33 protein-coding genes and 4 pseudogenes are annotated in these 46921 nt (G+C 59.4%); 10 read left to right on the top strand and 27 right to left on the bottom strand.

The window, feature by feature from the left end; genetic code table 11:
• A pseudogene (locus XI09_RS07835) lies at positions 1 to 204 on the bottom strand (IS630 family transposase); the annotation flags it as partial.
• Between XI09_RS07835 and XI09_RS07830 the strand changes: the two are divergent.
• Complete coding sequence (locus XI09_RS07830; protein WP_271566359.1) at positions 191 to 541, top strand: hypothetical protein; 351 nt, start codon at positions 191 to 193, stop codon at positions 539 to 541. The pseudogene XI09_RS07835 and the gene XI09_RS07830 sit on opposite strands and share 14 nt — an antisense overlap.
• Here the strand turns inward: XI09_RS07830 and XI09_RS07825 are convergent.
• The 4 genes and pseudogenes from XI09_RS07825 to XI09_RS07815 form a co-directional block, all read right to left on the bottom strand.
• A pseudogene (locus tag XI09_RS07825) lies at positions 451 to 801 on the bottom strand (helix-turn-helix domain-containing protein); the annotation flags it as partial. The gene XI09_RS07830 and the pseudogene XI09_RS07825 sit on opposite strands and share 91 nt — an antisense overlap.
• 207 nt (positions 802 to 1008) lie before the next feature.
• On the bottom strand, positions 1009 to 1170 hold the full coding sequence (locus XI09_RS46025) for a DUF6527 family protein (RefSeq protein ID WP_442869546.1): 162 nt from the start codon (positions 1168 to 1170) through the stop codon (positions 1009 to 1011).
• Positions 1101 to 1349, bottom strand: coding sequence for a hypothetical protein (locus XI09_RS07820; RefSeq protein WP_271566358.1), 249 nt, complete (start codon positions 1347 to 1349; stop codon positions 1101 to 1103). The genes XI09_RS46025 and XI09_RS07820 overlap by 70 nt, the downstream gene beginning before the upstream one ends.
• 682 nt (positions 1350 to 2031) lie before the next feature.
• Complete coding sequence (locus XI09_RS07815) at positions 2032 to 2244, bottom strand: response regulator transcription factor (RefSeq protein ID WP_057030437.1); 213 nt, start codon at positions 2242 to 2244, stop codon at positions 2032 to 2034.
• 590 nt (positions 2245 to 2834) lie between these two features.
• Between XI09_RS07815 and aepX the strand changes: the two genes are divergently transcribed.
• The 8 genes from aepX (at position 2835) to XI09_RS07775 (ending at position 13500) form a co-directional block, all read left to right on the top strand.
• A complete protein-coding gene (gene aepX / locus XI09_RS07810) occupies positions 2835 to 3707 on the top strand; it encodes a phosphoenolpyruvate mutase (protein ID WP_271566362.1) in 873 nt (290 codons plus the stop codon).
• Positions 3708 to 4067: 360 nt separating this feature from the next.
• The gene (locus XI09_RS07805; protein WP_271566357.1) at positions 4068 to 4895 is read left to right on the top strand and encodes a phosphocholine cytidylyltransferase family protein; all 828 of its coding nucleotides are present in this window, start codon (positions 4068 to 4070) and stop codon (positions 4893 to 4895) included.
• A 535-nt stretch (positions 4896 to 5430) separates the two neighbouring features.
• Positions 5431 to 8583 (top strand): DUF2169 family type VI secretion system accessory protein, encoded by a 3153-nt coding sequence (locus XI09_RS07800; RefSeq protein WP_271566356.1) that lies wholly within the window; start codon positions 5431 to 5433, stop codon positions 8581 to 8583.
• Complete coding sequence (locus XI09_RS07795; RefSeq protein WP_097669398.1) at positions 8573 to 9649, top strand: pentapeptide repeat-containing protein; 1077 nt, start codon at positions 8573 to 8575, stop codon at positions 9647 to 9649. Before XI09_RS07800 ends, XI09_RS07795 begins: the two co-directional genes overlap by 11 nt.
• A gap of 3 nt (positions 9650 to 9652) precedes the next feature.
• Positions 9653 to 10060, top strand: coding sequence for a DUF4150 domain-containing protein (locus XI09_RS07790; protein WP_097669399.1), 408 nt, complete (start codon positions 9653 to 9655; stop codon positions 10058 to 10060).
• Positions 10061 to 10095: 35 nt separating this feature from the next.
• On the top strand, positions 10096 to 11052 hold the full coding sequence (locus tag XI09_RS07785) for a hypothetical protein (protein ID WP_271566355.1): 957 nt from the start codon (positions 10096 to 10098) through the stop codon (positions 11050 to 11052).
• A gap of 16 nt (positions 11053 to 11068) precedes the next feature.
• Positions 11069 to 11722, top strand: coding sequence for a DUF3540 domain-containing protein (locus XI09_RS07780; RefSeq protein WP_097669401.1), 654 nt, complete (start codon positions 11069 to 11071; stop codon positions 11720 to 11722).
• Between the two features lie 5 nt (positions 11723 to 11727).
• The gene (locus XI09_RS07775) at positions 11728 to 13500 is read left to right on the top strand and encodes a tetratricopeptide repeat protein (protein WP_271566354.1); all 1773 of its coding nucleotides are present in this window, start codon (positions 11728 to 11730) and stop codon (positions 13498 to 13500) included.
• An 857-nt stretch (positions 13501 to 14357) separates the two neighbouring features.
• Here XI09_RS07775 and XI09_RS07770 read toward each other — a convergent pair.
• The 18 genes from XI09_RS07770 to XI09_RS07685 all read right to left on the bottom strand — a co-directional run bounded on the left by XI09_RS07770 (position 14358) and on the right by XI09_RS07685 (position 41015).
• On the bottom strand, positions 14358 to 14525 hold the full coding sequence (locus tag XI09_RS07770) for a hypothetical protein (RefSeq protein WP_271566353.1): 168 nt from the start codon (positions 14523 to 14525) through the stop codon (positions 14358 to 14360).
• Positions 14526 to 14831: 306 nt separating this feature from the next.
• Positions 14832 to 15503, bottom strand: a complete 672-nt coding sequence (locus tag XI09_RS07765) for an Hcp family type VI secretion system effector (RefSeq protein WP_179880025.1) — start codon at positions 15501 to 15503, stop codon at positions 14832 to 14834.
• Positions 15504 to 15537: 34 nt separating this feature from the next.
• Positions 15538 to 15855: a hypothetical protein gene (locus tag XI09_RS07760; protein ID WP_179880026.1), complete on the bottom strand. Its 318-nt coding sequence runs from the start codon at positions 15853 to 15855 to the stop codon at positions 15538 to 15540.
• A 64-nt stretch (positions 15856 to 15919) separates the two neighbouring features.
• On the bottom strand, positions 15920 to 17401 hold the full coding sequence (locus tag XI09_RS07755) for a type VI secretion system Vgr family protein (protein ID WP_271566352.1): 1482 nt from the start codon (positions 17399 to 17401) through the stop codon (positions 15920 to 15922).
• A gap of 1539 nt (positions 17402 to 18940) precedes the next feature.
• Entirely contained in the window at positions 18941 to 19804 is an 864-nt protein-coding gene (locus tag XI09_RS07750) for a serine/threonine-protein kinase (RefSeq protein ID WP_271566361.1), read from the bottom strand.
• A gap of 184 nt (positions 19805 to 19988) precedes the next feature.
• The gene (gene tssM, locus XI09_RS07745; RefSeq protein WP_271566351.1) at positions 19989 to 23546 is read right to left on the bottom strand and encodes a type VI secretion system membrane subunit TssM; all 3558 of its coding nucleotides are present in this window, start codon (positions 23544 to 23546) and stop codon (positions 19989 to 19991) included.
• A gap of 15 nt (positions 23547 to 23561) precedes the next feature.
• A complete protein-coding gene (icmH, locus tag XI09_RS07740) occupies positions 23562 to 24461 on the bottom strand; it encodes a type IVB secretion system protein IcmH/DotU (RefSeq protein ID WP_271566350.1) in 900 nt (299 codons plus the stop codon).
• A complete protein-coding gene (gene tssK / locus XI09_RS07735) occupies positions 24458 to 25798 on the bottom strand; it encodes a type VI secretion system baseplate subunit TssK (protein ID WP_271566349.1) in 1341 nt (446 codons plus the stop codon). Before tssK ends, icmH begins: the two co-directional genes overlap by 4 nt.
• A 76-nt stretch (positions 25799 to 25874) precedes the next feature.
• On the bottom strand, positions 25875 to 26330 hold the full coding sequence (gene tssJ / locus XI09_RS07730) for a type VI secretion system lipoprotein TssJ (RefSeq protein ID WP_271566348.1): 456 nt from the start codon (positions 26328 to 26330) through the stop codon (positions 25875 to 25877).
• A gap of 13 nt (positions 26331 to 26343) precedes the next feature.
• Positions 26344 to 28092 carry a type VI secretion system-associated FHA domain protein gene (locus XI09_RS07725; protein ID WP_271566360.1) on the bottom strand — a complete coding sequence of 583 codons (1749 nt, stop codon included), beginning with the start codon at positions 28090 to 28092 and terminating at the stop codon, positions 26344 to 26346.
• Between the two features lie 1344 nt (positions 28093 to 29436).
• On the bottom strand, positions 29437 to 30003 hold the full coding sequence (locus XI09_RS07720; RefSeq protein ID WP_271566347.1) for a Ulp1 family isopeptidase: 567 nt from the start codon (positions 30001 to 30003) through the stop codon (positions 29437 to 29439).
• A 1059-nt stretch (positions 30004 to 31062) separates the two neighbouring features.
• The gene (tssG, locus tag XI09_RS07715; protein WP_271566346.1) at positions 31063 to 32049 is read right to left on the bottom strand and encodes a type VI secretion system baseplate subunit TssG; all 987 of its coding nucleotides are present in this window, start codon (positions 32047 to 32049) and stop codon (positions 31063 to 31065) included.
• Positions 32013 to 33761, bottom strand: a complete 1749-nt coding sequence (gene tssF / locus XI09_RS07710; protein ID WP_271566345.1) for a type VI secretion system baseplate subunit TssF — start codon at positions 33759 to 33761, stop codon at positions 32013 to 32015. The genes tssG and tssF overlap by 37 nt, the downstream gene beginning before the upstream one ends.
• Positions 33762 to 33765: 4 nt before the next feature.
• Positions 33766 to 34170, bottom strand: coding sequence for a type VI secretion system baseplate subunit TssE (gene tssE, locus XI09_RS07705; protein WP_271566344.1), 405 nt, complete (start codon positions 34168 to 34170; stop codon positions 33766 to 33768).
• An 11-nt stretch (positions 34171 to 34181) separates the two neighbouring features.
• Positions 34182 to 35666: a type VI secretion system contractile sheath large subunit gene (gene tssC / locus XI09_RS07700; RefSeq protein WP_097669417.1), complete on the bottom strand. Its 1485-nt coding sequence runs from the start codon at positions 35664 to 35666 to the stop codon at positions 34182 to 34184.
• A 34-nt stretch (positions 35667 to 35700) separates the two neighbouring features.
• Entirely contained in the window at positions 35701 to 36192 is a 492-nt protein-coding gene (gene tssB, locus XI09_RS07695; RefSeq protein WP_271566343.1) for a type VI secretion system contractile sheath small subunit, read from the bottom strand.
• 18 nt (positions 36193 to 36210) lie between these two features.
• Positions 36211 to 37815 carry a type VI secretion system protein TssA gene (gene tssA / locus XI09_RS07690; protein ID WP_271566342.1) on the bottom strand — a complete coding sequence of 535 codons (1605 nt, stop codon included), beginning with the start codon at positions 37813 to 37815 and terminating at the stop codon, positions 36211 to 36213.
• Between the two features lie 1361 nt (positions 37816 to 39176).
• Positions 39177 to 41015: a hypothetical protein gene (locus tag XI09_RS07685; protein ID WP_271566341.1), complete on the bottom strand. Its 1839-nt coding sequence runs from the start codon at positions 41013 to 41015 to the stop codon at positions 39177 to 39179.
• A 1094-nt stretch (positions 41016 to 42109) separates the two neighbouring features.
• Between XI09_RS07685 and XI09_RS07680 the strand changes: the two genes are divergently transcribed.
• Complete coding sequence (locus XI09_RS07680) at positions 42110 to 43351, top strand: cytochrome P450 (RefSeq protein ID WP_271566340.1); 1242 nt, start codon at positions 42110 to 42112, stop codon at positions 43349 to 43351.
• 652 nt (positions 43352 to 44003) lie between these two features.
• Here the strand turns inward: XI09_RS07680 and XI09_RS07675 are convergent.
• From XI09_RS07675 to XI09_RS07660, 4 genes and pseudogenes are all read right to left on the bottom strand, one after another.
• Positions 44004 to 44609 (bottom strand): annotated as a pseudogene (locus XI09_RS07675) (aldehyde dehydrogenase family protein); the annotation flags it as partial.
• Complete coding sequence (locus tag XI09_RS07670) at positions 44519 to 44947, bottom strand: hypothetical protein (protein WP_271566339.1); 429 nt, start codon at positions 44945 to 44947, stop codon at positions 44519 to 44521. The pseudogene XI09_RS07675 and the gene XI09_RS07670, both read right to left, overlap by 91 nt.
• Before the next feature lie 278 nt (positions 44948 to 45225).
• Entirely contained in the window at positions 45226 to 46572 is a 1347-nt protein-coding gene (locus tag XI09_RS07665) for an alpha/beta hydrolase (protein ID WP_271566338.1), read from the bottom strand.
• 12 nt (positions 46573 to 46584) lie between these two features.
• Positions 46585 to 46921 (bottom strand): annotated as a pseudogene (locus XI09_RS07660) (hypothetical protein); the annotation flags it as partial.

The following is a 46921-nucleotide window of genomic DNA, read 5'->3' as shown; positions in this document are numbered from 1 at the left end:
GGCGCGGCCATTGGGCAGCTTCAGATAACCCTGCGCTCGCTCCAAGGCCTGGATCGAGGGCTTCTCGTCCACGCATAGCACAACGGCCTTCGCAGGTGGGGCGACGTAAAGGCCAACAACATCGGCACCTTTGGCCGTAAAGTTCGGGTCGTTGCTCTCACACCAGGACTTGCGAGCCGCGAGGTCAATCTTGTGGCTGCGCAGGAACCGCGGGGGGGGGGGGGGGGGGGGGGGGGGGGGGGGGGGGGGGGGGGGGGGGGGGGGGGGGGGGGGGGGGGGGGGGGGGGGGGGGGGGGGGGGGGGGGGGGGGGGGGGGGGGGGGGGGGGGGGGGGGGGGGGGGGGGGGGGGGGGGGGGGGGGGGGGGGGGGGGGGGGGGGGGGGGGGGGGGGGGGGGGGGGGGGGGGGGGGGGGGGGGGGGGGGGGGGGGGGGGGGGGGGGGGGGGGGGGTTGGCCAGCAGAGGGCCGGTCCAGCGCGCAAACCCTTGCGGGGGCGGCTTATCCAGCAGCTTCAGAATCCGCTTGTCGGTCGTCTTCGTATAGAGCGGCTGCTTGCCAGGCCGCGGCTTGTCTTGCAGCCCTTCAAGGCCTTGGTCGGCATAGCGATGCCGCCAAAGGCTGACAATCCGCGGTTGGACCCCAACTTCCTTGGCAATCGACCGGGTGCTACGCCCGTCCGCCGCCAAAAGAACTATCCGCGCCCGCTTCAAATCGCGCTGCAACGTCACCGGTGAGCGACAACACGCCTCGAGCACCTTGCGATCTTTCTTCGAAAGGCGGACTTCTCTTGCTTCGGGTATCATCCCGACACCTTGAATCACGACTCACGTTCTAAGAAAAGTGGGTACTAGCCTACGCCAGAGCGAACCAATCCTTCTGTGTACCAGATCCACAAATAGCCAATTTGCGTCGCACGAGCATCTGTCCTGCCCTTCAGACTTCCCATGCAATCTCGTCGATTTCAGCAGCGATCTCCTCGGCGCTACGCAGTTCGCGCCTTCGCAGCGACTTCAGAACGCGCCGCCCGAGCGCGACGAGGTCGAAGTTCGGCTCGACTTACCTTCTTCAAAGCGGTCACACCACAGGAGCTGGCCGCGCCAGATTATAAAATGACTACCGCATCCTCCGTCTCGCCAAAACGACGGATAGAGCGTTGGCTTGTTGGTCCGCATATCCAGTCTCCAAGACTTCCTACAAATGGATCGAGATTCACAACGAGCGTTTCACCGCATCCGTCCGGACAGCGCATCAACGAGCGCAGCGCGCCTCGCTGGATGACCACCACATCGCCCGGAGCGGCAAGCATCTTTTCTCCCTCATCGCGGTATTCCGCAAAGCCGAGCAGGTTCACCCTCCTCGCCACATGTCTTCCTCACCGCCAGCTCGCCCGCCAATTGGGCCGCAACGGCGTATCCTTTTGTACGGCTAAAGCGGTCGGCAGCAGGACCGTCATCCCATTGACAGCACCTGAGGAGTCGAACGCCGACCGCAGCCTGATATTCAGTGGAACACGATTGTACTGCGATTCCCATCCGCCTCAGCTGTCGGACCACGCTGGACATCCAGCAGAACTTGCTGGTCGGATCACAGGGCCCGGGGGGATGCAAGAACGATGTCGGAGCGCACAGACGATCAATCTCAGCCGCCCAAATGGCATCTTTATGCCCAAGGCTTGCACTCCGGTGGCATTTGAAAGGCAAGCCAGGTCTCCAACGAACGCCATCTCATCCGCAGCGATGCGTTCCATCGTTCCATTGATGTCACCGACCAATTCTCGCAATTGATCACAACGTTGACACTGGGCTCCGACCGGCCGTCAAGCTTTCAAGAGCGTTATGCGTCGATGATCTCACCTTGCCTAGTGGTTCGCGGCGCCCGCATTGAGGATCGGCGACCAAATAAAAGCACGACAGCGCCTGTATTATGGCTATACAGCTGCGGTCGCGTAATTCGCTTCGCATTCCGCCGGAGCACCCCATAGTCGCCCCTTATATTTCGCTAGATCTGCATCAGCGGCAACGGAATGGCGGCCGTTACTCAATAAGACGCAGACGCCGCGCCTTGACGACGCATTGGATACGGGTGGTCGTTTCCAGCTTTCGCATTGCATTTTTGACATGAAAGTTGACGGTGTTCTCGCTCACTTTCAGGATGACTCCGATGGCCCAGGATGACTTCCCCTCCTCGACCCATCGTAAGCACTGTCTTTCGCGCGCCGACAAAACAATCTCTTGCACATCCGCCATGAGTTTCTCCTGGAGCAGAGAGGACGTGGAATGAGATCAGCAAACGCCATACCAATCAGTGCATCGCAAACTCTCGCGGCAGGACAAGATCTTGGGAGATTTCCGGTTCACTTCAGCGGAGACTGCCACCCAAGTGCAGGCCTATCGACGGGATTGCGACATATGTCGAAAAAGCAACAGCAGTGGCTACGGCAACCGTAGCAGTCGATATTTTCTCAACATCTGTGTGAGCTGGATATCACCTTTTCGCCAAGCGTCCTCCCGCAAGGAGTGAATGCTCTGTGAAGGGGCCGTAACACCCGGCTTGCGAGCCGAGATCCTTCATTTGCACCAAAGCTTTCCTTTCAAGCGGGTCGGCTCGGATCCACCCATCACAACAGCCCGGCGTTCGGCGTCCATCCTAAGGCGATCATGCAAGCTTTTACGTCCCAATCACCTACCAACGCTGGTCATTGATCGGCATCACAGCAAAAAGGTATGAGCAGTGCGGTTTGCGCCAATCGAAGGCCGGCCTCCAGGACTTCTGTATGAAACCACAATCCGCTCGGCCCAACTCAGGTCATCAATGCACTCGGCCGTCGCCTGTCGAAATGCTTCGTGCCCAGGTCTGCTCGAATGGCGAGCTCTCGTTTCTGATGGAGGCGCATGACGGCCTATCCGCCACAATCGCCCAGTGCTCAGGATTCAAGGGGCTCTGGGCGTCCGGTCTGTCGATTGCCTGTTCTCTAGGTTACCGCGACGCGAACGAAGCATCGTGGAGCCAGCTTGTCGACGCCGTTGAGCGGATCGTTGATTCGAGCCAACTTCCTGTCCTGGTTGACGGCGACGGAGGCTTCGGGAATTTCAACAATGCTCGCCTGCTGGCGCGCAAGCTCCTCCAGCGCGGCGCTGCCGGCGTCGCACTGGAGGACAGCTGTTTTCCGAAGATGAACTCGTTTGTTGGGGATCGGCACCCCCTCGCCGATATTGACGAATTCTCGGGCCGCCTCCGGGCAGTGAAGGATACGGTCGCAGACGACTTGGTTCTGGTGGCAAGGATCGAGGCGTTGATCGCTGGGTATGAGATGGACGAAGCACTTTTGCGCGCTCACGCCTACGCCGACGCGGGAGCCGACGCGATCCTCATTCATTCGCGAAGGAGCACTGCGGACGAAATCCTTTCGTTCGCGCGCGCTTGGCAGAACAGATTGCCCGTCGTGATCGTTCCGACGAAATACTACCGAACGCCGATCTCTGTATACCGTAAAGCCCGCATCGCCACGATGATCTGGGCCAACCACTCCATGCGAGCGGCAATAGCGGCAATGCGGCAAGTCTGCCGTCGCATCATCGCTGAGGAAAGCACCGCGAGCGTTGAGCCGAATATCGCTACTCTCGACGAAGTCTTCGAACTTTTGAAGTACGACGAACTCGCCCGTGCGGAAGCGTTATATCTGCGGCCCGAGGCTGAATTGCGCAAATAGGGTTTCGTCGACACAGGAGCATATTCGTTGCCGAAGACTCACCGTCCTGGACTTCCTGCTAGCTGGCCAGGTGCGACTTCAATCTCAAATGGCTTTCGTTGCACCGAGATGTCCTTAGATGGCGTAGCACGCCTCACTCGGCCGAAATTCGCATTTTTCCATCTGGGCAGCAGCTCGAGGTACCGGATCCATGGCCTCCCTCCTCTTTGGAAAAGGACCGACGAGGACCATTTGTCTGCCTTCACCCTTGGAGTTGATTTTCAAGGCTCCGGCAGGCTTGATTTCGCTTCAGCAAGCATACGTTGCGGCCGAAGACACTCGTCGGTGTTTCACCTTAGCGGAGCGACGAAAAGGAACTAAATGGTGACCGATGCTCCCAAGAACGCCGTCATTCTCGCCGCTGGCTGCGGCTCTCGCCTGCGTCCTCTGACAGATCTGAGGCCGAAGCCGCTCATCGAGGTCAATGGCACTTCGATTCTTCACAACGCTCTGCGCAACCTGGAAATTGTCGGCGTGGAAGGGGTGACGATCGTCGTGGGTTACCGCAAAGACGCCATTCAGTATGCCTGCGGCAGCCGCTTTGGCGCGCTCAGAATCAAATATGTCGAGTCGACTGTTTTTGACCGCACCGGAAGCGCCTATTCTTTGTGGCTGGCGCGCGACGCTCTTCTCTCCGGAGACTGCTTTCTTCTCGAGGGCGACGTCTTTTTCGAAGAGGATGTGTTGCGCTACTTGATAAGTTGCCCGGGGACCGACGTGGCTGCAGTCGTCCCCTTCGACGTTTCAATGGAAGGGTCAGCCGTTCTGTTGTCGCAGAACGGCCTCATCTCAGGCTTTCGATTGAAGCAAACCGCGTCAAATCTTGTTGCGGATGGCCCAAAGCTATTCAAGACGATGAACCTACTACGTCTTTCGGCGCCGACACTCAAGGCAACGATCGTTCCGGCGCTGGACGATATCATCGCCGCCGGAGCTAGGCAGACCTACACCGAAGAACTTTTCGGTTATCTGATACAAAAACGAGGTCTACAGCTCGCAGCGGCGCGATGCGATGGCCTCAGATGGTACGAAATTGATAGTGCTGAGGATCTGCAAATTGCGGAGCGCATTTTCAGGGACCGAATGAACGTCTACGCGCCCAGACGCACTAATGAACGTCAACGTGTCGAGACGCAATTTGCAGACTAGGTGAGAGTCCAATGCTAAAATACCTTTGGGATCCAGCGAACGCCACAACAATCACAGGCCTTCTCTTTTCCTCCACCAGCCTATTCCTTGTTCTCTCCGAGCTCCTCGAGCTATCTGTGGTCGACCACCTCGACGGGTTTGTGGCAGGTCGTACGAAGGGTCGCGATCCAGATGTCGCAGAGATGGGAGCGAGCCTCGACGGGTTTGCGGATATCGTCTATGGAGCCGTTCTGCCTGCGGTAATTGTGGTACGTCAGGCCAAGCATCACATCTCGCCCTTGCGACCGCAACCACGCTACTGGTGGCTGTGCAATAAGGCTTAGCTACTTTGCGAACTTTGGCAGGTCAATCACATCGCGGTTTTGGACGCGTGGTCGGCGACCACCAGCGCGGATCGGCTATGTACAGCAGTGTGGCTGATCTTCATGCCCACCTAATCTGGTATTGACACAAGAGCGCGTCCGCGCAGGCGGACCGCAAGTCCGCCACGCCCGAGTAATACGACTAAGACGCGAAAACTGCCTCAACGGGTCAGATGCCCATCCTCATAAAGCCACGCACACTGAGTCTGCTGTCCAAGTGCGAGCGTCGTCCTCCCGGGGCAAGCCTCATCATTTCCGCCTTCGCGATGTTCGACCTCGCCCACCCGGGCGCGGACCGTCTGGAAGGCGAGCAAGACCTTTGGGTCATGGCCGCAAAAGAGCTTCCGTCCGGGACCCCTCTCGACATAGGAATGCCTAAGCCGGAAGCGGAAGTGCTCGTCGGTGGACATGCCGCGGCGCCTCAGGGGCGGCCGACAGAGCGCTTGATGTTGGGCTGGACGATCGGACCGATGCAGAAGCACCTTTTGGTGACGGGCGATCGCTATTGGCAGATGACAGCCGCCGGCTGGCGACCGACAGCCGTTCAACCTTTCCGGCAAATGCCGCTAACGCGGCAACGCGCGTTCGGCGGCCCCGGCTACGCAGCGAACCCAGTCGGCGCCGGCCACGAGGCTCTTCGCCGCAGCATGGCTGGCGAGCTGGTGGCCCTACCCAATGTGGAGAGTCCTGAGCATGCGATTCAGTTCATCGACGCAAGCGCACCGCCCGCAAGTTTCGGACCAATGGCGCTGGATGACAGAAAGCGCCTGCAATACGCGGGAACCTATGACGCTGCGTGGCAGCAATCGTTCGCCCCCGCTTTGGCGAGCGACGCCGATCCGCGGCTTTTCATGTTTGCGCCGCTGGACCAGCGCATGGCAGGCTTTATCTCTGGCGGAGAACCCTACGCGCTACAGAACTTCTCCGCGGAACATCCATTGATCGAAGGCTGCCTGCCGGCCTTACGCGTGCGCTGCTTTATCGGCTGGCGTGATCTGTCGCGTGGGGTCACAGAACTGCCGACGCGAATCGATACGCTGTGGCTATTTGCCGGCGCCCGCCGCGGCGTTATGATCTATCGTACCGCGATCGCCGTGCAGGAATTAGATGGCAGCGACGTCGGCGACATTATGGTCGCCTACGAGCGACAGAGCGAGCTCGCGCGTCCATTGGATCATTACCTTAACGTCCGGCAGCTGCGACTCGACCGAGCGACGGCCGCACGCTATGCCTTTTCCGAACATCAACTCGCCCCAGAACTTTCGGCCGATGAACGCGAACACCGCGCAGCGCGGCGGCGCGAATTGGCCGACGAGCGCGCAGGGCGGCAGCTCGCCTCCATGCGCTGGACGATCGATCAAGAACTTGCGCGCATTGACCTTCCGCCTTTGCAGCGTCCCACGATCGAGATACCGCCGATTGAACCGTCGACCATTCCGGAACTGTTGCCGGAGGAGCTCGAGAGTGGCGAGATCGATTTGGCCGAGATACTCGATGCTTTAGAGACAGTACAGGCCAAGGCTGAGTCCGAGGTCGAAAGGCTCTCTGCTCAATATGGGCCCTTGCGCGCAGCCTATGAGAAGATTGCCAGCAGAAACGCAGAATCAAGCGATATCGACGCCGTGCTTGCCGCGATCGACAGCATGGACGCCGCGCAATCGATCGACGCAATGTTTGAGCAAGCTCCGCCATTCTCTGAGCTGTTGCCGGATGCTGGTTCGCCTCTCCTGGGCCATTTCGAAGACAAGCTCGCGCAGGCGAAAAACTGGCGGGCCGAACTCCTTGGCAAGGCAACGCAACCGCTGGACGAGCAAATGCAATTCGAACTTGCACATGCTCGTTTTTTTGACCTGCCGGCTGGACGACCGCTGGAGCCGATACGTAACGCCATATCGGACGACGCCTTTTCACTTCCGGACATTCCGATGCCTGTACTGCCGGAAGCAGCGCAGTGCGTCGCGCCAGAGGCGCCGAGCCTGACCATTGACGAGATACTGGCGCAGATCGACAGCCCCGTCACACCGCCTGACGTCACAGAACGCGCGCGCACGGTCCTCGCCGAAGCTGAGGCGACGCTCAGAAGGACCCTCCCCTCGCTTACCACCGACGACTGCCCGCCGTTCGAAGCCTTGAGCGCCCCCCATCATCCTGTAATCGCAGGTGGGCCCGAAGCGGTGATGGCCACGGCCAAAAAGGAATCTCAGGACGCATTCACGGTCCTGCAGACCGAGATCGACAAAGCGGAAGGCCAGTTGGCAGCCGGCATAGCCGCGGCGAGGCTCGCATCACCCAAGCCGCTCAGGCCTGAAACGATGCTGGCGCCCGCTGTCGCGCGCGCATTGGGGGATGTGGTGGAAGAGGAATTCCGGCGCGGCGGCACGGTTGCCGGTCACGATCTGGCCGGCGCCGACCTCTCCGGGCGGCCATTCGCGAACGCGGACTTCTCCGGCGCCTTTCTTGAACGCGCGAAGCTGAACGGGACCAATTTCGCTGGCGCTAAACTAAGGAAAGCCGCACTGTCCGGCGCGGAGCTCGTCAACGCGGATCTAAGCGCGACCGACCTCACCGAAGCCAACTTTGGTGCAGCCGACTGCCGCGGAACGCGCTTCGCCGGCAGCCTGCTTGTGCGCAACAATCTTCTCGGCGCGCGCATGGCGGGCGCATCCTTCGACCAGGCGCGTCTCATCGAGCTGCAGATTTTGCAGGTGCCGATGATCGGGGCAACCTTCCGCTCTGCACAGCTGCATCAATGCTGCTTTATCCAAGCCACCCTCGATAATAGTGTTTGGGAGAACGCCAGCCTCCAGCGGGGGCAGTTCATGGATCTATCGCTGTCCGGTGCGGACTTTGCCGGCGCGCGACTGGAACAAACCTCCTTTCTTAGGGTCGCAGCGCCGCAACTCGACTTCAGCAGCTCGCAATTCGACCAAGTCAGCTTCATCGGCGACATTGATCTGCGCGACGCCCGCTTCGGCCGCAGCAGCGCCGAGGCGCTCTCCTTTCAGGCTGCCGATCTCCGGGGCGCCGATTTCTCCATGGCTCGGCTCAACGGCGTCTATTTCGGCAAGTCGGATCTTTCGCACGCGACCTTTCGAATGACATCGCTGAAAGGTGCGGTAATCACTGGCAACGATCTGCGCGGGACCGATTTTTATGCCGCCAATCTGCTGGAGGCCCATCTCAATCACACCGACCTGAACGGCGCCAGTCTGCGCCATGCAAATCTCTATGGTGCTGACCTGATGGATGCTTCCTTGGTCGCCGCCGATTTGAGTAACGCCAACATTGACCGCACCGTCCTGATGGTCACGCGCCATGTCAATTGATCTGCTACTGCAGTCGATCGCCCATAGTTTCCCGGTACGTGAAGCCAACCTCGATGGCGGGAAGTTATCTGGACTGAGCCTAAACGATGGCGTTGTGCTGAGCTCTTCCTTTCGCAACAGCAGCTTCGCGCGCGGCTCCTTGAGTGGCATGATGTTTCAGGACTGCGACTTCAGCGGCGCTTCCTTCGCAGACGCTTGCCTTGAAAAATGCACCTTCGTCAGTTGCCGCGCTGACGCCTCCGACTCGCGACGAGCACGCTTCGCCCAGTCGACTTTCACGTCATCGGATTTCGGCCATAGCGACTTCAGCGAGGCGCGCTTCACCCAAACGACAGCGATGCGCTGCATCTTGACCAACACCATCCTGCGCGGCGCCACCATATCTCAAAGCGCCATTATGGATTGCGAGCTTTCCAATATCGTGTTCGACGGCGCCACGCTTACGAATGCCGCCATTACACAGGCCGATCTGCGCAGTGCGCGGTTCGCGGGAATGCGTTGCGACACGATCCTTTTCTCCGAATGCGATCTGTCGGACCGGGACCTCAGGGGCCTGATGCTTGCCCGAGCGAACCTGAGCGGTGCCAAGCTGGATCGCACAAACCTGTCCGGCGTCGATCTCTCTAGCTCGATTCTGGCGGGCGCGAGTCTCATCGGCGCCGACCTCTCGAGCGCGGTCGCACCGAACACACTATTTGTCGGGGCTGACCTGAGATCGGCAACACTGCGCAATGCCAATTTGAGTCAATGCGTCTTCGCAGACGCGCGCCTCGACGGCTGCGATCTCTCGGGCACAACAATGGGGATGGCCGTTTTCACGCGTGCATCTGCCAAGTCCGCCTCGTTTGCCGGGGCCGACATGTCCTATGCACTAATGCACCATGCCAAGGTCAATGGCAGCGACTTTTCCGGCTCGCGCTTTCTGCGCACTGACTTTCATTGCGCGTCGACCGAAGGCAGCCTGTTCGTGGCACAGGATGGTCGCGCCTTGCAAACCGTGCCTGAACGCGCTGTCGCCGAACTCTATGATGCAAGCCGCGTCATCCCCTTCAACGGAGCGAGCTAGACGATGCCCTTCATCAATGCAAATGGCCCAATGCCGGCGGCGGATCACGGCTTTCCCGACGTTTGCAACACGCCAACCGGTCCGGCCCTCGTGCCCGTTCCCTACCCAAACACCACCATGAACATGACGGCCATTCCCACACAGTCTCGCTGTTTTATCATGTGTATGCCTGCACACAACATGACGACCGAGCGCGCGATATCGATGGGTGACAACGCGGGTGTTGCCCTCGGCGTCGTGTCTGGCCTTGTCATGGGTCCCGGCCGCGCCAAGGCCGGATCGGACAATTTATCGATCGGCGGGTCACCGGCAACCAAGATGGGGATGCCGACCAAGCAGAACGGTGCCAGCCCGAATGTGCTCGGAGTTTCGATATCGCCCTCGCAAACCCGCTTGATGGCGCTGCGCTAAGATGCCGATAGACTGATACGATTGAGGAGCCCACTGTGCCAGATGCCTACACGCGACTAGTCGTTCCAGAAACACTGGTCTCTCCGCTGACGAAGTCAACCTATTTGCGCCTCGGCTCTTATTCGAGCGAAGAGGCAAACATTGTCACCGGACTCACCGCGGTCATTAACGAAGACCCTGCTGTCACCAGTAAGCGTGAAACCGACAATGCCGGCATACTTGCCTTCACCAATAAGGACTTCCAGGCAAATGTCGAAGGTGTTGCGCTGATGAAAATCGGTCGCGGTCAGACGACGGAAGTGACGAACGGCAACTCCCAACATATGGTCCCGAAAGGCACTTGTGATATCTCCGCCGAAAATGGCCTATCACTCACTGCTGGCGCTAACGGGACGTTCGCCGATATCACCCTGACGGCTTCGAACCGCTTCAAGATAATCAATAAAGGCTCCAAGTCGGAAACCAACGGCGGCGACTCGGAAAGGCAGACGATGGGTAACACCACCGAGTTCTTCCAAGGGACTAAATACACCTGCATGAGAGGCGCAGCCACCACGCTGACTATGGCCCGTAACCTGTGCATGCACTTCGGAGAATCCTTGACGTTCAGGGTGTCCCGCGAATGTTCAGTCAATTTCAGTGATATGCACTCTGTAACGATCGGCAACAAGCTCGATATCGTCAAAGGAAACGGCATCAAGCAAGTGAACGGCAATTCGGCGAAGTCTGTCTTAGGACGCAACTACAAATCGGCTGATAGTGACACCAAGATTCTCAGGAGAAGCGATTTCAAGCTCGCGCCCGTTGACGACTTGAAGTCGGTCGGCCGCGACAGCACGCTCTGCAAGACCAGCGTGTCCGTATCACAAGAAGAATTGAGAAGCGGAAAGGTGAACACCGAAAGGCACGAGCTTGTGAGCCGAGTAGCGGACATCATGTCCAGCACCGGCAATGAGGAAGTCATACAAAAGAAGTCAGTAATCTTCGTATAGCTGGCCGGAGGGAAAGATGACTATGACGTTCCGTGCCGCAAACGAAATCTTGGCGATGACCGAGCGCTTGCTTGGACCTGGACATCACACCGCCCGTGTTGTGTCAGTCAGCGACGATGGCGCGACGGTGGTGGTCGAAGTCGCCGGCGCTCGTCACACGGCGACGGTGGCCGTTGGCTGCCTGGTCCGGCCTATTCCACAGGACGCGGTGCTGCTCTTCAGCGAGGCGGAGCAAACCTTCGTCGTGACCGTGCTCGAGCGAACGGGCTCCAGTTGGGGCATGATCGGCCTACCGGGGGATCGCAACATGTCGATCGAGGGCGAGACTATCACTATCGCCGCGCGCCGGCGCATTTCCTTGCGTGCCGATAGCATCGATCTGCAGGCTAAGCTGTTGGCCGTGCTCGCGGACAAAAGCACCTGGATCGGCAAGCTCTACACTTTGATCGCGGACCATTTCCGCTGCTTGGCGCGCATCCAGGAAGCGAGCGCCGATTCGCTTACGGTAAAGGCAGTCGAGCGCATCGCGGTTATCGAACGCATCGACTCGTTGCAGGCCCAAACCCAAGCCGTTAGGGTCACCGGCATCGCCTCCGAGATGGCTCACAGCAAAGTCATCGCGGTGAGCGAAGATCTCCGCCTCGACGGCAAACGCGTGACGGTTGCATAGCGCGCATGCTGACCACTGGCATGCCGGCTCCGACCCGGCAAGACCGGCTTAGAACGGCGCAGGAATTTATTGCGAGCGGCCGTCTCGAGGAAGCGGAGGCGCTGCTGGAGGAGGTGGTCGCCACAAACGATCCCGATACGCTCAATGCAAAGGCTACACTGGCGCTTGCGCGACATCGCACTGAATTAGCGTTCGAGCAGCTGGCGGAGGCTGCAAGCGGTTATCCCGATCACGCGGGCCTTGCTACTAACCTCGGTATCGCCCATGAAATGCTCGGCCGCCTTGATGAGGCGGTTACTTGCCTCAAGCGCGCAGCGGGGCTCGCCCCGCGCAACCAGGAGATCAAGCTCGCGCTGGCTCACGCCCTGGAAAGTCGCGGCGATGTTGCGGAAGCCCGCGCGATTACAGAGGCGGTTGTCCAAGACGAGCCAGGCAACCCGCGCGCCCTCCTTCAACTCGGCACCATTGATCTCGCCTTACGCCATTACTCGTCGGCCGAGACCGCCCTGCTTCGTGCCCTGGAGGTTGCCCCGAACGATCCCGATACGCTGCGCAATTTGTCGGTGCTCTTGCTTGATCGCGGCGACTTCGACGAAGCGCTCAACGTTGCGGAACGCGCGCATCTGCGCGCGCCGCTCGACATAGCCGGGCTCTCGCATCTGGCTTATTGCCGAGCGGCGAAGGGGCTTTGGGCGGAAGCGGAGACCACCTGCCGGAGGTTGCTCGCCTATGCGCCGATGCACCTTGGCGCCCGCGAAATCCTGGCCCGCGTCATGATTGCCGCCGGCGAGGAGGATCGGGCAATTGCGGAGCTCACACAGTTCGTTCGCGCGCGCAAAACGCTCCCCTCCGCGGCGCTTGCTTTGGCAAGTATTCTGCAATTCGTCGGCCGCTTTGATGAAGCTCTCAAGCTTGCCAGCCACCTCGCGCGCACGCGACCTAACGACGAATCGGCGAAGTCTCTGGAGGCCACCCTTGAATTGACGCTTGGCCGCTTCCCGACGCCCAAGCCCGTCGACTTGGCGCAGGTTAGGCGCATAGTCGTGCCGCCGACGACGGACGCCCTCGAATTCATAGTGCTCGTTCGTCATTTGCGTCGGCTGTCCAGCCAGCAAAATGTGCACGTCGTCGCAGAGCCACGTTACCAGGCTCTTCTTACCGGCCTGGCCGAGCAGATCATTCCTGACGAGCCGAGGCCTCAGCTCTCAGCCACGCCCCTGCAAGCGTTATTGGGCATTCTGCCGACCAACGCCGGGAACGTTGCCGATGGCATTCCCTATCTGCGATCCGAGGCCAAGCTCTTCGCCGGATGGCGGGATGCCCTGGCCACGTTCGCAAGGCCTTTGGTGGGAATCGTATGGGAGGGCGGCGCTCTCGGGCTATCGATGGAGCAGATCGCAGCTGCGGTTCCTCGCTCCGTTACGCCCGTCAGTTTGATGACCGACGTGCAACGGCATGACATGAAGCGATGGAACCGTCCGATAGATGCTGGTGCGCATATCGAGTGCCCTGCGGAATTGATCGCGGCAGTCGCCAATCTCGATGCAGTGGTCGGGCCCGACAGCTTCGCCATCCATGTCGCCGGGGCGCTCGGCGTCCCCGGCGTGGTCTTCGTGCCGCGCGGTTATCCTTGGTATTGGGCCCAGGCCGGCGGAAAGCCATTGTGGTACCCCTCATTCGAAGTCGTCGTGCAGGAACGGCACGGTGACTGGGCTGGAGTGATCGATGAAGGACGGCGACGACTGGAGGCATTGCTGCGCGCACCAATGATTGATTGAGCGGCGCGCACCCACGAGCAGTTCCGGAAGGTTTTGGTTTGCGTGTTATACCGCGGCGGCTCAGTGGACCGGATCACGAAGACCTTCATGAGGTGCGCGTCGGAGGCCATATTTTGTGCGCTGGTATGTTGCTGCCCGCACCGAGCCACGCCGTAGACGACATCGACCACTATTGCCTGCAATTTCCAGATGCGCGCGGCATCTTGGTCTTCTCGGGCGATCCATCCGAAGCCGGCGCACAGGCCGTGGCTGCTCGTCCCGAGTTGGAGACATGGTTCGGAGCCGACGTGCTAGCACGCCTCGCCAGGCACCCGAGGTCGCAAGGTCGTTTGAAGCCGCGGTTGCAGCTCCCGAAAACCTTGTCGAGGCCGCGAAACTATCGAGTGCCATTACTCCGCCTTGCCGTTGAACGAAGGATTTTTGACCTCGAACGAACGTTTTTGTCGCTGTCATAAGCGGCGCGTTCGTGCGTGGCGATTCTCGACCTTCATGCAAATAGGTTACGACCCATTTTATCCTCAGCCTTCTCTGTGAAGGTGAGCCGAGGCCGTATCGCTCCGATATCGTATGGGGCGTGCCCCATCCGCAGCCCGCAACACGGCGCCCCTCAACCGAACCTTATCTCTTTCTTCAAATGGCCATCGTTGAAGGTTTCGACGAGCGCTCGCGATGTAGTCTCGATCTGCCGGCCTTGGCGCGTGTTGGCTCCACGCGACGATGTTCATGGCAGGCCAAATTGATCGTCTCCGGCGGCGGCGGACAGAACGTTCCAGCGCGTGTCACGTTCGGGTGCGTTTTGGGTCTAGCCTGCACGTCTGGATGGATCGAACTCGACCCAGGGCAGCAGTTTTTTCGTTTTACGGATGAGCGTGGAATCCTTCGGCCGGCTGGCTGTGTTTGACGAAATCAAGCAAGTAACCGAGGCGCTGGATGACCGAGCGCTCAAAGGCGGGCGCCCATTTTTCCACCCGTGCTTTCATCTTGGCAGCGAGATCAGAAAGCCCGGTTGCTACGTCCGCTCTCATCCAGCAACCCTTCAGAACCTGTCAGCTATGCGGTCGCATCGATCGCCACCGGAGGCCCAGCTGACGGAGCTTGACCGCCAATCTGTCGAGAGACGCCTGTTTGAAGAGCGTTGACTTTTCGAGGTTCCAGCGGCCGCTCAGCACGCCCGGCATGGCCGCCGCCAGTCCTGCGACGCCAGCGTCAATGTGCGCCGATATACCCCGACAATGTCTGGGACCAAGTCAGCGTCCTCAGCTTGTCTTTCCAAGATCAAAGGTGACGGGTTGGAATCGCAGAACGGCGGTATCATAAAGGCCGTGGCCGCTTCACCATTTATCCTCGCCGCTGGTGCTGCCGGGAACGTGCTCCCACTTTACTTCCTTGTAGGTGAACGACCAGTCTTCCATGTTCTGATAGAAGCTGTTCTGAGGGTTAATCGTCAGCGGCACATAGGCTTTGCCTTCAATTAAGGTCGCATTCTTCCATGTGATTTTGAAGAAGTTCTGCGGCTGCGGCATGCCTCCGGGATCGGTGCGGTAGAACTCGCAGAGTACCTCTTCGAGCACTTCGTTGGTGGCCAGCGCCTGCCACAGCAGTGGCGAGGCGCGATCGAAGAACTTGGTGAAGAGCACTGGCTTGTGGTTGCGAGCGCCGGTGGCGATACCGCTCGTCACGTCGCACGGAACGGCAATACCGCTGGTGAATGCGACGACCGTGATCTTCGCTTGCTTACCAGAGTCGCCCTTGGCGACTTGCCCGATGCTGTCCGGCTTGGAGGCATCTTTGGAGATGTCGCCCTGCTTCTTCCCCTTGATCGTCATATAGGATTCAAGTGACATTTTCGTTTCTCGGTCCTTGTGATACGCTGGCGCAACCAGCACGATCTGTATCGCAACATTCGTGCCAAAAGCCGTATGCATCCGCTGCCTGCTAGTGCCGGCCTTCCGGATCTGACGGTCAACGACAGTGCGTAGATTTCCGCGCACCGACAGAATCAAGCGATGATTTCGCCCCCCGTCGGGTAGTGATCTGTCACGGCACAGCAGGGCCGACTGGCACCAACCGACACTCGACATTGAGAAAGGCACGCGTGGCAACGTCGAGCACCGCTTGGGCCGTCACACTGTAACCCATGCAGTTATCAACAACGGCGTTGCCCTGCAGCGTGTAGACGAGCACCGTGCAAGACCCTCGCTGTCCTTGCTCCAGGTATTGCGAGGATAATTTGAGGCGCAATTCTCGTCCGTCACGAAGCCGTTGCGAACGAACGCCATCCGCCGACGGCGGCGGTATGTTGATCGACGCTGCCGGCAGGATGCTCGCCCGCGCCGTGTTAGCAACCGCTTCCAACAGCGGGTCGATCTCGTGAGTTGCGGGCCTCCAGACAGTCATGAGGCGTTATAGGGTGAGATAGTCACGCAGGCCCGTCGTAAATCTCGAACAAGGCCCCAGACTGCGCTTTGATACGATTGAACAAGTGCGCCTGCGAGGTCACTCCCCCCTTCATCGCAGGATTGTGAACCCCTCCGACTATCACCGGACGGTCAATGTCGTCGTTGAAGTAGGCGACCGCAACTTCCGTTCCTGGAACTAATGGACAATGCATGCCGGTCTGATTCGGACCTACATAAGGCTCGAGCTTGCGCACGTAGTGGCTACCACGGCCCTTCGCCTGGTCGTCGACGAACGCAAACTGCAGCTTATAGCGCCCCTGGTCGTCGATCTCGGCCCGCCCGTTCCACGCTTCTCCGTCGACCGTGGCCGTATGGAGGCCGAGGCCCGAAGGCACAGGCGTCATAGCGACCGGACGGTAAGGCACGTCCGACCGGATGCAGTGGACCATGTTTTGGTAGGCTCGCCCGTGCTGGCCAAACGCTTGGAACCCGGTCGACGCGGGGCGATAGGCCGAGTGATCCGCGGCGACGACGAGATATTCACCGTCAAAACGGGGATGACCCTGCAACTTATAAATGACGCCAGCGCGTACCTGTGGCGCGTCACTGTGCGCGATGTACATTGTCTGGCCGGCGCAGACTTGCTCGGCACGGATTCGGGCCAGCGTGTTCGCTTCTGCTTCGCTAGTAAAATGGCCGCCGAATCGCGAGGCCCTGCCCAGAAAGCCGCTACCTTGTCCAACAGGTTGATCGGCGGACACGACGGAAGCCACGGTTTCGTCGTAATCTCGGAAGGCAATGGTCCCTGTGGAGAGAACCCGGCGCTGCCGGAATGACAGAACGGCGCTTTCGTGAACACCCCGAGGCAGATGGCGGTCGCGCTGGTGCGCGTAAAGAATCACCGAGTTGGCGCCGAACTCGACCTTGGGAAAGGCCAGATTCTTGTCGCCAAAGACGACGATCTCACCGCCATCTTCCTGCTTGAAGAAATAGAAAATTCCGTTCCGTTCGCAAAGGCGCGAAATGAAGGTCAAATCACTTTCATTGTACTGCACGACGTAATTTTTCTTGGGGTAGCGATCAAGATTGTATTCGGTGGGGATGCTGATGCACGCCTTGCTCAGCTGCTCCTTGACGATGTCATCGACGCCCATCGGTTGACCAGGGCCATAAATGCGGCTTGCGACGGAGAGGTCTGCGACGGCAAAGCGCGGGCGCAGAACGAACTGGAGCACCCGTAGTTCAGTTACCGTCGGGTCCAGTTCCTCGACCTGGGCACAGAGGCCCGAGGCAATCCATCGCCCGCATCTGGTTTTGACAGTCAGCTTGGCGCATTCACCAATCAAATAGCTGGTATCGACATCGCTCGACGTGGTCGCGTAAATCACATAACTGAACGGCATGGAAATGCACTCTGTGCCCTCGAACCCTTGCACGTCGAGCTCAATATCGGGCTTGCTGTGAATGTCCAGGCTAATACTGAGATTGGAGTCGTCGGCCATCGCTACACCAAGTCACAGTTTGGCAGTGCGAACACGTTTGCCACCAGTGTGGCGGAGAGAGAGGTCGACCGCGAGCCGTGCGATACCGAAGCATTCAATGCTCAAATGATATCTCATTCCCTTACTCGTTTTACGACAGCGGCATGGGCCTTCCGCAGAAACGGTAAAGCCTGTACGGGCGACCGAGGCGCTGGACGCACGCACCGATAGTCTCGACGCGGTCGCCCGATTGAGGGTAAGCCTTGAAGCGAGCACGAGACATTGTGCTGGCGAAACAGTGGGTGGCGGCGCCGATGCGAGATTTCCAGTGCCACGTTGCATCGTGATCTGCTAACGGCGCCGGGATGCCGCGTCCCAACGGTGCGTCATAACGTTGATGTAGGGGCCATTGGTGCTCGCGTCGAGGATCGTGAAGCCGACACAGAACAATGCGATCAGCGCGTGGCGGATTGTTTCTGTCTGGAAGTTGCGACTGGCAACTAGATCCGCGTCTCAAGTAGCCGCCTGTTGGCAGCGAACGCCTGTCTTGCATTGCAGCCCAGGTGTCCATCGTTCTCTCCGAGGACACCGAGCATGAGGTGCATCCTTCAGCCTTGCTCGCCAGCACGGGTCGAAAAGGAAGATCTCTTCGTGCGCTCTCAGGTACGGTGGACGATGTGTTGGGATTCTCTCTCAAAACGAGGCTCGCAGCTTCAAGGGAAGGACTTCCAATGCACCCAGCCAACCAGGGTCGCTGCATCCCAATAGCAATGGTCGTGCCAATGGCGTCCTCCTCATCTAAGCCATTAAATTAGGTTTTGAAAACGTTCAGGTTGGGCAAACGACGGCAGGTGTTCTGAACATGACACCGCCTGTCGGCTGCCAGATGCGGACAAGCTTTCACCCCGGTGAGCCCTCGGCATTCATCTGCGATCGACGCATTCTTGAATCCGATTACCGCCGCCACTTCGGCCACCGCTGAATTTACGCCGTTTAACGGGTTTCGATGGAGGTGGGCCATCGTCGTTACCACCGGATTGCAAGGGCGGCAGCAGCAGTGGCAACAGCGGTGGCTCCAACCAGGGGCCCGGCCCCTATCAGGGCGCGGCGCTATGAGGTGGATAGGAGAAACAGTACCCGCGGTAAGCGATTCAGCGATACGTTACGAGCGACCTGATTTGCACGATATCGAAGAGAGAGTCCGCATTGGCCCGCCACGGCAACGGAGTGGCCGGCCCCGAGCTGATCGGCGTCCTGGAAGAGTTCGGGCTTCTGCCGACCCAGGAGATCCCGATGCCATACTTACATACGCCGTGAACCCTACAGGCCGAAGGGGGACCGGAAATTAGATTTGAGAGATCTGCAAGGCATTGTGAACGACTTCTTTGAGAGGGACCCGAGCTGCGGTGAAAACAATGATGAGTGGAGTGGAGAAGTCTCGCTCGTGAGTGGTTCGACGAACACTCAAAGAGAGAGATCCTGTCTGCTGTCCATGAGCGCGCATTCGACCTTAGTCTGCTGTCTATCGAGAAATGTCGCTTTAGGTGCGCCTACTCGTTTCTACGACGGCAGTGCGCGCTGGCCGAACAGCCGGTAGAACCAAGGTGGGCGGCCGAGACGCTGGACGAACTCGCCGACGGTCTCGATACGGTCGCGGCGGTTGAGGGCAAGGCCTGAAGCGAGCACCCGCCATTGCGCTGGTGAAATGGTCAGCGGCGGTGCTGGTGTGAGCCTCGCCTTGAGTGCCTCATTGGCTGGCTGCTGCGCATATGGGTGCGCGCCGGTCAGGGCCAAATAGGCTACCACAGCGAGCGAATAGACATCGTCGCTTTCCGCTCGAGGCTCACCCATCAGCATCTCTGGCGAAGCATAAGCCGGTGTCAGGAGGCCGATCTGATCAAGCATGGCCGTGGCTCCGTCGTGTTGCGGCGAAACGTCGAGCATGAAAGCTGTCCCAAAATCCAGTATTTTGATTTCGCCCGTCGAGGTTATGAAGATGTTGCTTGGCTTGAGGTCGCCGTGGACGATACCTAGACAATGCATGTGGGCGAGCCCCTGCCCGGCCGCGCGAACGATCTGAAAGGATACAGAGGGTGACAGCGGCAGTCGCTGACGATTGGCCAGGATCTGCGCCAGGGAACGGCCCTTTAAGAGCTCCATGACCAGGTAGTGGTACTTGCCGTCGTAATCGGAATCGTAGACCTGCACCAAATTTCGGTGCAGGAAGTTGCGTGCAAGGCGCGCCTCACGATGCAGCAGCTGGACTAATTTCTGACGCATCTTCGAATGTGGTTGGATGACCTTCACCGCTACTTCAGGATTTTGCTCACGCGCCCATAGGCCGATCCGATCGATCGCACGATAGACGGTACTGGTGCCACCCTCGCTAATCACCTCTACCAGGTCGAAACGACCGCCGAGCACGCATCCCAAGGGTACCGGACTCACAGTGCAGCCCCATCCACGCGGTCGACAATCGTATTGGTATCGTCGGTTGTCTCCTGCACGAGACGGCAATACGGGACTGGGGCGATCAGAGCGTCGACCAGCTCGGCCACCGACGCATTCTTCCCGACAGAACTAGAAAGAGGTCTCACGGCGCACGCTATCATAGGTTATTCGGGCATCGGAACGAACGAAGGACACTCAAGCTGAACGGATTGCTTACGCTTTCCGCGCGCAGCTCGTAGGTCACCTTGGGCCGGTCAGGTCTGCCGATCGTGATGGTGAACCGATCGGAGGCGCCGCGCGAGGACAGCCGCGAGGCATCCACGAGTCGGAACAGCGCCCAAGGGCCCGATCTCTCAATCTTCTCCTCGGTTCCATCCACGGCGGCGAGTGTGACGGAGGCCGTGCTTGCATCGGATCGAGTCGGCCATTCGAGCTCGTAGGCACGTGGCGCCTCATGACGATAGACGATTTCCTTGCCATCCATGACGAACGTCGCGTGCAGCAGTTTGGAGGCGAGATAGACAGGCTTGACGCTGAACTTCATCGCGGGCGCGGAGCCTGCGCCGCTGAAAAACGCCTTCCTCATCTCCCTCGCGCGCTGAAATTGGGCTAGAGCATCGGCCAGGATCGGCGCCGTCGCCCCATCGATGGTCGCGAGCGCAAGCCCGTTCCGTCCTTCGACCACCAGCGGCGACAGGTATTTTCGAAAAAAGTCATCGAGAACGCCGCCGGGTCGGAAGAAATCGCTGAAATCCTTCAGTGTTATATCCTCCGTCGCCGTCGCATATACCGGATAGCGCTGGAAGATCACAGCCTCGCAGACCGGGACCACTTCGCGCTTCCAAACAGCATTTACGTAGTCGTGCGCCTGGTCGAGCAAGATGCTCCATGTCGAGAACGTGATGTCGTTCATGGTGGTGCGGACCAGGTCCGGCCGCAGCGCCGAATCGGCGCGCAAGGCGCCGAAAGCATCGTTGCTTGGGTCTTTGACATGCCGCTGGACGAGCTGAAATGCGGCTCGGCCGGGATCCGGCGCTGTCGCGATGTTGACCATTGTCGCATAGAGGCCGCCGAAAAGATCGCGAATGTGATCCATGCTGGCCGGCTGTCCCGAGGATCCGGCTGTGGCCAGTTGAGACAGAGGTCGGAATGCTTCGGTGATCCGCGTTCCTGGCCAAGGCGTATCGCCGAATGCCGCCGAGAACGCGGTGGCCGCGGTACCGCCGGTCTCGCCTGAGGTCTGCTGCCCGGGGGGTGGCAGGTAAGTGTTGTCACGGACCAGGGAAATGATCTGCAGCAGCGTGCTTTGCGAGCCGGCAAGTCCGCGCAGGACCGCTGAGCCGCGCTCCATGTCGCCGAACTTGACGACGCGAATGCTGCTTAGGACGTTTGTCCAAATGCGGATATAATCAGTAACATACCGGTCAATGACCTTGAGCACGACCTGCTGTGCGTCGGTTGGGTCAAACGGGCTACCGGCAAGGACCCAGTCGTCGCTTTGCTCTTCTCGGACGATGAGCGGCAGGCGGTGCAGCAGGAAATCGAGGAACCCGTCGCGCGTGAAGATGCCAGGGATTATCGCACGATTGCTCAAATAGGCAGGCTCCTGCCGGACAGTGGCGGGACCGACAATCTGCGAAGCACGCATCTCAAGCTCGCCGGAACCCAGCAGACTGACCAGATCGATCGCGCGGAGCCGCGTCTCCTGCGCTGCTTCGCGCAACAGACGGGCATAGACCTGATCGACGAGAGGACGCTCCGTCAGGCGCGAACCAACCTCAACGACGAATCTCTGGTCATTCGTGATCGGCTTCGGCAACAACTCAATCAAGCGTGAAAAATGCTCCCTCAGTTCGCCCGCTGATGTCGTATCGAGCGCGAACGCGAGTGCCACTTCAGTGCGCGCAGCCTGCTCGACTTTGCCGCGGTCGAAATGCCTTGGATTGCTCAGCATCAAATATGTGCGGAACACGTCCTTGGCCTGGTCCGGGAAAGTGTCGTCGCCCGTACGCAATAATGCTTCGATGCGGACTGCAAGCCTGCCGGCGAAAATCGGCAGCAGACGGTCGACCAGAATGTGATCATAGGCCGCTTGCGCAGCCGGCGCGAGCGACGGGGAGCCAAGGCCTTCAAGCCAAGCATACCAACTACCCTCGCCGGCAGCCTGAGGCAGCCGGCGCGCGGCATTCAGGATCGGCAAGAGGTTCTTCAGGTCCAGGGGGGCGCGGATTTCCTGGAGGTGGGCCTGCATCGTCTGCGCGGCCATTCGGGTTTCCGCAATGCGCACTTCGCTTCGGGTGAAGGCACCGTAGCACTGGGTCAATGCAGCCACCGCCAGCGTAACGGCCGCGATATAGCCGCAGCCGTGCACCAGCGCGAGCTTACGCTCGATTCTGGCATTGCGGCCGACCAGTCCCTGCTCAGCGAAGATCACGTCGGTTAGCAACCGCTTGATGAAGAACGTCTTCACCGATCCGATTGACGACAAGCGCTGCGCGGAGTGCAGACCGAAATTCCACCTGATTGCGCCGCTCACCCCGTCGATTGGCGTCCCTTCCTGCGTACCGCTGGTAAAGTAGACGCCGCGCAGCATCGGCGGCACTTCGAATCGGCTCGTCCGGAACACCTCGCTGACGAAGCCGGTGATTGCTGTCCGGATGCTCCAGAATTCTTTAGGAAATGCATACATGATTGCGCGGCGGCTAAGATTGCGTTCCTCCTGCATGCGAAAGGCCAATTCGGTCTCGAGCCGCTCAGCAAGCTCCTGGATCTCAAGCGTTACGACGTCACTAATGTGATCGCCCGGCCCCTCGAGGGCAAAGGTTTTCCCCCACACCTGTGCCCGGCCTTCATGGTCGAGATCGTCAAAGTATTCGGTGAAGCCAGGTACCAGATCGCATTTCGTTACCAGAACATAGACTGGAATGCGCATGCTAAACTTCTTCAGTAGCTCCTGTATCCGCGAACGAACTGAACCGACGAGCCGCCGCCGCCGGTCTTCCTCGCACAGCAAGAGATCGGTCAGGCTGATGGCGACCAAGACGCCATTGATCGGCCGCTGGCGCCGATGCGTCGCGAGAAGATCGAGAAAGCCGTTCCAAGCCGCGCGATCGACCTCGGCATCCTTATCCTGCGTCGTATAACGGCTTGCCGTGTCGATAAGGACTGCTTCGTCGGTGAACCACCAGTCGCAGTTTCTCGTGCCGCCGACGCCCGCGACCGGGTCGACGCCGAGCCGTTCGGCCAGCGGAAATTCGAGGCCCGAATTGCGCAGGATCGTTGTCTTGCCGGCGCCCGGCGGACCAATGATGATGTACCAGGGCAGCTCGAACAGATAGCTTGGTCCGCGCTTTCCGGCGAACACCGTATCGCGCAGGACCTTCAGCGCGTCCTCGAAGCGGCTGCGGATCAGTTCGATCTCCTCAAGGCGGCGATCGTTGGAGGCCACCATGAGGCCTTCGCTCTCCATCAGTGACTTGATGACGCGGCGATTGGCGCGGCGCGCCAGCCAGTATCGGACAAAGATCACGACAACCACCGCCCCGAAGAAACCGGCGATTGTGGCGGCGCGAGCGGTGACCGAATAGAACGGATATCGACCGAACAGCTCGAGATAAGGCCCCCCGAACCAGACGAGCATGCCGAGCGCCAGCAAGCCGATCAGCGTGATGAAGCCTCGAGCCGAGAAGACTGCCGCGAATTGGGCGCCGAACATCTGCACCTCCTCCTTTTAGTGCGGCGCGGAGCGGCCGATCAGGTCGAGCAAGTGTTCGACGGGTGCAAGTTCGCCCGAGAGACGCCACCGAAACAAGCCATAGCCGATGAGCACCACAATAGCGGCGGCGGCGAAGACGATCCACAACGGCAGGTAACTACGCACGCCCATGCGCACGCTGAGGCCGCGCCATTGGCTCGATAGTTCGGTGGGCGCTGCGGTCGTGTGTTCCCGCAAAAGGCGCTGAACCTCGGAGCGCAAGTCTTCAAGCCGTTCCCGGCCGCCTTCCACCACGCGATATTTGCCTTCGAAGCCCATCAACAAGCAGATATTAATGAGCTTAAGCAACGCGAGATATTTGGCTGGCTCCGCCTGGACGTGATCGAGCATCTGAAAGACCTTCTCGCCGCCCCAAGTCTCGTTATAAAACTGGTTGAGCAGGCTATTGTCACTCCAGTTGCTTTCACCGCCCCAGCGCGTGGTCATCACGGCCTCGTCGATCAGCGCGCACATCACGTAACGGGCGGCTCTCACATCGCCGCCGCCGGCTTGAGCTTTAGCGGCACGTTCCTCGAAGCCACGGATATGCTCGACAATCCCGCGCCGCAGCGCGCCTATATCGGCATCGTTGACGGAGCGAAGCTGTGAGACGAGCAAAAGGAGCGGTGCAGCGGCCGCGACCAAGGTGTCTTCCGCTGCCCTTGGCTCGAAGAGACCGTGCGCTACGATTTCGGTATGGTGGGTTGCCCGCAGTTCGCCTGGTTTCGATGCTGGAGCCGGCGCGTAAGCGAGCGTCGGGGCGGCGACCTTCGGTGGAACGTCGGCGGAAGATTGCCCGCGGTGATCGTTACGGGTCGGACCGGCAGGTCTGCGTCCAAGGACTGTCGGCTCATCCGTGTCTTTCGGTCCTGTCACGCACGTTTCCCGCGGATGGCCCAGAATTCGAGATGCAGATTCGAGTAGTCACCGCTGACGTGGAAAGCAAAGGCGGCCGCGCGCGGCAGGATGCGCCACAGCTCCACCGACTGGTCTAACTCGAAATAGACGGCATTCTGGATGTAGGGCACCTCGCGAGGCGCCACGGCCAGGGCGCGGATGGGGATACCCGGGAGCTGAAGGTTGACGAGATCGCGAATCTGCTCGACCGAGCCTACTTTCATCTGCGCTGGAAGCTGGTTCCGTAACGTCTCGGTCGGTACGCTTGCCACAGCGAGGAGAACGAAGCGAGAGTCCTGGAACAATGTGCGATCGGTAATGACGCCGGTCATGATGCCATACCCTCGATCCTGCAACGGGAGCGATATAGCGGCGCTCTGTATCACGACGGATAAGATCTTGCGCAACCTCTCAGCTAAAGACGCGAAGCCGCTCTCGAGATCCTCATGTCGATAAGAATGCATATCTTGTGGCTTGCGGCGATCATCGACGAAGCTCGACAGCTGTCCTGCGAGGCCAAGCAGTGCGCGGAAGAGTGTTTCAGGATGATGCCCAACTGTTGTTGCGAAGTGGTCGAAAACGGCTTCGGCGCCGTTCACGATGGATAACGTCAAAAGATCCACCAGTCCCGCTGCGTCTGCTGTCGAGCGCGCCGGATCGGCGCGCGCGGAAAGCGCCTCAGCGCGCGTCCGTAACAGCGATCTGATCTCGTTCAACAGCAGGATTAGCGGCTGGACCGCGTGGATGTCGATGGCCGGCGGGATGTAGGTGTCGGACAATGTGATCGCGCCGGCCGGATCGACGTCCAGGATACGACCGATAGGCAGCGTGATGAGATCGCACTGCTCCTCGCCTTCAAAAACGAGGTGCGGCATCAGCGCAGCAACACTAATATCGACGGCAGGCTTCTGCGGGGCCGTCACATTCCGGACCTGCAGGACCTCCTGAGCATGGCGGCGCGCAGGCGCTTCCCCCGAAGAGAGGTCGCTACCGCTGCTCCGATCGGTGCCAAGGGCTATCTTGACCAGCAGGTTCTTCGCCCCCGGCGGAGGCACTCGTGCTCCGGGACGCCGGGCATATTCCGGCAAACGAAGCGCCGTACCGTCGGGCATGATGGCCTCAAGTTCGGTAACGGCGAGTTGTCCAAGCGTCAGCAGGTGACGATCAAAGGCACATTTTCGAATACCCCAGCCGTAACCGACCAGACCGCCAACGCGGTTCTCGACCAATTGCTCAACCCAGCGGTCGTATTGCTGCAAGTGCTGCGGCCGCACCAACATGCCTTCTGACCAGATCGGTTTGCTTGCAACGGACATCGTATTGGTCGCCTGTTCGTTGATTTCCTATAGGTTGCGTCTGCCCGGCGCGCCGCCACCATCATGACAGGCGTCGTCAAAGGATCTTCCACCAGTTATGGCTGGCCTCCTCCTCAATGTTGACCGCCTGCGCCGTAAGTTTCACCAGAATCGTGTTGTCGCGGTCGGGTTTGATTTCGGCAGTCGAGCGCCATTGCGCTTCGTCGCCCATGCGGAAACCGGCGATCACACCGATGTAGCGTGTCTCAACCGGCGTGTTGCGCTCGAAAGCCTCTTTGGCGCCGGGCGTCAGCGCGATCTCGCGCTTAGCCACCAGGTCGGGACCGAGGCGTTTGGCGTCATTATCAAACAGTTCGAAGAACTGCGCTTGGGTGAAATTGGTCGCCGACTTCAGCTCATAGATACGAACGACAACCGGCGACGGCGTCCCGCGCGCATTTGGATTGACGAGATTGTCGGCTTGGATCACGAATTTGATTGGCGTCGTCTTCATGCTCTTATCAATCGAACAACTGACCGTGGCGGTGACCACGAGCAACGCTCCGCTAACGACGGCCAACCGATGAAATTTGTTTCGCGGCACCACCATCAGTCGGCTTCCCTTCATCCTCGTTACACGTCGAGTGCTGCGACTCGTAGCTTCGGGTAAACTCTTCCGCGATATAGGCGCGCGCGGTCCGATCAATGTCATTGACCATCGATGCGTGCAGTTCGACAAATCGGTCCCATAGCTTGGTCTTGTCGACGCGGGGGCCGAAACGCCCGTTATTTGCGCCGTCGCTCTCGATGCGCTGGGGACTCATACGCGTTAGCACATTGCCGACCGCCCCGCGCATCGCCGCTATGGCCGCAACCTCATGCGCCTTGATGTCATCAAAGCCTTCGCGCACCGACCGGGAAAGCCGCAGGACTCCGTGATCGGTCGCCAGCGCCTCGCGCAGTGCGTCATGATTGCTCTTCATGAACTTGAATGCATTGTCGTTATCAGCGCGTATCCGCGTCGTCTCGATCTGGCACTCATTCTTGACCATGGTCCATGCCGCTAGTATCGAATGAAGGCCGTTCGCCATTTCGGCGAGCGCGCGAGCCAGTTCGGCAAAGAACTCGCGGCGCTGCGTTGGCAGCACAAGGCTCGAATTGAACCCGAGGACGTTCCAGAACGCCTGCAGTTCGTCTGCATCAGGCGGAGAGGCCACGGGCAAAAGCGGAGTTTCGATGGTTACCCCGCTGCCAACCTCCGCAGCGCCAACCGGTCGCAGCGCGGCAGGCTCCTTCGGGCCTGCCAAGCGATCAAGCTCGTATTCCCCGGGTCGTGACGCCAATCTGCCGAGACCTCGCAGCGTCCAGAGATCATTGGTCAGAGCGGGACCGAGCGGGTCATGCGCGACCTGGATCGTCTCGTTCGGCGCCTCGAAGCGGGGCTTCGATGGCCGCGGCGACACTCCGCGCGAAATTTTTTCCGGCAGCAGACCGGTAAGGTCGAGGTCATCAGGAATAGTTGGCGCAGGACGGCCACTCAACGGCGCACCACCACCATCCGAGCGTATCGGCCGATGGGATGATGCGACAAGTGGGGGCTCTTTTTCGCCCAACAGCGCATACGAGGACGGCTTCTCCGTGGTGCTTGCGCTCGACAGTCGCCGAGGAAGATCCGTCAGCAAATTCGGATCAACTGAGCCCGCCTCGTTGCCGAATATAACGTCTTTAGGAAAGCACGACGGATGGGGTGCCTGTGGTGAAGCGATGGCCTGGGGTCCCACTTGTGCTTGCGAATAAGAGGACTGTCGCCCGCCGATCGCCATCAGCGGATCGTGTCGAAGATCGGCATCTCTGGTCAATGGTCGAACGCCCGGAAGAGGTACATTAGGGCGCTCCTTCACGGGTGAAGACGAGGGCAGCGCCTGCATTGTGCCGCCGAGGCGCTCGGCATTCGAGCCGGCCACCCCGAGCTGTTGCCGTTCCTCGGCAGGATCGTTCTCGATCATGACTGAGATGATGTAGCTGGCCATGTAAAGTGTATCGCCATCGGCTAACGGCGCTGTGTTTCCGCGACCCAGCGGCGCGTCCACAGTGTTGATATAAACGCCATTGGTGCTCGTATCGGTGATCGTGAAGCCGATGCCATTGAATGCGATCGATGCGTGGCGTGCTGACAGCATGTTAGTTGGATCTGGAAGGTGCCACCTGCAGCCGAGCCCGCGTCCCACGGATCCACCTTCCGGTCCAAACGCCTTCCTTGCGTTCTGGCCCAATGATTCGGCCTTCTCGCCGAGAATTCCGAGTATGAGATGCATCTCACACCTTTCAGCCTTGCTCATCAGCAGCGTCAGTATCCAAGCGTCGCATTAGAGGTGCCTGCAGCGGCGCATTGCTGCCCGTTCCGCACCTTTGCGAAGCCGATCGGCTGGCGGAGACGCCTGATGCAAAGTGAAGACGCTTTTTCCGTGCGACTCAAAGCGCATTAGAGGGCGTGCTGGCCTTTTTTCTCCGCAACGAGGCACAGGGGCCAAGTAAAGGAGAGTATCGCTCGTCTTACGCATCAACGTCCACCAGCCACCCACGCAGGTTGTTGCATCTCAATAGCAACGGTTATGCCAAAGGCTTAAGCTACTGAGTATGTTTTTAAATTGAGGCTCGACAGATGACGGCAGGAGTCCTCAACTTAACAAAGGCGGCGCTGTTGTCAGAAACCGGACAAGCGTCGACGTGGTCCAATTCATGACGTTCTCGGCTTCATCCCGCAAACGTCGTCCATCCTTGCAGAGCTCACTCATCACCAGCTCGGCGACCTCTGGATTGTGTCAATACGTCACGCGTCGGCGCTTGATCTAGCCAAGCATTGTGGGTGGCGTAGATTTCGTTGGCAGTACAGCTGAGCACAAGGGAGCGTTCGGCAAGCAGTCATGTGCTCGAGAAGTTCTCGTCAAAGGACTTGAGCGCGTTCCACCGACCAAATCGGCGCAGTTTCGAGGCGGAACGTTACTTGCTATCGCCGCAATTAAAAAGACGGTGCAACAGCGCTTAGCGCAAAGGCGTTTTTATGATCGCGTCCCCATATTTGCTTATTTTTGTCGGCGCGATCGTCAGTCCGTGCATCGCGACTTCCGCTGTTCCGAGCAAGGAGATTCGCGGGACCTGGCCTCAACTAGCGCAACGAAACGGCATCGGACCAAGCAACTAAGCGCCGGCGCTCCTCAACGACTGCGAAATTCGCTTTGCGACGGAGCTAGACTAGAACTGTCGCCGGGTGCCGGCCTCGGTCGCGTAGGAATGCGCTGTCCTCGGCCGAGCCCAGGTATGACGGAGAGGCGATCCGCGCCCATCACGACCGCGTGCAATTGGGTTTGCCGGGGCGCACATGTCGCTCCCTGGGTCAACATCTCACACGGTCTCGAAGCGTCCGGTCAGCTGGTGGGTGCGATATTATGCGTCACAGCCCGGCAAAACGCGATCAAGCGCGGAGCGGGATCATACGCGAGCCGTACCCACGTCGTTCAGTCCTCGTACCTGGCCAGTCGTCCGTGCGCTGATTGGTGAAGCTGCACGATCAGCGGCTGGCGACTATTCTGGCCGGTTTTGGTGCGGGAAAGAGCCGCTCCAGTCAGCTCCATCGGCCCGAGCTGTCATCCTGTTCGGCGTTACAAGCGTATCTTCCCGAGCCGGTGCTCGAGTGCCTTCCGATCGGCGACGAGTTTGCCAAGGTTCAGCAGTTCGGCATCGATCTGCTGTGTTTGCTCCAATCGGTCAACCAGTTTCCGCGTGGCATCCAGCATAAAGACGCCGCAATCATAACTGTTCTTTTGCTGCTTCATGCGCGGGCGCTCCAGGCTGGCGTGCAGCCGGTCTGAGAGCTGTGCTGCAGAGGTCGCGTTGTGGTTCTTGTAGGAATCGTAGTGATAGGCAATCGGGCTTTCCCGGTTGCTGCGATCAACGAACAGAAGCGACCAATGATTGCCGCGGCAATCAGCATGGGCATTGTTTATTGGCAGGAACAGGAAGTCGGCGGTATCGTTACCATCCTCGTCGTTGACGATCCCCCGCAAGGTGTCCTCGTCTCCGGCCAAGCGCAGCAGAAGAGCTTGCGCGGGCCACACGAACCGCGTGCGGGCAGCCAAATCCGGATTGTTCCTATGCAACTCCCGCTCCCGGATTCTGTAATCCGCCACGATATGCTGGTCCTCCAGCCAATCCGTGCCGAGGAGCACCAGCGGAGGCCGCGCTGGGACGGCGGATCCCGAGGCCTGTCCATCCCGTTGATCCAGACGACCGGACGATTTCTCGCGATGACTCCCTCGGAGGACTTTGCCAACCCCCGATTTAAGACACGACCACATTCCACAGCCTTTGGCCTCCTTCGTCGGCATCGCAGACGTCGCAGCCCTGGTCCTTGAAGATAGCTCTCCTTCTGGGACATATTTCGGATCGCCTTCGATGTGCGCCCCTGCGGGCTCGCGAGATTGAGGTCCATGTCCAGGAACGAGCGTAACGTTAAGTCCTCGCGGATTGTTTGGGGTCGGCTCCGTTGTCCCTTGCCCGAGCTTCGGCGTCCAAGGCCGACCGTGGATGTAAAAATGTGCCTGCGGCCGGAGCGGTGTCGCCGGCAGGCAGCCTTTTTTGGCCAGTGAGCCGATCAGAGCATCGGGCGCCGATCGGCAACTATGGTCCCATGCCAAGCCGACAATATGTGTGAAGTCTTCTGCATGTGTGAAGTCTTGCGCCGGCACGGTGGCCTGTATGTCGACCGCGGGGTATGACAACTGGGATGGCAGATCCAAGTTGCTCGAAGCGGCGCTCAAACTGGGAGGCGCAGCTCGCTCAAGATTGCCGAAGGCCGATGATGGCTGAGCGCTTGCAGAGCGCGATGGCGACATTGGCTACGTCCTTCCCAAGGTCCCGTCAAAGGATGGCTGAAATTGAAGGCAGCTGGTCTTCACGGTGGTCCACAAGCGCTGGACGGGCGGCCACGCTATGACCAGCACTATAGCCTGCACTTGCCTCACAAGTGAAGGCGTCCAGTAGTGAGATCGTTCGAGAGACGTCAGCGTCGACGCGAATCTTTGCTTCGACCGGCGCTGTAGCCACGCGGCTTCTACTCAGGGCGCAAACTTCTGCTTGCCGGAAGCGAGGACGCAATCGGGCCGAGGATTTGAATGAGCCGTGAACTCGCGAAGTATCATCATCTGGCTCAACCGCCGATGGGGTGCTTCGACTAGATCGAGCGCCCTCCGGCCTCAAGAACAGGGCAGACGCGAAACTCGATACAATCACAATAGAACTGAGCTCCCGGCTCCCTCCGGCAGCCCGATCGATGTCGTCCAGCCCAATTCTCCTTCGCCAAGAATCCATTCGGGGATCTCCCCGGGCGCCAGTTCTAACTGGAGATCGTAGGCCAGCGGCTCGCGCAAGATGACATTAACAAGACGACAAAGGATGCCGTGAGCCTCGCGGCCGGGCAGCACGGACCGAAACTGCTGCTGGTTGAGTGGCCCGAGGCAAATCCGGAATTTGCCCGCTACGTCCGGCATGGTTTCGCCAGCAAGGGTGTCAATGCCAAGTTGAAGGCCGGGCCGACCTAGGCGCCACTGAGCTTCCGGTGGAATATCGATCTCGCGCCAAATGAATTCCTCGACAAGGGCCGGAATTTTGAGATGGCTGGAAATCAGGCCGGCCACGAGCGGCGCCGACCGGCTGCACAATGCAAGGACACCGGCATGGGGCAGCAGCCGCGCCCGCCATTCCCGTTCATCGGCAGTGTTATCTCCTGGCATGAGCCCGAAAAGCGCGCTGGTTAACACCGAAATCGCGTCGGTTCCGCCCTCCTCAAACCGCAGATGGTGGCGATAGTACCGCCAAATTCGCAACAGCAGGCTAATCAGGCGGTGATTGAAAAAATCGAAAAAATCGCCGAGCGATCCTGTGCCGTCGGCGTGTATGATACGTTCGGTGTAGAAGGGTGGCAGCGGCGACGATGGGCCGTGCAGCCCCAGGAAATTGACGTACACCTCCACCCGCTCCGCAGCCGCGTTGACCTGCCTGACGTCTGCAATCTCCTCAGCGGGAAAGCCGAGCATCGGCGCCGCGCGAAAGCGAACCGCCTCGCGCTCGGGATCGACGGTGGATCCGATTGGGGGAGCATTGCTGAAACGCCGTTCCAGGAGCGCGGCGAGCGAGAGGAACCCGCAAGACGCGAGCTCATTGAGATCTTCGGGCGCGGTCAGAACGGAGTGATCGATCCGCTTCTCGCTGGCCATGTGTAATGTGCGTTGCTTTCCGTGCTGCGGACGGAGAACCGGTGCAGCATATTGATGCCGGCGAAAGTCGCGAAGAAGGCATCCAGTACCGAGCCCAACAGGAACAATTCTCCCTCACCGCCAATCTTGCTGTCGACCACGGCCAGTTCGATGTTGCGCATCCGGATCGGCGCGCCGCGCAAGACGTGATCAGTGTCGGTGGTCATGAACCGGTCAAGGCCCTCGAGCAACAGCTCTAGGCGGCGGCGCGCCTGAACGTCGTAGACCGCACGGAAATCGTAGCAGGCAATAATGGTCCGCAGCGTGTCTACGTTGACTAAGGAGCCATAATTGCGCGCCAGATTGGCCGTCAGCCGCCGTAACAGACCATCATTAATCGGTGGTGGCACCTCTGCAACGACCGTCGTTATATTGGAGAACGTGACCGACCGAGGCGTGTCGGAGGTCGGCAAATCGACTGCACCGACTGGCAACCGGTCGGCGATGGGCCCGTTGGAGCAGGTTAACTGCAGGGATGCGACATCGATCGGCGGATGCTGGCCGATGTCGAGACGATCAACGAAACTTACATAGTGGTCGATGCCCCGGCCCACCACCGCGGGCCGGATACGCTCGCGAAAATAGGCGCGGCTGGGCTCGGCACCGGGCAGATCGTGGCGCAACAGGTCAAATGCCTCGTACTCGACACGTTCGGGGCGGCCTTGCACGTAGCCGGTCACGCCATCGACGGAACGGATGCTGAAGTTCGGCCCTCCGGAGGCAAGCACGCGGTATTCGGTCTTTGTCCGCTCCAGACGGATCGGCGAGGCCTCGTGGCTGAAGACGTTGATGGCCGGCGTGCAGTTCAAGCGAATCTGGCCTTTGCCCAACCGCAATTGCGCTGGGAATGGGCGTTGAAACTCGAAGCTAAGCCTGCACTCCGTCTCCGCATGGGTTCCAATGGGCTCGAGACCAGACAGTTCGACGTAGAGAAATTTCGAAGGATAACTCAGGTACTCCTGAATGATTCGGAACCCGGCAAAGCCATTATGGGGCCAGGGCAAAACTGCCTCGTCGTCCCTCCATCCTTTTGGCGCGATCTGTGCTGACCCGATTGCTGCGACCTGCCGATCTGCCACGGTGACTGTTGCATGCCTGACGTGATGGCACAGCCAAGTCAATAGATAGCGCCCGACTTGTGGCTCTCGCTCGGTTGAGAAGAAGAGACGTAGCCGGCCGTTCTGAAGACATGAGAGGTTTTGCTGGCCGGTTGCTTTGATATCCAAGGTCAGGCGAGCCGAACTCGTCCGGTTCTCGAGCTGAACGTCATTGATCTCCAGCGGCAGCACATTAACGGAATAGCAGGTGACGAACGTACAATTCGTTCCCTCAATCGGACGCGAGCGAACTCTCGTGCCGGCCGGAACGTTCAGGCTCGCGGCGCTCGCCGATTGGCTCAGAGCAAAGGAGAGCGTTGTGATGGGCGGCAGGGGCTGAAGGTAGTGCGGCCATACCATCCGTAACAGGCCATGGACGAACTCGGGAAACTCGTCGTCGAGCTTCTGGCGCAGTCGCGCTACAAGGAAGGCAAAACCTTCCAACAACCGTTCCACGTCGGGATCAGTGGCCTCACGGCCGAGAAACGGCGCAAGCTTCGGATTGGCTGCCGCGAAGTCACAGCCGAGCTCGCGCAAATACGACAGCTCATCCTCGTAGTAGGGATTGAGGGCCACCGCTTCAGCCTTTCACGCGTACGCGCTCTTCGAAGATCGCGTCGAAGGAGACCGACCGCACCCGGTCGTTATGATTGAGCGTCGCGTTGACATGGAACGTCAGTTGCAGCGGATTATGGCGCTCGGCATGAAACCGGATCGAAACATTGCCCAAGCGCGGCTCAAACATCTCGATCTGCTGCTGGATCGAACGCGCGACCGCGCCCACCGCGTCGGCCCCCTGCCCGATCGCGTCGTTGAGATCGGGCATGCCGAAGTCAGGCCTTATTTCGCAGCAGCCCTGGTGCGAGTTCAGAACCCGGCGCAGATTTTCCAGAACGCTCGTCCGGAAACGATCGAACGAACTCTGCGACGGGACCATGGTCGCTGTTGCGTCTGCCAAGCGCTCCATGAGACTGCGGTCGAACATTGCATACACCATTATTGCTTGTCGAGTTTACCCTTCAACGACAAGGCAAAATCCGCGCCCATGTACTTCAAGTGTGGAACGAGGGATAGACCGACGCGATACCAGCCCGGTTCGCCTTCGACGTCTTGAACGGTGATCTCCGCCTTGCGCAAGGGTCGCCGGGAGCGAACCTCTGCCGACGGATTCTCCTGATCGGCGACATACTGACGAATCCAGTCGTTAAGCTCGCTCTGAAGCTCTTCCCTGCTCTTCCACGAGCCGATGTTTTCGCGCTGCAGCACCTTGATATAGTGAGCGAACCGATTGATCATGAACATGTAGGGCAGCTGGGTGCCGAGCTTGTAGTTGAGCTCAGCGGCTTTGCCTTCTTGGGTGTTTCCGAAATATTTCGGCCTCTGAACAGAATTTGCCGAGAAGAAGGCGGCATTGTCCGAGCCCTTGCGCATGGTCAACGCAATGAAGCCTTGTTCGGCGAGTTCGAACTCGCGCCGGTCAGAGATGAGAACCTCCGTCGGGACCTTGCTCTGCAACTGCCCCATTGCTTCATAGGTGTGTAGATTGAGGTTTTCGACCGCTCCGCCCGATTGCGGGCCGATGATGTTCGGACACCAGCGATACTTTGCGAAGCTTTCGGTCAGGCGCGTTGCGAAAGCAAAGGCCGCATTGCCCCACAGATAGTTACTGGTCTCACCATTCGAGGTTTCCTGATAGTCGAAAGCTTTGACCGGGACCGTCTCCGGACCATAGGGCAAGCGCAGCAGGAAGCGCGGTAACGTCAATCCGAAGTAGCGAGCGTCCTCGCTTTCCCGAAACGAGTTCCACTTGGCGTATTTCGGCCCCTCGAAGATGGATTGCAGGTCCTTGAGACCCGCGATCTCCTCGTGCCGTTCGACGCCGAACATTTCGGGCGCAGCGGAGGCGATGACCGGCGCATGCGCCATGGCGGCCATCGCGCTCATATAGCGCATGAGCTTGACGTCTTGACTACCACTGCCAAACTCATAGGCTGATATCATGGCAGCGACCGGCTCACCTCCGAACTGGCCGAACTCTGCGGCGTAAACATGTTTGTACAGGCCGCACTTGACGATCTCCGGACTGTCCTCGAAATCGATGAGCAGCTCGTCCTTGCTGACGCTGAGAATTTCCACCTTGATGTTCTGACGGAAATCGGTGCGGTCGACCAGGAACTTAAGCCCGCGCCAGGCCGACTCGACCTGCTGGAATTCGTCCGTGTGGAGGACCGCGTCGAGCTGCGCCGAGATTTTGCGGTCGATCTCCGCGATCATCCGATCGATCAGGGCGTTGTTGACTTGCTCACTGGCCCTATCCGGCTTGATCAGCTCGGCGATGAAAGCTGCGACACCGCGGCGGGCGAGGTCGTACCCCTCGTCGTACGGGGTAATCTTGGTATGGACGAGAATCTGATCCAGCAGCGAAACCTCGGTGGTCGTGGCGACGACTCCGGCCGATGGCTGCGTGCTTGTATCCGTCATAGCGTCCTGGCTCCTCTAAAAACCTCGTTGCAGCTCACTCGGACGTGTTGGTGAGTTCGCACAAGAGCTGCGGCCGGGCGCCGTGGTCTTCCAGCACGTTCTGGATGGCTTTGCGGAAACCCGGCACATTGCCGAGCGGGCTCTTCAGGGCGACCAGCGCGGTGCGCAGTTCGGTCAACATGCGCAGTTCTGGGATTTGTTGTGCGACACGATCGGGATCAAAGTCCTTCAAGCTCTCAAAATGCAGCGAAACGGACAATTTGCCGGCCCCTGGCTGTTCGTCGAGTTTGTTCTCGGCGCAGATATCCAGGCTCAGCTCCTGGCTTTTGACAACCTCGCCAAAATTGTCCTTGTCGATGTTGACGAGCTGACGCTGCTCGATCGGCCGGTCATCGGCTCGCCCGGTGAAGTCGGCCAACACCAATAACTTCAGCGGCAATTCGACATCCTCCTTGAGGTTGCCGGTTGCGGGTTTGAATCGGATATTGATGCGCTCTTTGGGAGCAATGGTGCTATCCTGTGCCATATGAGATTCCCCTGCAAATCAGCTGCGGCCGAGTTGGCTGGCGCGAGCGATATCGATGCGTGCGACGCGCCGTCTTATCTGTTCAAGCGCGGCGCGACGAGGCGGCTCGTCAACGATCTGTGGCGCCTCCGGATGGGTGATCGCTCGATAGCGCAATTCGGCAGCATCGAGCGCTAGCGCCGGCTCCCAGCTTTCAAGCTTTTGCTCGGCGACAACCTGATCCAGGTGGTCCAGCAGCGGAATGGCTGTTGTGACGAAGCCGGTCTCGATGCAAAAACGTGCTTGCGCAAGCCAGCCGACGAACCGGCCACGTTCGCACCGCTCCCCATCTAACGCATCCGACAGCTTCTCGAATGCGGCCTGCGGCTGTCCAGCGCCGATGAGTCTGTGTGCCTCGGCAACCGTTGCTTCGACAGGATCAGGGGCGATCGACCGGTCTGCTTCCGCCACGGCCCAGGCACGCGTTTCCTCGTCAGCGAAAGGGCGGCCGTCGTTGAAATGGCACCCCAGGATCCGCGGATAACATCTCACCAGCAAGGCGATCGCCGCGTGCACCGCCCTGGCCGCCGGCTCAAGCAAGGGCCCCATTTGCTCCAGAGCATTCGCGGCATGCCGGTGAGCGTCGAGCCAGCACGGATGCGTCCAGGCGATGTTCTCGGCCATATTCACGACGTCGGCGTGCTGACCGGCTGCAACCTTTGCCTCCAATGCAGAAATTTGATCGGCGGGGGGAAATATCGTCGTGCGCCCTCCGTTATCGGGCGGCACTTCGTCAAAGCGCATCCACGAGCCAAGGCGATTGATCAGATAGACTTTCGGGTCTGCCGGCGACGTGGCGCGCCGGGCGGCCGCCGCTTGCCGCAGCATATCGGGCAAACGGTCGATCAAGCCGGCCCAGTCGCCATCGGCGCCAACCGAGACAACTTCACCCGGCGCTGCCGGTTCAGCAGCCTCGGCCGGCGCAGTGGAGTCCACCGGCGCGGCAGCGGTCTGCTCGGCAGCTTGGGCCGCCTCAGCCGCGCTCTGTGCTGCGGCGTCGATAGCGCGCTTGGCTTGTTCGTAATGCGGTTTCAGTGCCCTGAGCAAGTCCTCCAAAGCAACCTGCTCGTCGATGAGATTCTGACTGAGCTGGCGAGAGAGATCATCAAGGGCATCATAGGCGGCGAGCACGGCCGGATAATCAGCGTCAGTCGGCGCATTCTCGGCCAATGCCGGCCCAATGCGACCAACGAGCCAATCGACCGCGCCGACCCGCGCGCGTTGCCGCTTGATCGGCGGAAACAGCCCTTCCCAATGCGCGTTCACCATGCCGCGCAGAACGCCCAATCCGACGGCGAGACCCTGATAGCCTTCGGTGCGAAACAGGCCGTAGGTCGCCCAACAGGAGACCAAAATGTCCTTTGACTGCTTCGACAGGATGTCGAGCGACAGCGCGTTGACTGTCCGCCAATCAACCGCAACAGGCCCATCGACGTCCATGCGCCGCACCTCGCCTTCGAGTCGTTCGAATTCGGCCGCCTCACGAATATTGCTGCCGGCAGGTGCTGGGCCCGGCACTGGCGCAGCGCCCAGCTGCGCGCGCGCATCGATGTTGGCGCGAGCCGCGATCCAGTCGTCGATCACGGACACAAAACCATGCACGAGCGTGCACTGCAACGGATCGCGGCATTGGGACAGCCAATTTGCCATCCGCCGCATAAAGCAAAGTGAAATGCACCAATTTTGTAAGCCACCGCTGCCATTCCTTGAGGCGCAACTTCAGATCATTCCTCCTTTCCCCCCTTTCAAGCCTTGTGCCAAGTGCGATAGCTTGGTTTGTCAAACCTTTTGCTCAATCGGACGTGTCATGGCCCCGACGGCATGTCGCAAGCCCGACATGACAGAAGTTGGTGTCTGGTGGCTGGCTCAAGCATTGGCCTCCTGCAGACTTTCTCTCAGGTAAAGGGCCATGCACCTGCATCTGGTGCAAGGTTTACTGCTCCATCGTTGGCGCACCTCATGTCAGACGTCGCTCGGCAGGCGCGTTGACCATCACCGCGCATTTGACTTAAGTAAGGTGAGTGATCAATTGGCCGCCCGCCATTGTCGATGGCGGCTGCGATCTCGGGAAGTATGCGGTACGCCCGCCCGCCGCCGCGCGCGGGGGCCGATTTGGCGGGACAAGCATGAGATCGCCAACACTCCGACAACGGTTCCCATCACCCTGCTCGTTGGCTCAATTGGGCCGTGCACGGCAGGCACCGAATGTACACAGTGTCCGCTCCAATAGCGGCGCTGGGGATGTATTGCGCGAGAATGACTTTGCCTTCCTCATGCCAATCGGCCTGGCGCGCTTCATTCCCTCCAGGCTTTGAGCGAGGAACATTGCTTCGTTCATTCAAGCAGCGGTCGCCGCCTCGAAGCTACGTTCCGAGAAGCCTGCCGCTGCGTTTGCGGTTGATGTTCGCCACACTGGACCGATTTTGATAACGACAGCGCGTCATGGACGACCTCGTTGTTCGGGATGCCGGGCGCAGAAGATCGAGGTGTCTCGGTCCCGCGCCTCGAGGAGAACGACCAGGTGCTTTCGTAGAACAGAAGAACGACGCGGTGGTGCAGCAGCTCGACGGCTACGGGCGTTTGGATGGGGTCAAGACGGCACGCGTGTTGGCGCGTCTAGAGCGGCGGCGGTGCCGACACGTGAACCTCTCTCCAGACGCTGAAGGAAAAGCGCCGAGAGGGCGCGAAGATCAATGTGCGATTGCGCATGTCCAGCCACCTCAATCAAACTGATAGCCGACCGCGTGGTGACCAGTTGGCCGCATCTACCCGTTATGCGACGATTTCCGGCGGCGCGCTCTTTCCGGCTCAACCTCTCGAGCTGAAAGTGTCTTTGCGATAGGAAACTTGATGGGATTCGCGCGCGCGGTTTCAAATCCAGCCTAAGGTGAAGGGTGGCATGGAACCTATCCTGCTCGAGATGGAGGTCGCATTCAAGATGGCGATCAACGACCGAGACGCAGCTCCGTTCCGGGTCGATCCGAGTGATGGACCAGATAAACGACATAGCGTCGCTGAGAGCCAAAGATCCTGTTCGGATCCCTCTGCGCGTCTCTCAACTCAGCTGTATAGCGCTCACCATGGATGTAGAATTCAGTCGTCGGCCGGTGTGGGCTCGGCAGTTCGCCCCCATTGTTCAGTTCGCCGATCATATAATCAGGGATCTGCTGGCCGCCGTTGTCCCACCGGCTGTGATCCCAGTCCGGTCCGACGATCAATCCGAAATCCCCGAGCCCGTGGCGCGCCGCTGAAACACTGTATGTGGAGGACGACTCCCCAGCCCAGGCAGATGACGATGCTCCTGCGGCAGAGCGCCGGAAGGGTTCAATGCGCCCCCCCGCTACCCCGCGGGGGTCCGGCCCGATTTGCGGGTTAAGCATGATGACGCCACCACTTCCTGGACTGCTTAGGGCCGCTCCCCCCATTCCAAACACCAAGTTCGCCGTGTAGAGCTGACCGTGGATGTACAAGTTTGTTGACTGGAACGGCGTCGGCAGTTCGCCATTTTTCAGCATTTCGGCGATCAGCGTCATTGGGGCCGGTTGGCGTCCGTGCAGCCAGCCCATACCGACAGCATATCCATAGTCCACCACGGCCCTTCTGCCGCCGAAAGCCGAGGACAGCAGTTCCGCTCGCGACTGGGCGGGCACTTGCTCCGGGCCGCCCAGCGGTGCGCCAACCACGGCGGACGAGCCCGGTTGCCCACGGAGCCAGTCGCGAAGCTTCCTCAGCGCGGTGCATGCCATTCTGTTGAATGAAACTTCGTACTGTTTGGCCTCCTCCATCAGCTCATCGGAGTAAAGTCTACGAGACACAGACTCCTTTTTCTGGTGATAGAGCCAGTCACTGAACCCCCGAAGTTTCCTTGCGTACAGACCGGGGGTACGCGAATCCAGATTCAAGTCTGTTGCTGCTTTGAATCTGAGAAAGAGATCATTGTCATCAGCATGCTCTACCTTTCTCCAGACGCCGGTGCCCCCCGGACTCTGAGTCGGCGGTTCTGCGTCTACGACTTCCCGCAGCGCTTTCAACGCCCTCTTGAGGATAGCAAAGGCGTCGGGATCAACTTTTTCACTCGCCGCATAACTTTTCGCATCCTCAGCGAGCAGGCCAAGTTGACTGGCCATTGCCGGCTTCCCGGTTCGAAGACGCCAATGGCTGAAGCGCCGCAGTTCACGCAATGACTCCGCAACCGACCTGTTGGTACGACCGGCGTGCCAGGCTTCGCTTGCGAAGTGGGACATGAGCCAATCGTCCGGCATGGCTGCATTCAGATCAAAATCAAGCCCGCCCGCCGGCAACGCCTCAAGACCATCGGGGGCTGGGGACGACTGAGCCCCGGCGGACGACGATGTACCGGCGACCCGCTGCGAATCGCCTGCGCCTGCGCCCATGACTGCTTGCGCACGGGATACTCTCCGAAGCATCGTCAGTGCACCGCTGATCATGTTGCTTTCGGTTTCACGCTTGAACAGCTGAGCGTCATCTGTCAGCCCATCGTCGTCGATTCGGCCAGTGATAGGCTTCTTTTTGGAGGTACTGAGCCACTTGCTGAACCTGCGAAGAGCTCGCGGATAATCGAGATACCTCCGCGGATACAGCCTATCGAGTGTGTTCGCGAAATTCGAAATGAGTTCTTCGTCCTCAGAGAGCTGGTCCGGGGAACTCTGCCTTTGCTTTTTTTTCGGTGGACTGTCGGTCATCATTAAGTCCGCTGCAGCGGGAATGAATTCAGTTTCACCAGGGTTGCTGCATCTCAAAAGCAAGGACTGTGCCAGCGTCATCCGGCGGCTTAGACTTCACGATCTGGCTGCAACGTCACGATCCGTCGCCATCTGCGATCGCAGACAATCCTATCCGCAACAGCGAATGCGTCGGAACGACCCAATCGTCGACGCCGGTGACAGCAGGAAGATTGCTTCGCGGGAAGCCGTCCGCCGCCATACGAACCGAAGCAAGCGGATGCGACGATCAGAATGATCGCACGAGGTGAGTCACAGCCGAAATCTTTTTGAAGGCCACAGTTCGAGGAAAAGACCAAGTCCGATCCGCGGGCGCTCCGCTGCGGGTGCTCTGACCTTCTTCGGTATCGACTTGGCCGGTCTTGTGCCCCGGCGCAGCCGCTCGACGCGGCAACTCTTCGGCTTGCCAGAAATGGCTCTAGCTCAAGGCCGATAAGGCTCGCCAAGCGGGTCGGCATGAACAATGCGAAGGCGCCTTCGCCCGGTCGATCGACGTCATTCTCGATCGACCATCTGGATCGATGCAACATTGTTCGACTGGGGCCAAGCAAAACCGGTCTGATCATATTTGACGAGATACCGGCACCGATTCTCAACGTCCCGGCGCTATCCTGCTGGGACGTGGTTATGGCGGGCTGGACAATCGGCTGAGGCCGGCTCGTCCGCACGCCACGGCAAACGCTGGGGCCCCGGCCCAACCATCATCATCCGGCGCTGCGCGACCTCGGAGGACCGCGACCCCATCGGGGCACCGGTCAACCACGGTCCAGTGCCCAGCCAGGTTCGCGCCGTCTCCACAACCTTCACCGGCTGCGACGGCGCGAGCGCCCCCATCCGGCTGGTGGAGCGTTCGGTGGAAGCTGGACGAGGAAACACAATTGAAGGGCGGCTTGACAAGCGAGTACTCCGCAACCAGACGCGGCCGACTCATCTGGCGGCATTCTGCTCGCATAGACAAAGTAGTGGCGATCTCGCTCCAGCCGGAACTGGTAGGGGGGGCCGCTCAGTTTTTTGAATATTCTTTGCCGCTTCGGCGAGACGCTGTTCCCAACCGAAGCACTCGGCACGCAATCCATGCGGTTGCGAACCTGTCGAGATCATGTGCTCACCAAAGAGGAAGACCAAAGGACACGATCATGAAAAGGCTCTTTGACGTGCGCAGGGATGACGATTCGCGCGGCATCCCGTTGAGCAAATTGGATGTAAGCGAACCTAGACGATTTCAAGATGACAGCTTATGGCCTTGCTTCGAGCGGCTGCGAAGGGAAGATCCCGTTCACTACTGTCAAGACAGCCCATACGGTCCATTTTGGTCGATAACGAAATACCGCGATATCGTGGCCGTCGATACAAATCATAAAATATTCTCGTCAGAGCAAGGTGTCACGATGCTTGACGTGCCGGAGGAACATTGGACTCCGAGTTTCATCAAGATGGGTCCGCCCCAACATGCCGCGCAGCGCAACACCGTAAGTCCGATAGTCGCACCGGACAATCTGGAGAAACTCGAAGGATTGATCCGCAGTCGCGTCAGAACGATCCTTGATGGCTTGCCGCGCAATGATGCCTTCAACTGGGTCGACATGGTCTCCATCGAGTTGACGACGCAGATGCTGGCCACGCTTTTCGACTTTCCGTTCGAGGATCGCCGCCTCCTGACGTACTGGTCGGACGTCGCCGTTGCAGCGCCTACAGTTGGCCAGGCGATCGACAGCTGGGACAAGCGAAGCGCAATCCTTTCCGAGTGTTTGGACTATTTTACGCGGCTTTGGCGGGAGCGGATAAATGCCGAGCCACGACTTGATCTCATTTCAATGATGGCTCACTCGTCCGAAACACGGCATATGGAGCCACGTGAGTTTCTTGGCAATCTCATTCTACTGATCGTGGGCGGCAACGACACCACACGGAATTCGATCACCGGAGGCCTGCTGTTCATGAACCAGCACCCATCCGAGCTACGAAAGTTACGGGATAACCCCGCCTTGGTGTCGAGCGCTGTGTCCGAGATTATTCGATACCAAACGCCCATCGCACATATGCGCCGCAACGCCACCGCGGACATCATCATGGGAGGAAAACAAATCAGGCGAGGCGACAAGGTCGTGATGTGGTACATCTCTGGCAACCGAGACGATGAGGTCATCGAGGACGCTAACAAATTTGCGATTGATCGCAAGAACGTGCGCCAACATCTGTCGTTCGGTTATGGCATCCATCGTTGCCTGGGCCGACATCTTGCGCAGCTGCAGCTGAAAGTGCTCTGGGAGGAGATACTGAATAAACACGTCGAGGTCGAAATCGTTGGCGAGCCGGAGCGCGTTGCGTCGAACTTCGTGCACGGTTATTCCGCACTCCCTGTCCGAATCGTAGCCTAGGCTGTGACGCCCTGAAATGACGCGTGACCGACACGGCGGGACCGTCGGTGCGCTGATGACCAGTTACGCCACTGCACGCGAACCGGCGCACGCCGCTGAAGGTCGCCATCCCGGCCGGCGCCGGCACCTCTTGACTGACATTTGAATTGGTCCGCCGCCACGCTTCGCGTGATGCATCTCCGGCATCAAATCCATGTCCGGGAACTCTGTCACAATCAGATTCAACCCGGATCAAGGATCTGACACGCAAGTGCTTCGGTATCGACGCGGCGGACGGCGTCAATCGCACTTTGCAAGGAATGATCACGCGGCTATGGAAGCCGGAAGGATCGATTTGAGAGCTGTCGTTCCCTGAGATTGCTCCCTTGCGGCGAGAACGCGCGACTCCGCTGGCCCGACCGCGACTGCTCCCGGCGTCCGCAAGCCATTCCCGTCGGAGGAAACTGCGGCCATCTGCGTCAAAACAGATCCCCGGACGCGCCGGTAAGTCACGTGACGCAGGCCGAGGTCCGGTTGCGCCAACGGCAGGCGTAAGGCGCTCCGGTTCCTTTAGGCCGGACCTCGATGAGTCCCAGCAGCTGCATCGAAAAGGCATACAAAAAAGAGCCAGGGCTCATGGCCCTCGCAGTGCGGGAGAAGAGACAAACGCGTATCAGGGCGCCCGTGACGACATGGTCGGCATGACGAATTCGGCCCAGTTCCGGCTGGTGACCGTCTTCATTTGGTCGCCGAAGATCGACTTACCATCCTTCCGAAGGAGTGAAAGGTCATTGGCACCGGAATTGGAGCATTGATGCCGACCATTCCGACTTTGATCTGACGGGCGAATTCACGCGCAGCGCCGCCCGCTCTCATAGCCTTGAATCCTGAACTTGCGTCCGTCGACCAACAACTTTGTGTCGTTGGCGACGGCGGCATCGATGTAGCTTCGCGTTCTCCTGATGCCGCTTCGTGACTAGTGGCCCCATCTCCGCTTCGCGGTCGGTAACCCGGTCCGACCTTCAGGCCTCGAACCTTGGGTTGGAGCGCGAAGATAAGCTTATCCGCGGTCGCCTCGCCGACCGGCACGGCGACCGAGATCGCCATGTAGCCGTTCGCCGGCGGAGCCATAAGCGGCGCCCATCAGCGCATCGACCGCCTGATCCATATCGGCATCGGACATCACGATCATGTGGTTCTTGGCGCCACCAAGCGCCTGGCAACGCTTCCCGGTGTTCGCGGCGGTCGAATAGATATACTGCGCCCTGAGCGTTGAGCCGCCTGGTATCGCCTGATCATACGCTCAAATAGATCGCCTGAGACCTCGAACGCGGCATCCAAGACATAAGCGTTTTGAATCCGCTTGAACGCCGCATCGCCTATTTCGACGCGGCCAATTGTCAATCGGCGCTGGCCCTGTTCCATGCCGAAACACAAGGATGACCAATAGCCCGGCGACGCCATGTTCCAGATAATTGTCACATCGGGGCTGATGGGGTCGTCACCAGTGGGACGGTCGTGAACTTCGCCGAGCGGCGTAATGGGAAGCGCAAACAATTGTTCCTCATCGCCAGGTCGGCGTCGTTTCCAGCGGCCTGAACTCAACAACGCATACATTGAGTGGAGGTCGCCTTGCGACAATGGCGCGATATGAGCACGGGAGCACCGCTCGGTCGCGGTGACGTGGAGCCGTAGCCGCGGCCCTACCTCATTTGGTCAGCCATCGACCATTATTCAAATGCGAAGCAACATTCCCGCCATTTTCAGCAACAAGCCTCTTTTCGGCGCGACGCCTGAGTTCGCCGTTTCGCGGTAAAAGGACGATGGAAAATAGGGAATCCCCGAACGACATGCGGCCTGGATCGCCATTTGCGGCAATCGTCCACGCACGATTCTCAATAAGGATACATCCAGTATGTCGTGTTGAGCTCGTCAGGTATCGAACGCAAAGTCGGCGTCCGCTGAGGGGGCTTAAGGTGCGCGGTAGAAGAAATAATCCGACCGATATCATCAAGGACCGCGCGGCTCGTTGAAAACGTACTGTGGTTCAGAGCAAACATGTCGCTTCCGACGGCGGAAACATCGATCGTTTCGATACCTGGCACGAGAGTTGGCCCGCTCTGGGTCACGAACCCCATTCGCGAGGTGGATTGCGCTTTCTTCATGGAGGCGAGCAAGGCGAGATCCGCCGAGGAGGCGTATAAGGTGACCGCACCTGCTGCTGATTTGATTTGGTTAGCTCTTTCCAGATAGAGGTCGCGATCAACATCCGGCGCCGCAAAAATCAGCTCGGTAATGCCTAGCGTCGTCTGGCTCAGCGCGGCTTGTTGCAAAGCTCCCAATACCACCTCGCTGCCCAAGCTGTGTGCGATCACGATAATCCTGGAAACTTTCGCTTCCTTCTTGATGAGCTGAAGGAGATCGAACAAGCCGTCCGGCGCATAGAGTGCGCTTTCGCGATCGTAGTCATAATCGAGCAGCCCGCCCTTGGACGGCCAGGAATACATCATGACGCGACCTTTGTAGTTCGCATCGAAAGCAATCTGCGCTGCCTTAAATGCAGCGTCGGAAAAACCGACGTTGTAGCCATGCACAAAGAGCATCATGCTGTCGGCGGGATTTGCGATAGCGGAAGCGAACTCTTCGCGAGACAGACGATATAGCTTCTGGATTCGGAAATGCTTTCTGTCGTCTTCCGCCTCCTTGCGTAGCCCAAACCAGCTCGTCTTCGGCGTCTCAACTTCGCCCATCTTGTGAACGACGGGAATACTGACGGTCACGTAACCAAAAGTGTTGGTGGCAGAACGAGCATAGGAGATCTGGCTCAATTCGAGACCAGGCCCGCCCGTCACCATGCGATTCGTGGCGAAGTAGACCGGCACCAGACCCTTGATAGCCGACTTGTTGACCACAACCTCGGCACCGGTGGTGCTCTTGTCAGGCGGCGCCTCCTGGCTCGCCTCACCGGTTGTCGGTCGCCACGGCCGATAGCCATGATAGTGACGGACATGATGGTAATACCCGGGGCCATAGCGATAGCCGAATCTCTTGAACGCGCTCCCATGTTTCTGCGGAGCTTTGTGAACATGCGGCTTGGCAGGCTGTGAGACCGGACCTTGGTGGGCGCAACCGGTGGCGAGCGCGCAGAACAAGATAACGAGCCCTGTCCGAACGTGCTGGAACGCGTGGCGGAGCCAATGTAACCGGTTCGAAGCGTGGGTTGGCAGGGCGAGCATAACCATCCGGTCCGTTACCTACTTCGCTAGAATCTGGGAAAGATTGACGGTCGCGCCCAGCCATCCGCGATACCTGTCGACGGCAGGTCCGCTGGTGAGCCTGTAGGTGAAACGAGCCTGTGCCCCGCTGCCGTTTATCGCGCAAGCAATATTGCCGGCACCATTGGCGGTCTCCACGTGCCAGGAGCACCCCGTGATTCGGTACCCAGGTTCAGCCGCGAAGGTCTCAGCGTAATCAGCTGAGTGCTCCGCAAATACGACCGGGTGATCGTCCTTGGTCTTGTCCACCGTAAACGACCGCTCGATCTGCTTTGGCTCGACGAGTTGCGATACCGGAACGTTCACTATCAGTCGC

Source organism: Bradyrhizobium sp. CCBAU 11386, from assembly GCF_028128955.1.
Lineage (GTDB): Bacteria > Pseudomonadota > Alphaproteobacteria > Rhizobiales > Xanthobacteraceae > Bradyrhizobium.
The sequence above is the reverse complement of the archived record's forward strand: the minus strand, read 5'-3'. Positions and strand labels throughout refer to the sequence as shown.

Bases quoted from the DNA above. Each gene is read 5' to 3' on its own strand.
- XI09_RS07790 (WP_097669399.1), top strand. From the start codon at position 9,653: ATGCCCTTCATCAATGCAAATGGCCCAATGCCGGCGGCGGATCACGGC.
- XI09_RS07780 (WP_097669401.1), top strand. From the start codon at position 11,069: ATGACTATGACGTTCCGTGCCGCAAACGAAATCTTGGCGATGACCGAG.
- XI09_RS07775 (WP_271566354.1), top strand. From the start codon at position 11,728: ATGCTGACCACTGGCATGCCGGCTCCGACCCGGCAAGACCGGCTTAGA.
- XI09_RS07795 (WP_097669398.1), top strand. From the start codon at position 8,573: ATGTCAATTGATCTGCTACTGCAGTCGATCGCCCATAGTTTCCCGGTA.
- tssM (WP_271566351.1), bottom strand. From the start codon at position 23,546: ATGTTCGGCGCCCAATTCGCGGCAGTCTTCTCGGCTCGAGGCTTCATC.
- XI09_RS07665 (WP_271566338.1), bottom strand. From the start codon at position 46,572: ATGGTTATGCTCGCCCTGCCAACCCACGCTTCGAACCGGTTACATTGG.
- XI09_RS07805 (WP_271566357.1), top strand. From the start codon at position 4,068: ATGGTGACCGATGCTCCCAAGAACGCCGTCATTCTCGCCGCTGGCTGC.
- XI09_RS07680 (WP_271566340.1), top strand. From the start codon at position 42,110: ATGAAAAGGCTCTTTGACGTGCGCAGGGATGACGATTCGCGCGGCATC.
- XI09_RS07800 (WP_271566356.1), top strand. From the start codon at position 5,431: ATGCCCATCCTCATAAAGCCACGCACACTGAGTCTGCTGTCCAAGTGC.
- tssK (WP_271566349.1), bottom strand. From the start codon at position 25,798: ATGTCCGTTGCAAGCAAACCGATCTGGTCAGAAGGCATGTTGGTGCGG.
- tssG (WP_271566346.1), bottom strand. From the start codon at position 32,049: ATGGCCAGCGAGAAGCGGATCGATCACTCCGTTCTGACCGCGCCCGAA.
- XI09_RS07670 (WP_271566339.1), bottom strand. From the start codon at position 44,947: ATGTATGCGTTGTTGAGTTCAGGCCGCTGGAAACGACGCCGACCTGGC.
- tssC (WP_097669417.1), bottom strand. From the start codon at position 35,666: ATGACGGATACAAGCACGCAGCCATCGGCCGGAGTCGTCGCCACGACC.
- XI09_RS07815 (WP_057030437.1), bottom strand. From the start codon at position 2,244: ATGGCGGATGTGCAAGAGATTGTTTTGTCGGCGCGCGAAAGACAGTGC.
- tssE (WP_271566344.1), bottom strand. From the start codon at position 34,170: ATGTTCGACCGCAGTCTCATGGAGCGCTTGGCAGACGCAACAGCGACC.
- XI09_RS07755 (WP_271566352.1), bottom strand. From the start codon at position 17,401: ATGGCCGACGACTCCAATCTCAGTATTAGCCTGGACATTCACAGCAAG.
- XI09_RS46025 (WP_442869546.1), bottom strand. From the start codon at position 1,170: ATGCGGACCAACAAGCCAACGCTCTATCCGTCGTTTTGGCGAGACGGA.
- aepX (WP_271566362.1), top strand. From the start codon at position 2,835: ATGCTTCGTGCCCAGGTCTGCTCGAATGGCGAGCTCTCGTTTCTGATG.
- XI09_RS07685 (WP_271566341.1), bottom strand. From the start codon at position 41,015: ATGACGCTGGCACAGTCCTTGCTTTTGAGATGCAGCAACCCTGGTGAA.
- XI09_RS07725 (WP_271566360.1), bottom strand. From the start codon at position 28,092: ATGCATCTCATACTCGGAATTCTCGGCGAGAAGGCCGAATCATTGGGC.
- XI09_RS07770 (WP_271566353.1), bottom strand. From the start codon at position 14,525: ATGAGAGCGGACGTAGCAACCGGGCTTTCTGATCTCGCTGCCAAGATG.
- tssB (WP_271566343.1), bottom strand. From the start codon at position 36,192: ATGGCACAGGATAGCACCATTGCTCCCAAAGAGCGCATCAATATCCGA.